Origin of the sequence: Parabacteroides sp. PF5-9, assembly GCF_029893105.1 — a bacterium.
Classification (GTDB): Bacteria; Bacteroidota; Bacteroidia; order Bacteroidales; family Tannerellaceae; genus JARXWG01.
The window spans coordinates 1-53494 of sequence record NZ_JARXWG010000026.1 but is presented as its reverse complement, the minus strand read 5'-3'; the positions used below and the strand labels follow the sequence as shown (position 1 = coordinate 53494).

Annotated in this window: 39 protein-coding genes; 15 read left to right on the top strand and 24 right to left on the bottom strand. The window is 41.7% G+C overall.

Annotation, left to right across the window (positions count from 1 at the left end):
• The first annotated feature begins 317 nt into the window (after positions 1–317).
• The gene (locus M2135_RS13415; protein ID WP_280749028.1) at positions 318–1604 is read left to right on the top strand and encodes a DUF1080 domain-containing protein; all 1287 of its coding nucleotides are present in this window, start codon (positions 318–320) and stop codon (positions 1602–1604) included.
• A 45-nt stretch (positions 1605–1649) separates the two neighbouring features.
• Here M2135_RS13415 and M2135_RS13410 read toward each other — a convergent pair whose 3' ends face one another.
• Positions 1650–2096, bottom strand: coding sequence for a hypothetical protein (locus M2135_RS13410; protein ID WP_280749027.1), 447 nt, complete (start codon positions 2094–2096; stop codon positions 1650–1652).
• A gap of 231 nt (positions 2097–2327) precedes the next feature.
• Here M2135_RS13410 and M2135_RS13405 point away from each other — a divergent pair, with 231 nt between their 5' ends.
• On the top strand, positions 2328–3407 hold the full coding sequence (locus M2135_RS13405) for a nitronate monooxygenase (protein WP_280749026.1): 1080 nt from the start codon (positions 2328–2330) through the stop codon (positions 3405–3407).
• Between the two features lie 21 nt (positions 3408–3428).
• The gene (locus M2135_RS13400; RefSeq protein ID WP_280749025.1) at positions 3429–3842 is read left to right on the top strand and encodes a PaaI family thioesterase; all 414 of its coding nucleotides are present in this window, start codon (positions 3429–3431) and stop codon (positions 3840–3842) included.
• Between the two features lie 602 nt (positions 3843–4444).
• Here M2135_RS13400 and M2135_RS13395 read toward each other — a convergent pair.
• Positions 4445–5203, bottom strand: a complete 759-nt coding sequence (locus M2135_RS13395; RefSeq protein WP_280749024.1) for a LytTR family DNA-binding domain-containing protein — start codon at positions 5201–5203, stop codon at positions 4445–4447.
• Positions 5200–6369 carry a histidine kinase gene (locus M2135_RS13390; RefSeq protein ID WP_348537118.1) on the bottom strand — a complete coding sequence of 390 codons (1170 nt, stop codon included), beginning with the start codon at positions 6367–6369 and terminating at the stop codon, positions 5200–5202. Before M2135_RS13390 ends, M2135_RS13395 begins: the two co-directional genes overlap by 4 nt.
• 183 nt (positions 6370–6552) lie before the next feature.
• Here M2135_RS13390 and M2135_RS13385 point away from each other — a divergent pair, with 183 nt between their 5' ends.
• Both M2135_RS13385 and nadB read left to right on the top strand, forming a co-directional pair.
• Entirely contained in the window at positions 6553–9258 is a 2706-nt protein-coding gene (locus M2135_RS13385; protein ID WP_280749022.1) for a prolyl oligopeptidase family serine peptidase, read from the top strand.
• Positions 9259–9355: 97 nt separating this feature from the next.
• A complete protein-coding gene (gene nadB, locus M2135_RS13380; protein ID WP_280749021.1) occupies positions 9356–10924 on the top strand; it encodes an L-aspartate oxidase in 1569 nt (522 codons plus the stop codon).
• A 3-nt stretch (positions 10925–10927) separates the two neighbouring features.
• On the opposite strand, the gene M2135_RS13375 is transcribed toward nadB, so the two are convergent.
• A complete protein-coding gene (locus M2135_RS13375; RefSeq protein WP_280749020.1) occupies positions 10928–11536 on the bottom strand; it encodes a DNA alkylation repair protein in 609 nt (202 codons plus the stop codon).
• A gap of 109 nt (positions 11537–11645) precedes the next feature.
• Positions 11646–13706 (bottom strand): dihydrofolate reductase, encoded by a 2061-nt coding sequence (locus M2135_RS13370; protein ID WP_280749019.1) that lies wholly within the window; start codon positions 13704–13706, stop codon positions 11646–11648.
• Positions 13707–14163: 457 nt separating this feature from the next.
• Here M2135_RS13370 and mnmA point away from each other — a divergent pair, with 457 nt between their 5' ends.
• Positions 14164–15240 carry a tRNA 2-thiouridine(34) synthase MnmA gene (mnmA, locus tag M2135_RS13365; protein WP_280749031.1) on the top strand — a complete coding sequence of 359 codons (1077 nt, stop codon included), beginning with the start codon at positions 14164–14166 and terminating at the stop codon, positions 15238–15240.
• 111 nt (positions 15241–15351) lie between these two features.
• On the opposite strand, the gene M2135_RS13360 is transcribed toward mnmA, so the two are convergent.
• The 8 genes from M2135_RS13360 to M2135_RS13325 all read right to left on the bottom strand — a co-directional run bounded on the left by M2135_RS13360 (position 15352) and on the right by M2135_RS13325 (position 25490).
• Positions 15352–16083 (bottom strand): response regulator transcription factor, encoded by a 732-nt coding sequence (locus M2135_RS13360; RefSeq protein WP_280749018.1) that lies wholly within the window; start codon positions 16081–16083, stop codon positions 15352–15354.
• 4 nt (positions 16084–16087) lie between these two features.
• Positions 16088–17644 carry a HAMP domain-containing sensor histidine kinase gene (locus tag M2135_RS13355; RefSeq protein ID WP_280749017.1) on the bottom strand — a complete coding sequence of 519 codons (1557 nt, stop codon included), beginning with the start codon at positions 17642–17644 and terminating at the stop codon, positions 16088–16090.
• A gap of 369 nt (positions 17645–18013) precedes the next feature.
• A complete protein-coding gene (nagB, locus tag M2135_RS13350; protein WP_280749016.1) occupies positions 18014–18826 on the bottom strand; it encodes a glucosamine-6-phosphate deaminase in 813 nt (270 codons plus the stop codon).
• A gap of 17 nt (positions 18827–18843) precedes the next feature.
• Entirely contained in the window at positions 18844–20037 is a 1194-nt protein-coding gene (locus tag M2135_RS13345; RefSeq protein ID WP_280749015.1) for an FprA family A-type flavoprotein, read from the bottom strand.
• 3 nt (positions 20038–20040) lie between these two features.
• Positions 20041–20916, bottom strand: coding sequence for a prolipoprotein diacylglyceryl transferase (gene lgt, locus M2135_RS13340; RefSeq protein ID WP_280749014.1), 876 nt, complete (start codon positions 20914–20916; stop codon positions 20041–20043).
• Positions 20917–20953: 37 nt separating this feature from the next.
• Positions 20954–21850, bottom strand: a complete 897-nt coding sequence (locus M2135_RS13335; RefSeq protein WP_280749013.1) for a diaminopimelate dehydrogenase — start codon at positions 21848–21850, stop codon at positions 20954–20956.
• Positions 21851–21936: 86 nt separating this feature from the next.
• On the bottom strand, positions 21937–23685 hold the full coding sequence (locus tag M2135_RS13330; RefSeq protein WP_280749012.1) for a phospho-sugar mutase: 1749 nt from the start codon (positions 23683–23685) through the stop codon (positions 21937–21939).
• 119 nt (positions 23686–23804) lie between these two features.
• Complete coding sequence (locus M2135_RS13325; protein ID WP_280749011.1) at positions 23805–25490, bottom strand: peptidoglycan DD-metalloendopeptidase family protein; 1686 nt, start codon at positions 25488–25490, stop codon at positions 23805–23807.
• A gap of 429 nt (positions 25491–25919) precedes the next feature.
• On the opposite strand from M2135_RS13325, the gene M2135_RS13320 reads away from it, so the two are divergent.
• Positions 25920–27191 (top strand): DUF3843 family protein, encoded by a 1272-nt coding sequence (locus tag M2135_RS13320; protein ID WP_280749010.1) that lies wholly within the window; start codon positions 25920–25922, stop codon positions 27189–27191.
• Positions 27192–27194: 3 nt separating this feature from the next.
• Here the strand turns inward: M2135_RS13320 and M2135_RS13315 are convergent, their stop codons facing one another.
• The gene (locus M2135_RS13315) at positions 27195–28208 is read right to left on the bottom strand and encodes a Gfo/Idh/MocA family oxidoreductase (protein ID WP_280749009.1); all 1014 of its coding nucleotides are present in this window, start codon (positions 28206–28208) and stop codon (positions 27195–27197) included.
• Between the two features lie 160 nt (positions 28209–28368).
• Between M2135_RS13315 and M2135_RS13310 the strand changes: the two genes are divergently transcribed.
• The 6 genes from M2135_RS13310 to M2135_RS13285 all read left to right on the top strand — a co-directional run bounded on the left by M2135_RS13310 (position 28369) and on the right by M2135_RS13285 (position 39203).
• Positions 28369–30006 carry a DUF6377 domain-containing protein gene (locus tag M2135_RS13310; protein WP_280749008.1) on the top strand — a complete coding sequence of 546 codons (1638 nt, stop codon included), beginning with the start codon at positions 28369–28371 and terminating at the stop codon, positions 30004–30006.
• Positions 30007–30397: 391 nt separating this feature from the next.
• Positions 30398–33382: a TonB-dependent receptor gene (locus M2135_RS13305; RefSeq protein ID WP_280749007.1), complete on the top strand. Its 2985-nt coding sequence runs from the start codon at positions 30398–30400 to the stop codon at positions 33380–33382.
• Positions 33383–34933, top strand: a complete 1551-nt coding sequence (locus tag M2135_RS13300; protein ID WP_280749006.1) for a RagB/SusD family nutrient uptake outer membrane protein — start codon at positions 33383–33385, stop codon at positions 34931–34933.
• 34 nt (positions 34934–34967) lie between these two features.
• The gene (locus M2135_RS13295) at positions 34968–36359 is read left to right on the top strand and encodes a hypothetical protein (RefSeq protein ID WP_280749005.1); all 1392 of its coding nucleotides are present in this window, start codon (positions 34968–34970) and stop codon (positions 36357–36359) included.
• A gap of 4 nt (positions 36360–36363) precedes the next feature.
• On the top strand, positions 36364–37854 hold the full coding sequence (locus tag M2135_RS13290; protein WP_280749004.1) for a glycoside hydrolase family 30 beta sandwich domain-containing protein: 1491 nt from the start codon (positions 36364–36366) through the stop codon (positions 37852–37854).
• A gap of 11 nt (positions 37855–37865) precedes the next feature.
• Positions 37866–39203: a DUF5125 domain-containing protein gene (locus M2135_RS13285; RefSeq protein ID WP_280749003.1), complete on the top strand. Its 1338-nt coding sequence runs from the start codon at positions 37866–37868 to the stop codon at positions 39201–39203.
• Between the two features lie 268 nt (positions 39204–39471).
• On the opposite strand, the gene gcvT is transcribed toward M2135_RS13285, so the two are convergent.
• From gcvT to M2135_RS13250, 7 genes are all read right to left on the bottom strand, one after another.
• On the bottom strand, positions 39472–40557 hold the full coding sequence (gene gcvT / locus M2135_RS13280) for a glycine cleavage system aminomethyltransferase GcvT (protein WP_280749002.1): 1086 nt from the start codon (positions 40555–40557) through the stop codon (positions 39472–39474).
• A gap of 12 nt (positions 40558–40569) precedes the next feature.
• Positions 40570–41793, bottom strand: coding sequence for a peptidase T (gene pepT / locus M2135_RS13275; RefSeq protein WP_280749001.1), 1224 nt, complete (start codon positions 41791–41793; stop codon positions 40570–40572).
• A 13-nt stretch (positions 41794–41806) separates the two neighbouring features.
• Complete coding sequence (locus M2135_RS13270) at positions 41807–43210, bottom strand: amidophosphoribosyltransferase (RefSeq protein ID WP_280749000.1); 1404 nt, start codon at positions 43208–43210, stop codon at positions 41807–41809.
• Between the two features lie 127 nt (positions 43211–43337).
• Positions 43338–44456 carry a DUF1887 family CARF protein gene (locus M2135_RS13265; RefSeq protein WP_280748999.1) on the bottom strand — a complete coding sequence of 373 codons (1119 nt, stop codon included), beginning with the start codon at positions 44454–44456 and terminating at the stop codon, positions 43338–43340.
• Between the two features lie 23 nt (positions 44457–44479).
• Positions 44480–45289, bottom strand: a complete 810-nt coding sequence (gene ispE, locus M2135_RS13260; RefSeq protein ID WP_280748998.1) for a 4-(cytidine 5'-diphospho)-2-C-methyl-D-erythritol kinase — start codon at positions 45287–45289, stop codon at positions 44480–44482.
• A gap of 17 nt (positions 45290–45306) precedes the next feature.
• Positions 45307–46710, bottom strand: coding sequence for an MFS transporter (locus M2135_RS13255; protein WP_280748997.1), 1404 nt, complete (start codon positions 46708–46710; stop codon positions 45307–45309).
• Positions 46711–46732: 22 nt separating this feature from the next.
• Positions 46733–48040 (bottom strand): folylpolyglutamate synthase/dihydrofolate synthase family protein, encoded by a 1308-nt coding sequence (locus M2135_RS13250; protein ID WP_280749030.1) that lies wholly within the window; start codon positions 48038–48040, stop codon positions 46733–46735.
• Positions 48041–48148: 108 nt separating this feature from the next.
• Here M2135_RS13250 and M2135_RS13245 point away from each other — a divergent pair, with 108 nt between their 5' ends.
• The gene (locus M2135_RS13245) at positions 48149–48352 is read left to right on the top strand and encodes a heavy metal-associated domain-containing protein (RefSeq protein ID WP_348537117.1); all 204 of its coding nucleotides are present in this window, start codon (positions 48149–48151) and stop codon (positions 48350–48352) included.
• The gene (locus M2135_RS13240) at positions 48353–49003 is read left to right on the top strand and encodes a hemolysin III family protein (RefSeq protein WP_280748996.1); all 651 of its coding nucleotides are present in this window, start codon (positions 48353–48355) and stop codon (positions 49001–49003) included.
• A gap of 78 nt (positions 49004–49081) precedes the next feature.
• On the opposite strand, the gene M2135_RS13235 is transcribed toward M2135_RS13240, so the two are convergent.
• Genes M2135_RS13235 through M2135_RS13225 form a run of 3 tightly spaced genes read right to left on the bottom strand, consistent with a single transcriptional unit; the run spans position 49082 to position 53189 of the window.
• On the bottom strand, positions 49082–50401 hold the full coding sequence (locus M2135_RS13235) for a TldD/PmbA family protein (protein ID WP_280748995.1): 1320 nt from the start codon (positions 50399–50401) through the stop codon (positions 49082–49084).
• A gap of 1 nt (position 50402) precedes the next feature.
• Positions 50403–51929 (bottom strand): TldD/PmbA family protein, encoded by a 1527-nt coding sequence (locus tag M2135_RS13230; RefSeq protein ID WP_280748994.1) that lies wholly within the window; start codon positions 51927–51929, stop codon positions 50403–50405.
• Between the two features lie 21 nt (positions 51930–51950).
• Entirely contained in the window at positions 51951–53189 is a 1239-nt protein-coding gene (locus M2135_RS13225; RefSeq protein WP_280748993.1) for an anaerobic sulfatase-maturation protein, read from the bottom strand.
• Between the last annotated feature and the right edge of the window lie 305 nt (positions 53190–53494).

Here is a 53494-nt window from a genome sequence, read left to right as displayed (position 1 = left end):
CTATGTTTGTAAACTCTTTTAAGGACCATGAGTGTTTTGGTCTTTTTCGAAACTTAGAAACAGTCAAACTTGACAACCAATTTTAGGACGGGACAGGTGTAACAAAAAAACAACTTGGAAACTGTGTTTCTTTCTATTGGATGGTGTAGGAAATCGATGCAAATACTTCGGAAATCAGGCAATGTTCTTAATACAGATGGTGTAGAACAGATCTATAACTCTTTGTTGGTTTATGTAGAACACGGGTTAGGTGAACAGAGAATATTATTATCTTTGTCTTTCATTTCCATAGTTTTTAACCAATAAATAGATCTAAAATGAAATCTGTAGTAGGAAAATTGATTGATGCAAAGGTTCTTGTGTTTTGTGTGAGCACTTTACTCTTTTTCTCTTGTTCAGGGAATAAGCCGAACACGCTTAGCCCGGAGGAGATCGCTGAAGGGTGGGAACTCTTGTTTGACGGAGAGACGTTGAATGGCTGGAAAGATTATAACGGTACGTCGCTGACGCAGCCTTGGCATGTGGTGGACGGATGTATTCAAGCCAAAGGAGAGGGGAGTGATGAAAGCGGTTATATTGTCACCAACAGACAATTTGAGAATTTTATTTTGTCATGGGACTTCAAATTACAAAAAGGGGGGAATAGCGGGATGTTATACCATGTAGTTGAACGTCCACAATATGCAGTTCCATATGTGACAGGGCCGGAGTATCAGCTGATTGACGATGTTAATTTTGAATCAGCGCTTGAACCTTGGCAGAAAATGGGCGTGGATTATGCCATGTATTTACCTGATTTGTCGAATGTAAAGGTAAATCCTTATGGGGAGTGGAATAATGCTCAGATTGTGTTTGATAACGGTCATGTGGAATTTTGGATGAATGGGGTAAAAACGATTGATTATGAGGCTTGGACCGAGGATTGGTTTGCCCGTAAGAACAGTGGAAAATGGGCTGATGCGCCTGAATACGGATTGGCTCATAAAGGGGTATTCTGTTTGCAGGATCATGGGTATCCGGCTTCTTTCCGGAATATAAAGGTGAAAGAGTTGCCACGTCAGTCAAAAGAAGTGACTCTTTTTAATGATAAAGACTTATCTGGTTGGGAAGCTTACGGAACAGAGTTGTGGTATGTCAAGGATGGCTTGCTGTATTGCGAAAGCGGTCCGGATAAAGCGTATGGTTATCTGGCTACCCGTGCATATTATGATGATTATGATTTAAGCGTGGAGTTTAAGCAGGAGGCCGATGGGAATTCGGGAGTCTTTATCCGTTCTTTTATCGAAGAGGGGGTGAAAGTGAATGGATGGCAGGTAGAGGTCGCTCCTAAAAATCATGATACGGGAGGGATTTATGAATCTTACGGACGTGGATGGTTGGTACAGATTCCTGAAGAGAAAGAGGAGATCCTGAAAGAGGGTGATTGGAATACGCTTCGTATCCGTGTACAGGGGGATAATGTGAAGACCTGGTTGAACGGAGAAGCGATGGTTGATTTGACTGATGCAAAAATAGGTGCCGGACAAGGGCGTATAGCTTTGCAGATTCATGATGGAGGCGGTATTAAAGTGGCGTGGCGGAATTTGAAGCTGAAGACGTTATAAAGGAAACGAAAAAAGTCCCCGATTTAATCCGGGGACTTTTTTCGTTTATCTACGTTTGTCATTTCTTCTATGGCGCTGTTCATGCGATCGGTCCTTGTTGTTCGCGGGGCGGTTATCCCTGTTGAATGATTCGCGACTACCGTTGCGCGACTTTTGTTTTTCCAGATATTGCTGATATTGCTCCGCAGTCATGATTTTTTTCATCTCAGCGTTGCGTTCTTCTGTCATAGCCAGCATTTTTTGCTGTTGTTTTTCACGTTCGGCTTTCATCACTTCACGCTGTTTTTCGCGTTCGGCTTTAGCTTTGGCGATAAATGCTTCGTTGATCTTTTGAAACTCCGCTTTTTGTTTATCATTCAAACTCAATTCGGCTACAAACCGTTCTTTTCTCAACGAATCTCTATCTGCCATTCCACCACGTCTGTTATTCTGTGCGAATAAAGAAGCGGTACTTAGTACGATAACCAAAAACAATCCTAATACCTTTTTCATTTTCTAAACCTATTTTCAAATTAAACAATCTATTAGTAAGTGCTCGAAATAATAGACAAGGAATAATAGGAAAGGTTTAATTGCTGATTAAAAGAGTTGAATTGCTTGTGTGGGAGGGGTGTTATGCACAATTCTTTTATCAATGTGCAATATTCTTAACAGGATTGCACAAAAAGCGAATTATTGTGCTACCTTTGCCGCGTATTTTTTCTGTAAATCGAATCAAATCAAATGAAAGCATTAACAATTGGGAATTTAAAGGCTCGTATACCCATTATACAAGGAGGTATGGGAGTCGGGATCTCTCTTTCGAATCTGGCATCAGCTGTTGCCAATGAAGGGGGGATTGGGGTTATCTCTGCTGCCGGACTCGGCCTCTTATATAAGAAACTGTCACCAAACTATACCGAAGCAGGCAATTTGGGTCTGATTGAAGAGATCCGTAGAGCCCGTGAAAAGGCTAAGGGGATTATTGGTGTTAATATCATGGTTGCTCTTTCTGATTTTGCTGAATTGGTAAAAACGAGTATCGCTGAAAAGGTGGATGTCATCTTTAGTGGTGCCGGATTACCATTAGACTTGCCTTCTTTTCTACATAAAGATAGTGTAACGAAATTAGTGCCGATCGTATCCAGTGCCCGTGCGGTGCGGATTATTTGTGAGAAGTGGCAGAATAATTATGGATATCTTCCGGATGCTGTTGTTCTTGAAGGGCCTAAAGCAGGCGGACATCTTGGGTATAAAGAGAATCAGTTGGAAGATCAACTTTTTTCTTTGGAAGAACTATTGCCTCAGGTTGTTCACGAGGTGTCTCTTTTTGAAGAGAAATACCATAAAAGTATTCCTGTCATTGCTGCAGGTGGTATTTATACGGGGGAAGATATTCGTCGTATGATGGAACTTGGTGCTTCAGGGGTACAGTTGGGTACGCGTTTTGTGACGACGACCGAATGTGATGCTTCGGAAGATTTCAAGATGAGTTATATCAATGCGCATGAAGCGGATATTGAAATCATTAAAAGTCCGGTAGGTATGCCGGGGCGTGCGATTCATTCGTCTTTTCTTGAGAAGGTAAAAGCTGGGATCCAACAGCCTAAATCGTGTCCGTTTAATTGCATAAAGACTTGTGATATTTCACGTAGTCCGTATTGTATTGTTTTGGCGCTCTATAATGCCTTCAGGGGGAATTTTGAAAAAGGGTATGCGTTTGCTGGAAGCAATGCCTGGCGGGCAAAAAATATTGTATCGGTTAAGGAAACAATCGCGGAGTTGGTTGCTGAATGGAAGGCAAAGGAGTTGAAGTTCAGATGATTTAATTACGAGGTATACGCTATGGATAAAGCTGTTGAACAGAAATTACGGGAACGTGCGCGTTTGAATCCGTATGTCAATTTTCTGGGCATTGAATTTACAGTAATCGAAGCGGGCAGGGTAGAGGCTCGTATGCCTTTACAGGAGGAGCAGAAACAGTATAGTGGGGTCAGCCATGGTGGCGTATTGGCAGCTTTAGCGGATACGATTGCCGGTTTTGCGGCATACACTATGACACCGATCGAAAAAGATGTATTGACGGCTGAGATGAAAGTTTCGTTTCTCAGGGCTGCCTGGGGGAAGGAGTTAAGGGCAATCGGTTATGTCATTAAGCCGGGACGGAATGTGCATTTTTCAGAGTGTGAGATCTATTGTGATGAGACGTTGGTAGCTAAAGCTTCCGGCACATTTTGTGTTGTTCATCCGCAGGTTTAGTTTGATTCATATAAAATGGTATAGATAAGCTTGGTCTTTTGGAGATCAGGCTTATTTTTTTTGAGAAATCGGGTTGGTTTATTTATGGTTATTCCAATCAGAGGGATGTCGGTTAGGAATAGGATTTTTATTCTATTGAACGAGTTGGATTTATGCCGGCATCCCTTGATTGAAATGTTTACGTTCCGGTTGCCCGGTCGAATGGAGACCCCATTCTCCATTCCAGGAAATGAAAAGTGAATATGGCGGGTACATAAGCAGTCCTACGGATCAGTCAATCTTTCTGCCTTTAATCATCATCTGTATCCACAAAGAATAATCGTTATGGATAGATCGTTATAGGACTGCTTTTATCTGTTTTTATTATCCGGTTTACCCCTGTAAATCCGGCGAATAAATGTACCCCAAAGAACTATTTTCCTGAGAATAACTGAAAAGACAGTATTCAATCAACATCGCAAAATCGGATAGTTCTTACACTCATAATGCCTTATGAATGTGGTACAAAGAAAAGGGAAAGATGAGTAAAGAAAAGTTAAGGCGGGGTGAATCGGTTAATTCGATGGGTGAAACGCCTTTTCGTGGTAGGTCGATTTATTTTTTTACTCTTCGGAGAGGATCCATTTCTTTAAGATTGGTGATTTGTTTTTACTGATGATAATTCGTTCGGGGATTGGGATAATGAGGTTGACGGATAGGCGGCTTCCAAACCATAATTCGATGTCCTTGATGGCCTGGCGTGAGATGATGAACTGGCGGTTGGCCCTGAAGAATATATTCTCGTCTAATTGTTCGCTTAATGCATCCAACGTACTGTCTACGGGATGTTGTTTGCCATCCATTGTGTAGGCTGTGACTTTTTCATTGGTTGTATAGATATAGCAGATTTGTTCTACCGGTAATGGGTAGAATTTATCAGGCAGCATAATCAATAAGCTTTTTATCGTGTGACGGCTTGTTATGGTTTTATTGGTCTTCCGGATGTGTTCCAATCGCTGTTCTGTATTGAATAGGCGAAGTTTATTCAGTGATCGTTCCAGGGAGATTAAGGTGACTGGTTTTAATAGATAATCAACGCTGCTTACTTGAAAGGCCTGTAATGCATAATCGTCGTAGGCTGTCGTAAAAACGACAGGTGCGTCTATTTCGACTTGTTCGAATATTTTAAATGCGGTTCCATCTGCCAGGTGGATATCCATAAAGATGATATCGGGATGTGGGTTGTTTTTAAAGTAACAGACGCTTTCTTCAATACTTTCCAGTTCGGCTACGACTTCAATGGGAACGACTTTGTTTTGGGCAAGAATAGCCTTTAGGCTGGTGACGGCAGCTGTTTCGTCTTCAATGATAATTGCTTTCATACAGAAATGGGTTTATTGAGTAATGGCAATGATACTTTAAAATATTCTTTTTGTTTAGACATTTGAATGTCTTTGCCGGTCAGCATCTTGTAGCGCCCCCACAGGTTTTTCAATCCGATTCCGCTGCGTTCGTTCTCTTCGACCTTCGGCTGTATTTTATTGGATATAATCAGATACTGATCCTTTGTGGTATAAATATCTACCTGTAAGGGGTATTGTTTGCTGATTACATTGTGTTTGACGGCGTTCTCTATTAGCGGTAAAACACTTAGCATTGGTAAATACCAGAGTAGATATGTGCTGTCTACCTGAATGGAGAAGAATAGTTTCCCTTCGTACCTGACGCTTAATAGATAGGTATAGGCTTTTACGAATTCAAGTTCTTCTGCCAGGCTGACCAGTTCTTTTTTATTGCTTTGAAGGATATAGCGGAATACATTGGACAGTTCATCGAGATAGGTGAGTGTTTGTTCTTTTTCACCGCTTCTGATCAATGAGTTTAATCCGTTTAAGGAGTTGAAAAAGAAGTGGGGATTGATCTGTCCCATTAAGGCATTGTAGGATGATTGTAGATTTTCTGTTTTGAGTTTCTCATAGGCCAGTGCCATTTGCTGCCGGCTATCCAGGATATGGATCAGTATAACAATAAGTATGACGGTGATCAAGACGAACAGGTGCTCTGTAATTACAGGTCTGTGATGAAACACTGGTTTTATCTGTTGGGCTTGAGGCTCCGGAATATTGAAGAAATGTTGTATAAAAGCCTCTTCTTCCGATAATTCTCTTGGGTAGGAGGTTTGGGTGCGTGTGTGAGAGTTGCCAGTCACTGTACTTAGAATGACGGGATATACTTGTAGGAGTAATAGAGCGACTACGACTGTCACTCCGGCTGCAAACAGTCCGGCTTTATATTCATTGCGTCTGAAGAGGTTATCACCTATGCGGAGCATATAGATGGTTGTAATAAACAGAATAAAGGTGAAAAAGAAAAACCAGATCAGCGAGAAATAGATGAATGATTGTTCAAAGATCGTTTCATCGATCATCGCAGAAGGAGTCGTGAGCTTTCCGTAATTTACTGTTAAAAGTGAGAAATTAACAAAAAGGCTTAAGAGAAAGGATACTATAAAACCTATCAGCAAATATCTTTTTCGAAACATCTGCATATTTCTTATATCTATATTAATGTTAGATGCAAATATAAATTATACTTCAATGCTGTAGCGCATAAAATCGACGAAACGGAAAAAAATAGAGGTGAAATAACATTCAGAGGAAAGTGTTCGGTCTGTTTTTTTCATAAAAAAGATGTATTATTGCACGAACAAACACGACTTATAAAATAGATCATGAAATACCTTAAATTGTTTTTTGTATTATTTAGTTTAATCGCTCTCTTTTCTATCCCTGTTTTTGCTCAGCGTTCGATGACGTTTGAGGATCTGAGGGGTTGGAAACGAATAAGTGAACAGGCTGTTTCTGAGAATGGAAAATGGGTGGCTATAAAGAGTGAGCCTTGGGTTGGTGATCCTATGGTTCGTTTGTTTAATGCAGAGGGGGGAGAGGTTGCCGTATTTACTCCGGCAGATAAATTTGTTTTTTCTTCTTCTTCCGATTATTTATTACTCACCTTAACACCGGGCAAGGAAGTCTTAGACTCATTGAAACTAATAAAAGAGAAACCTGAAAAAATGGAGATGAACAGACTTGTGATTTATGGTGTGAAGGGTCAAAAAGAAACGGTGGATTCGATAAAAACATATCAGTTGAGTGAAAAGGTGGATTGGTTGGCGTATCAATCGGGACGAAAAGATTCGACATTACATGTCCGGACATTAGATGGTAATCAAACGTTTCAGATTCAATCTGTTTCAGCTTTTGGATTTGCAAAGGATGGCGAAAAGTTATTTTTTGTGTCGGATGGTGATGGGCAAGGGTTAAAACCGGGTGTTTATCTTTTTGATTTGATACGAGGAGGGTATGAGTTAATAAAAGAAGGAGAGGGTATGTTTAAAGCTGTTTCTTTCGATGAGAAGGGTGATTTTCTCTCTTTTGTTTATTGCGAAGACAAGGATTCTGCTTATAAATCGTTTGATTTGTGGTTGTCTGAATATGGTAGACCAGCGATGTTGATAGCTGATCGTAATCATTCGTCACTTCCTAAAGGATGGGTATTGAGTGAAGATACTAAAATAAGTTTTTCGAAAAATGGTTCATATCTTTTCTTTGGAACCTCTCCCGAACCTAAACAGAAAGATACGACAACTCTGGCGGAGTACCGACCGGATGTACAGGTGTGGAATTGGAATGAGCCGGTTCAATATACCGTGCAAGTGTATAACCGGGAAAGTGATCTAAAGAAAAATTATCAGGCGGTATACCATCTGAAAGACAGATCGCTTTTCCAATTGGCTAATGAAGAAATACCGACGATTCAATTGGCGGATGAAGGAACGGCTTCTGTGGCATTGCTTTCGTCTTCGCGTTCTTATTCATTGTCTTCCATGTGGGAGGGTCGGACACGTCAGGATTATTATATCGTTTCATTGGAAAATGGCGAACGTACTTTGTTGAAAGAAGCGGAGTATGGCCGTATGCGACTTTCACCGGAAGGGAAATATGCCTGGTGGTATAGTGAAATGGATAGTTCGTGGTATACGATTGATATAAAGGATAAAAAAGAGTATCGTTTAACAACACCTGCGACCTTTTTGGCCTGGGATGAGGAGAATGATGTTCCTGACTATCCGGGGGCACATGGTGTGGCCGGGTGGACAAAGGGGGATAATCATTTGTTGATCTACGACAGATACGATATCTGGAAGTTTGACCCGAAGGGTGTTTCTGCTCCGGTTAATCTGACAAAGAACGGGCGGGAGTCGAAGGTTGTTTATCGGTTTATTCAGTTGGATAAAGAGTCCAAAAGTATTGATATGGAACAAGTTCAGTTGTTGCGTGGCTTTAACGAAGCGTCAAAAGGATATGGCTATTATTCCACCCAATTCTCAAAACCGGCAATTCCTAAAACATTATTGTCTGGAGATTTTATGTTGCGAATGCCAATTAAGGCAAAGTCTGCGAATACCTTGATTTATTCGATGGAATCGTTTGAAAAGTATCCGGAAATATATCTAACAGATCTCTCTTTTAAAAAATCGGTACAATTGACTCATGAGGGGAAACAGCAAGAAGGGCTGATTTGGGGAACAGCCGAACTGACGTCGTGGCTATCTCTGGATGGCAAGCATTTAGAAGGGGTGATTTATAAACCATCAAATTTTGATCCGCAGAAGAAATATCCGGTCATTGTCAATTTTTATGAACGAAATGCAGAGACACTTTATAACTACCATATGCCGGAACCGCATCGTTCAACCATAGACTATCATTTTTATACGAGTAATGGCTATATCGTTTTTAATCCGGATGTGATTTATGAAGATGGATATCCGGGAGAAAGCTGTTATAATAGCGTTATGCCGGGAATAATGCATCTGATTGCTAAAGGATATATTGATGAAAAGGCGATAGGAGCACAGGGACATAGCTGGGGTGGTTATCAGGTGGCTTATCTGGCTACACGCACCAACCTGTTTGCAGCCATTGAGTCCGGAGCACCGGTAGTCAATATGTTCAGTGCATATGGAGGTATTCGTTGGGGATCGGGTCTGAACCGTTCTTTTCAATATGAACACGGACAGAGCCGGATCGGGGGAACGCCATGGAGTACGCCATTGCGTTATGTCGAGAATTCTCCTTTGTTTACCATGGATAAGGTGGAGACGCCTATTCTTATTATGCACAATGATCAGGACGGACATGTGCCCTGGTATCAAGGAATTGAGTATTTTGTAGCATTAAAACGTTTGCAGAAACCTGTCTGGATGCTCAATTATACCGGAGAACCGCATTGGCCGTTGAAAATAGCCAATAAGATCGATTTTCAGAAGCGTATGTATCAGTTTTTCGAACATTATCTGAGAAGTAAGCCTATGCCTGTTTGGATGAAAGATGGTGTAAGGGCTGTAGATCAACCGTTTGAATTAGGATATTGACATAATGATTAATGGTTATTATTAATGATAAATGAATCAAGGTGGTGTTCTTTCATCGTTTTTTGGTTAAGTTTGTCGCCCAAAACATTTATACAACATGACTCAACGATTTGATTTCTTAGTGATCGGATCCGGAATAGCCGGAATGAGTTTCGCTTTGAAAGTAGCTGATAAAGGGAAAGTAGCCCTCATTTGCAAGTCCGGACTGGAAGAAGCCAATACCTATTTTGCGCAGGGAGGGGTTGCGTCGGTGACCGATCTGCTGAAAGATAATTTCGAGAAACATATCGAAGATACAATGATTGCCGGCGACTGGTTGAGTGACCGAACTGCGGTAGAGAAGGTGGTGCGTGAAGCTCCTGCACAGATCGAAGAATTGATCAGTTGGGGTGTCGATTTTGATAAAGATGAGAAAGGTAATTTTGATTTGCATCGGGAAGGAGGACATTCGGAATTCAGAATATTGCATCATAAAGACAATACCGGAGCAGAGATTCAGGATAGTTTAATACAGGCCATTAAAGCACATCCAAGCATTACTGTTTTTGAGAATTCTTTTGCCATTGAAATCATCACTCAGCATCATTTAGGGGTGACAGTGACCCGGCAGACGCCTGATATCGAGTGTTATGGTGCGTATGTCATGGATCTGAATACTGGCCGTATCGATAAATTCCTCTCTAAAGTGACTTTGATGGCTACCGGTGGAATAGGGGCGGTTTATCTAACGACAACCAATCCGCTGGTTGCGACAGGGGATGGCATAGCCATGGTTTATCGGGCCAAAGGAACGGTGAAAGATATGGAATTTGTACAGTTCCATCCGACCGCGCTTTATCATCTGGGTGATCGTCCTTCTTTTTTAATCACTGAAGCGATGCGTGGATATGGAGGTGTGTTGCGAACGCTGGATGGCAAGGAGTTTATGCAGAAATATGACGACCGCTTGTCGTTAGCTCCAAGGGATATTGTCGCCCGTGCAATCGACAATGAGATGAAGAATAGAGGAGAAGATTACGTCTGTCTGGACGTCACACATAAAGACCCGGAAGAAACCAAAAAGCATTTCCCCAATATTTATGAAAAATGTCTAAGCTTGGGAATTGATATTACGAAAGAGTATATCCCTGTGGCTCCGGCAGCTCATTATTTATGCGGAGGAATTAAGGTTGATCTTGATGGTTGCTCTTCCATTAAACGGTTGTATGCCGTTGGCGAATGTGCCTGTACCGGCTTGCATGGAGGGAACCGGTTAGCTTCCAATTCCTTGATAGAAGCTGTAGTCTATGCGGATGCTGCCGCTAAACATAGCCGTTCTTTGATAGAGGGATATATGTATCAGGAAAATGTACCGGATTGGAATGATGAAGGGGTTCGTTCTCAGGAAGAGATGGTGTTGATCACGCAAAGTGCCAAAGAAGTGGGGCAGATTATGAGTACGTATGTTGGTATTGTACGTTCTGATTTGCGTCTGAAACGTGCCTGGGATCGTCTGGATATACTTTATGAAGAGACTGAAAGTCTTTTTAAACGCTCTGTTGCATCGAAAGAGATTTGTGAATTACGTAATATAATCAATACCGGTTATCTGATTATGCGCCAGGCCATGGATCGGAAAGAAAGTAAAGGGCTTCATTATACATTGGATTATCCGGCGGAAAAATAGAGGCTATTCATCCAGTTCAAAGAATAAGTGATCGTATAATTCTTTTTTCTCCTTTTTTTTTGCATTTTTATAATCTGCAAATGCGACAAATACCTTTTCGGCTTGCTCTTTTGTCTGTTTGCCATACTCGATGAGTGTAGAAAAAGCGATCCTTTGAAAAGGGACGGATGACTTTTCCAATGTCTGACGAATCTGATTCAATAACAGCGTAGATTCTTCCGCAGAAAGTAGAACGTCCTTTTTGAAAAGCCGGAAATAAAGGTGGTAGGCGATTAGTTGCCGGTATCCTTCTTGCGACAACCATTCTTTTGCGAGTTGATTTGTAAATGATGTATGCTGTAATAGATTGAAACTGAACTGTTCGGCAATCTCAATGTGTTGTATTTCGATCACCCATTCCTCTGCTTTTTCTTTGGTGAAAGAGGGACTCGGATATAATAGGGTGGCTAAGATTTTTAACTCTCTGACATCTTCATTCCATAATAATTCTGCCAGTTCCGGATTGGGTGTATATTGCTTGGCGATCTCTTTGAGTTTAGGCAAGGATACACCAAAATTGAGTTTATAAGTGATCCCTTTTTCCCGCATGCTTGTCGAGGCGATTCCGTTCATCGACAGACGCAATTGAGTTCGTATATGTTGAAGTTGATTTTTCACAGGCTTCAAATAAAGGAGTCATCTAAAAGTCAGTATTCACCGACTTTTAGATGATTATTAAAGATTAATTGTATGCAGGCAGAAAAGAGTATTCGCGGCTATAACGAAGCATTTGTTCGGTATACCCTTCCGTATAATCCAGAATGATATCGGTAACAACTCCCTGATTGTTTTTCACCTCTTTCATTATCGGATTGATGAATCCTCTGTAAGGTGCAAGATTTAATTTGGCATATCGCTCGAGTACTTCCGCATGTAGTTCCGGATCAATTTTAACGGCATAATTTTCAACCAACTGTTTGCCGGCTTCGAAGTCTCCTTCACTTTTAATCCGTTGAACTTCGACCAGTAATTCACCGAATAGTTCACGCAATTTCTTGTAATCATTGATCACAACATACGTTTTCCCCTCTTTTTTCTTTAATTCAACGACTTGTTCTTTTTGCCCTTTTTCGAATACCCATTTGGCAATTAACTGCCGATTACGCATATGGGCTTCTTCTATATTTTTGCCTAATTCGATACGAACAAGTTGGGTCATCAAACCATTCATCATGAAATTATAATACTCGGCTTTATAGGCTTCTGCATCAGGTACAAGTCCTAAATCGATTAATTTCTGATCGGCGATATAATACAATCCGAAAAGATCGGCTCGAGCCTCTTCCAACGTAGAACTATAGGCTTTTAATCCGTCGGGGTCTACTCCCGGGAGGATAATACCGGAGCCATGTCCGAGGCATTCATGAAGGTCTGTATGGAGATTTCCGGTTAAAAAACCGTATGTATTACGCAATTCCCGTTCGGTATCACTCCATACAAATTCTTGTGCCAGTCCTCCTCCTTGGGATGCTTTGTCATAAGCTTCGGTAATATTTTCGATGGTCACTGATTTGGAACCGTAATGTTCACGTATCCAGTTCGAGTTTGGCAGATTAATACCGATTGGAGTCGCCGGATAACAGTCTCCTCCCAACATCGCAACAGTGATCACTTTAGCCGTTACCCCTTTGACTTCTTTTTTCTTGAAACGATTATCGACCGGAGAATGATCTTCAAACCATTGGGCATTGTCGCTAATCAATTTAGTCCGTTTGGTCGCTTCTTTATTGATGAAATTAACGGTCGACTCCCAGCTGGCTTTCATGCCTAACGGATCGCCATACGTTTCTGTGAATCCATTGACAAAATCAACTTCCGAATCCGTATCCTTTACCCATAGAATGGCATAAGCATCGAATGTTTTTAAATCTCCGGTTTGATAATAGGCGATCAGTTTTTCGATTACCCCCTTTTGAGCCTCGTTTTCTGCGAATAAAACGGCTTTTTTTAACTCTTCGACAATCGGTTCAATGGCTTCCGTATACAACCCGCCTACTTTCCATACTTTTTCAACTAATTGGCCGTTTTCTTTCACCAGACGACTGTTTAATCCATAAGAAACAGGGGTTGAGTCGTTCGGATTTTTCATTTTTGCATAAAAGGCTTCTACCTCTTTCTGAGTGACTCCTTCGCCGTAATAGTTGTTGGCCGAAGCTTGAATGAGATCTATATTTTCACTCTGTACGGTACGTTTGGACATGACTGCCTGATCGAAAATAACAGGAGTGATTTCGGCTAAAAACTGATCCGTATCCTGTCCTGCACGCAAAGGTAAGTCGGCTATATTCAATTGACGAACGGCTTCAGTGAAGAATTCCAACGAAAAACCGGGAGCAAATTTATCTTCTGCATAATGATGGTGGATCCCATTTGAGAACCAAACGCGTTTCAGGTAGGTCTCGAATGCTTGAAATTGTGACTCATTCCGGTCTCCCGTATAATTTGTATAAATAGCTTCTAATGTTCTTCGAATCGCCAGATTGTAACGATTGTTTTGATCAAAAAGGATATCCCGTCCCATCAATCCCGCTTCGGAAAGATGATAAAGCAATTGTTTCTGTTGCAGAGACAGGTCGTCGAATCCCGGCACTTCGTAGCGCAGAATCTGTAGGTCGGCAAACTGATCAACAACATAGTTGAACGTTTTTTCTGAGCCAGCGTCATGGCCTGTCTGATTGTTTTCTTTACCGGTACATCCCATCATAATCATTGTTGTCATAAATAATACACCTATTTTTTTCATAACATAACACTTCTATGTTTATAATATTTGTTTGTCGTATCGTCAAATCATGTGCAAAGGTAAAATTATTTTGTGGCATTGTGATGGTTAAATGGATCCATCCTGTTGAAATAACAAGAAGGCAGTGGCTGTTTTTTAGATACATCTACGTCTGTTTTTTGTTAGAGGTACCTCTAAATTGTTTTACACCTACCTCTAAACAGATTTAGACGTACCTCTAAATTATTTTAGACGTACCTCTAACAGAAAAGTGTTTTTGATGGTGTAAAAAACTTGATTGGATGTTCCTGGTTTTTACTGCTGTTGTTCCCAGAATCTCGTAGAATGGTTTCATTCTGTCTCTTGTGAGGGAAAAATGACCTTGTGTGGTGTTATCAGCGTGGAAATGTGTAATTTTGTACGGCAAAAAGGCTTCCTTGTGTTTCCTTTTTATGAATCGTACAGGCAAAATAAGATTATGGAAATTGCAGCATTAGTATCTGGTGGGGTGGATAGTTCCGTTGTTGTTCATCTGTTGAAAGAGGCAGGATATGATCCGACCATCTTCTATATCCGTATTGGGATGGAGGATAAAGACGGTTATATCGATTGTCCGGCGGAGGAAGATATCGAGATGACTTCCTATATCGCCCGTAAATACGGATGCCGGATGGAGGTAGTTTCACTGCATGAAGAGTATTGGGAGCAGGTGGTTAGTTATACCATTGAATCGGTCAAAAGAGGACTGACTCCGAACCCGGATATGATGTGTAATAAGTATATCAAATTCGGTTGTTTTGAGGAGCGTTGGGGCAAAGATTTCGATAAGATTGCAACGGGGCATTATGCCACGACAACTGAAATAGCGGATAAGGTATGGCTGTCGACAGCAAAAGATACATTCAAAGATCAGACCGATTTTCTGGGACAGATCACCCGTCTGCAGATCCAGAAATTGATGTTCCCTATCGGACATTTATTGAAAAGTGAAGTTCGGGCAATTGCTGAGGAGCAGAAATTGCCCAGTGCCAAACGAAAAGACAGTCAGGGGATTTGTTTTTTAGGAAAGATCAATTATAACGAATTCATCGAGCGTTATCTCGGTATGCGTCCCGGAAAGATTGTCGAATTGGAAACGGGGAAAGTGTTGGGAAAACATAACGGGTATTGGTTTCATACGATCGGTCAGCGCAAAGGGTTGGGATTGAGTGGAGGCCCTTGGTTTGTGATCCGCAAGGACATTAAGCGGAATATCGTTTATGTCTCTAACGGATATGATCCGGACACGCAATACGGACGAACAATTAATTTACAAGGATTTGATTTTATCACTGAGGATCCTTGGGGTGAATTTGAAGGGAGTAAAGATATTACGTTTAAAATCAGACATACTCCTGAGTTTTCGACGGGTCGGATCCGCAGGATAGGTGATCTTTACCGCATAGAATCGGATCAGAAGATACAGGGAATCGCGCCTGGGCAGTATGGGGTCATTTACGACAAGGAACATCATCTCTGTTTTGGGAGTGGCATGATTATAGACGACTCAGAATAAGTCGGCAAAGGGTTATGTCGTCCTGAGTGAAAAGGAGATAAATTTTTCTAAAATCCGGATAAAAAAAGGCCGATCTGTTGTAGACCGGCCTTTCGTTTTATCTGTAAGAGGTTATAATACCTGAATGCCATCTTCGCGTGTCTGGTCTTCTCCGGATGGAGTGATCAGTTTATATCCTTTTCCATGGATATTGATGATTTCAATGCTCGGGTCATCTTTCAAGAGTTTACGTAGCTTGGTGATATACACGTCCATGCTGCGGGCATTGAAGTAGTTGTCGTCTACCCAAATTGTTTTGAGGGCATAGTTGCGTTCCAGAATTTCATTCGCATGTGCGCAAAGCAGACTAAGCAACTCACATTCTTTTGTGGTCAGTTTAGTCGCCTTATCACCAATGGAAAGGGTCTGTTTTTGTGTATCAAACAAGAAATTTCCAAGTTTATAGAAAGGAATATCTTTCATTTTCTTTCCTTTTACCCGGCGAAGGATTGCTTCAATACGAAGCAATAATTCTTCCATACTGAACGGTTTGGTCAGATAGTCGTCGGCTCCTATTTTAAAACCTTCAAGGATATCTTCCTTCATTGTTTTGGCAGTAAGAAAGATAATCGGAATATCAGGATTGATTGAACGGATCTCCTGTGCAAGTGTAAAACCGTCTTTCTTCGGCATCATAACATCCAATACACAAAGGTCGTATTTGCCTTTAGTAAAACCTTTATATCCGGCTTCTCCATCAGTAAAAAGGTCTGTAACATACCCTTTAGCCTGTAAGTACTCTCTTAAAAGCATACCAAGGTTTTCGTCGTCTTCGCAAAAAAAGATTTTCAGTTTTTCTTCCATAAAATTAACTTTTTATAAGAGGTAAAGTAATAATAAATTTTGTTCCAATATTTCCGGATCCATTTTCGGCACGTATGGTCCCGCTATGATCCTCTACTATTTTCCGCACGTAAGCCAGTCCTAATCCGAACCCTTTTACGTCGTGTACATTTCCGGTCGGTATACGATAAAAACGATCAAACACTTTTTTAAGGTGTTCTTTTTTTATACCGATACCATTATCTTCAACGGAAAGCAATAATTTCCCGCCATCATTCCATGTGCGTGCCATTAATTTGAGAGGTGCTTCCGTGCGACGGTATTTAACCGCGTTGTCCATCAGATTAAACAACACATTGGTGATATGCATCTCATCGGCATAGATGTTTGAATCGATTGCTCGCAGATCAATATCTATGGTTCCACCGTACTTTTCGACTTTCAGTGCGAAAGTATTGGCGATGGAGGCCACCAAGTCATTGGCATCGATTTCTTTTAGTTTAAATGCCGCTTTCTGACGTTCGAACAGTGACATTTGTAATACTTTCTCGACCAGAAAACCTAAACGTTTTGTTTCATCATTGATCACTCCGGATATATGTTTGAACACATCAGGGCTTTTGGTGATATCCGAGTCTTTTAACATCTGCGCTGCAAGCGAAATGGTAGATACCGGTGTTTTCAATTCGTGTGTCATATTATTGATGAAATCGTTTTTCATCTCTGATAGTTTCTTCTGACGGAATACGATGTATAGTGTGAAAATAAATGTGATTAATAGTATCAATGAGAATATGATCGACGGAACGATAAACGTAATCTCACTGGAGATGTATTTCTGTTTGGTCGGGAAGTATACCCGTAAGTAATTTTGTTTAGAGGGAGGGTCGTTAGCAAACAGGATCTGTGTTAATACATCAGATGCGATTGGTTGTTTTTGAATCTCTCCACTACGGTATACTTCATTTCCGTCTTTGTTTATAACAGTAAAAACAAACGGGAGGTTCAACCCGTTGTTCACAAATTCCGTTTTGAGATAAGTGTTTAGCTTTTTAAAATCAACACGTTCCTCTATGGGTTTGAGGTTTGCCGTATAGAGCATGTCATAGATGACTTCATCCATAAGTCCCTGCTGATAGCGATATCTGCGGATCAATGTTTTTTGTAAATCTCTGGAGGTGCTTTCTATGCTGCTGCTACCCGGTGTTCTGCTGGCCAGTGGTGATAATGGTTCAATTTTACTACTGAAACTATTTAATTCTATTTGTTGAACCGTTCCGCTACCATCTTTAAATTCAAACTGAAGTTTCCCTGAACTGATAACCTGACTCAGGCTTTGCGCATTTTGGGAATTCTGATAAAGGTAATTTTCTTCCCGCTTCATATCTTCTTCCAGATATTGACGTGTCTCGTCTACTTCCAGGTTTTTAGAGACCTGATGTAAACTTCTTTTGGCGATTTCGTTAAACTGTTCGCTCCGTGTCCTCAGAATTATACTTACATAATTTAATTGCAGGTATAACAGACCTGTAAAAGCAAATGCCATTACTAATGTAAGTAACCAGATAGTTGACTTCCTCATACGCTATATTCAATCTCTAACAGTAAAACAAATAAAGTCCATTTTAGTTTAATATTTACACAAAAAAAGTAAAAACAGGAGGTTTGAAATGTTAATAATAGTTTGTGTGTTTTGGTTATGTGGTTGATTATTAGTTGGATTTGTCTGTTTGTTCTTTAAGTGTGGTTCGCAACGATTTTAGGCCGTTTAGTGATCGTTTTTGATTGCGGTCAGAGATAAAAAAGTTCGAAATAAAAAATACTTCTATCACAAAAAATGACAAACAGATTTTCGTTTTTAAGTTCAGCGAACGTTAAAAGACGATGTGAGTCTGTTTTTTAATAGAGTCTTTTTTATTTCGAACTATGGATGAAAGGGCAAAATTGTCAGTTAACGGAGTAAAGAATCCGGACTGAGATTTTGCTTTTCTATATCTTTGAAATAGTTATATGTGCCCACTTTTAGTTCGGCACACGCTGCTTCATCAGCTACAATGATCCCTTTCGGATGTAATTGTAAAGCTGTAATGGTCCACATCTGGTTGATAGAGCCTTCAACGACTTGTTGTAGCGCACGGGCTTTATTGTGACCATTCACCATAATCAGGATTTCTTTGGAATCCAGAATTGTGCCAACTCCAACAGTCAGAGCCGTTTTGGGAACTTTATTGACATCGTTATCAAAAAAGCGGGAATTGGCGATGATCGTATCTGTTGTCAATGTTTTAATTCTTGTACGGGAAGACAGGGAAGAACCTGGTTCATTAAATGCAATATGCCCATCCGGTCCGATACCGCCCAGAAATAAGTCGATACCACCGACAGACTTTATCTTTGCCTCATATGCCAGACACTCTTCTTCCAGATTTTCGGCATTTCCATTCAGTATATTCACATTTTCAGGTTGAATATCAATCTGATTGAAAAAATGATTCCACATGAAAGAGTGATAACTTTCCGGATGATTTTGCGGAAGTCCTACATATTCATCCATGTTGAATGTGATCACATGTTGAAATGAGATAAAACCTTGTTTGTTCAGTTCAATCAGATTTTTATACATCCCTAATGGAGAAGAGCCTGTAGGCAGACCGAGTACAAATTTTTTCTCAGCCGAAGGATTCGCTTTTTTAATTTTTGTTGCAACATAATGTGCAGCCCACTTAGATAGTTGCTCGTAATTTGGTTCAATAATAAGTCTCATAATAAACGTATTTTAGATCAATTCTGATTTATTCGTTCAGCCATTGCTTGGCCTAATAAAAGGCATGCTTCGTAATTGTCGACACTCATTCCTTGTTTTTGTTCAACCGGAGTTCCTACAGTTTCCCATTTCATGCGTTCGCCAAATGCATCCAACTTTTTTACAGCAGCGCCAGCCCAGGAGAAAGATCCGAAATAAGCAAACAGCCGGTTTTTGACTTCTCTCAACTCTATTTTGCTTAAGACAGCTTCGAGGTCAGGAAATAACTGGTTGGAATAGGTCGGACTACCAATGATAACTCCTTTATATTTAAACACATCTTTTAAGATATTCGAGGAGTGACTTTTGCTGACATGATGCATGACAATCTTTTTTATGCCATTTTCACTCAAAGACGAAGCAATGGCTTCGGCCATTTGTTCTGTATGGCCGTACATACTGCCATAAATAATGGAAACTCCATTTTCTCCCTCATAGCGACTTAAACGGTCGTAGATGTCGATCGCTTTGTTTTTTTGTTCACGCCAGACAGGACCGTGGGTCGAACAGATGGTCTGTATCTCTAGTCCTGCTAATTTTTGTAACGTTTTTTGAACCGGATTGCCATATTTGCCGACAATATTGGCATAATACCTGATCATCTCTTCCCAATAATGATCGACCGACATCTCTGTATCGATAACGCCGCCGTCTAACGTTCCGTATGTTCCGAAAGCATCGGCCGAGAACAAAATTTTGTCGGTTTCATCGTAAGTCATCATCACTTCCGGCCAGTGTACCATCGGTGACATATAGAAACTAAGCGTATGTTTTCCGATATTCAGTTTGTCTCCTTCTTTCACCTCATGGAGTCCATCAGTGATACCATGGTACCCCTGAAGCATACCAAACGTTTTATTATTTCCAATGATCTGGACATTGGGATATTGCTGACGCAATAATCGAATACTGCCGGCATGATCCGGTTCCATATGATCGACTATCAGATAATCCAACAGACGACCATTCAAGGCATCAGCTATTTTTTTAAGAAAAATATCCGAGTAGCAAATGTCTACAGTGTCTACTAACACACTCTTTTCATCAACAATCAGATACGAATTATAAGAGACCCCAGCGGGTAGAGGCCACATGTTTTCAAAAAGAGCTTTTTGGCGGTCGTTAACACCCACATAATAAACTTGTGGGGCAATTTCTTTTAATTTGTACATTACTTATGCTTTTTTTACTTGTCTAAGGGCTCTCCAGATGCACCAAATACCCAATATAACAAACGGGATACTTAGCCATTGCCCCATGTTTAATGTCATTGATGCCTCAAAAGCTTCCTGGTCATTTTTTACAAACTCAATAAAGAAGCGTGATGCAAAAACGCAGATCATAAATATACCGAAAATGAATCCTTCTTTTTTCCAGGCATCTTTTTTGAAATAAAGCCACATACAGAGTGCAAATGTGATCAGATAGCAAATGGCTTCATAGAGTTGGGTCGGATGGCTCGGCGCGGTAAAAACAGGCTCAGCACCTCTTCTCCATGCATGGATATTCTCAATAAAGCGAAAGCCCCAGGGCAGATCAGTCGGATGTCCGTAAATTTCATGATTCATCAGATTGCCCAAACGAATCATTGCGGCAACTAACCCGGTGGGAACCACCAATTTATCAAAAGCCCACAGCATGCTTCTATGCGTAATTTTTCTGGAATAAAAATAAATGGCAATGATTATACCTAAAGTTCCTCCATGGCTGGCTAGTCCTCCTTCCCAGATTTTTAAAATCTCAATGGGATTAGCCAGATAATACTCAGGAGCGTAAAAGAGGCAATGTCCCAATCGCGCACCGACTACCGTACCGACAAGCGTGTAAATCAACAGGGAATCGATCCATGGCTGCGGTAATTGCTCTTTTTTCCACATCCGGTCAACAATGTAGTAACCGATAGCAAACCCCACTGCAAAAGCCAAGCCATACCATCTAATCTCACGCGAGCCGATTGTGAATATCGCAGGATCAGCAGTCCAAGTGATGAACAAATTGACAATTGACAGTTGGCAATTGATAATGAAAGAAGGTATTACATTTAATATCATAATCTCGTTTATTATATGATTTGAACAGTTGACGGATTTATACGAGTCTCCTGATCAAGTCTTCTTTTTCTCCATCAAGCAGATCAATGACCGGAAGTTCGATCATCGTATATGCTCCTGGTTGTTGTTTAAAGCTGGCGCGTGCTGCAGCGATCAGAATCTGAGCGGTTAATGCCGGATTGTTGATCTTCATGTCAAATTCGATCAATTGATTTTGTGTCTTTCCGGATACCCCTTTGCGTACCAGATTGACACCATGTCCCATATCCAAGAGGTTGTCTACACACTCTACCTGCATGACATGTGTTTCATCATGTGCAAAATAGTCGTCTGCCTTGATTGTTGCAGCGACCTGTTTGAAATCATATCCGTCTTCTACTTCAATATAGACCATCCGACGATGAATACTTGTTCCCAAGGGGATCGTCATGCTCAATGCCGCTTTGACACCTGCAATCGCTTTTACCGCAACCGTATGTCCCATACTCATGCCGGGACCAAAATTCGTATAGGTGATGCCTTTGGGAACCATCGCTTCCAATAGTGCACGAACAACAGAGTCGCTTCCCGGATCCCATCCGGCAGAGATGACGGCTACCGTACTGTTTTTTGTCGCTACCTCCTGCAATGATCCTCTTAAATCAACGATTCCACCGTGAATATCATAGCTGTCTACCGTGTTGATTCCTAACGATAGTATTTCTTTGGCATAACTTTCTACACTTCTTGTCGGAGTACACAATATCGCCACATCTACTTTCTCCAGTTTTTTTATATCATTGGTGACGGTATACCCTTTTAATACTTCAGGAATATCCTCCGGATTACGGCGGATGACACCTGCAATTTCAAAATCAGGAGCAGCTTCTATAGCGTCCAATACATATTTGCCGATATTACCAAAACCGACAATGGCAGCTCTCTTTTTTTTCATATTGTTGTTATTTTTTTGTTAACCACCTGCAAAGTTAATATAATTAGGCAATCGGAAAGAATGCTCCGGTTCTCTTTTTTTAGGTTTTATATCCCTAGAGAGCGTTTGATTTGTTCAATTTTTTCCGTTGCCGCTTTTTCGGCTTCGTCGAATTCTTCCGCTGTTTTTATTTTAGCATGCACCTCGCAGTAAAATTTGATTTTTGGTTCCGTACCGGAAGGACGAATAGAGACTTTGGTATAATCCTCTGTGACGTATTGTAACACATTGGAAGTGGTCGGCATATTTAGTGTAATTGTTTCATTTTCATGATAACTATACCCTTTCAGTTTGCTGAAGTCATAAGCCAAAGTTACTTTTGAACCGGCAATTTCCTGTAACGGATTTTCACGGTATCGTTTCATCATAGCATCGATTTCTTCCGCTCCGCTTTTTCCCTTTTTGACCACAGAAATTCCGACTTCTTTGGAATAGCCATACTCTACATAAATCTTTTGCAACAGCTGATACATAGACATTCCCTGATCTTTTGCCCAGGCCGACATCTCGGCCAGAATAGCACAAGCCGATACCGCATCTTTATCGCGAACAAATTCTTCACAGAGGAAACCATAACTCTCTTCGCCACCACCGATATAATTCTTCTTTCCTTCGTTTTTGCGCATAACGTCGGCAATCCATTTGAACCCGGTGTATACATTATATAACTCTACTCCGTTCTGCTCTGCTATCTTACGAATCGTTTCCGTTGTTACGATTGTTTTTACAATGTATTCCTTTCCTTCAATTTTGCCTAACTCTTTCCAGCGTGTAATCAGGTAATAGACAAACATCATGGCTGTCTGATTGCCATTCAGTAAGACCCACTCTCCATCATTATTTTTAACTGCTGCCCCTACGCGATCTGCATCCGGATCTGTCGCCAGTACCAGTTCGGCATCTGTCTCTTTCGCTTTTTCGACAGCCATAGCCAGCGCCGCCGGTTCTTCGGGATTGGGCGATATAACCGTTGGGAAATCACCACTGACCACATCTTGTTCAGGTACATGGATGATATTGGTAAATCCAAATGCTTTTAACGTATCCGGAACAAGTTTAACGCCGGTACCGTGAATCGGTGTATATACGATTTTCATCGCCTTGTGACGGGCAATAGCTTCCGGAGAAAGTGAAATCGTCGTCAATGCCTGTACGTAGTCATTGTCCATCTCCTGGCCGATGATTTCAATAAGTGCTTTGTTACCTTTAAATTTGATTTCACTGGCATTTCTGATTTTATTTACTTCAGCAATGGTGTTTTTATCATGTGGAGCAATCATTTGTGCGCCATCATCCCAGTAGGCTTTGTAGCCGTTGTACTCTTTCGGGTTGTGTGAGGCAGTCAGGATAATACCGCTTTGGCATCCCAGTTTACGAATCACATAAGACATCTCCGGGGTAGGACGAAGGTCCTCAAACAGATACACTTTAATGCCATTGGCCGAAAATATTTCAGCAGAAATCTCTGCAAATCTTCGGCTGTTGTTCCGGCAATCGTATCCGATAACCACCTTGATCTGATCAAGGTCTGCAAATTCTTTGTTCAAATAATTGGATAACCCTTGTGTGGCTGCACCAACGGTATATATGTTCATTCGGTTTGTTCCTACGCCCATGATTCCGCGTAATCCTCCTGTGCCGAATTCAAGGTCTTTATAAAAGCTTTCGATTAATTCTGTCGAATCTTCATTTTCCAGTAAGGCTTGCACCTGAGTGCGTGTCTCTATATCGTAACTTTCAGTAAGCCAACCTTGCGCTTTACTTTTGACGATTTCCAATAAATCCTTGTTTTCCATTTTTTTCTATTGATTCTCTAAATGATTTATTCGTAAATTATGCATAATTAAGCAAACAAATATACAAATTAATTGATACGTGTATTGGCAACACACTCAATTTTTAGGGCATACCGGAGTTACCAAGTAAATGCATATTCATAAGAAGCTTCATTGCCACAGGCATCACTCGCCACTAATTTAAGTCGGTGTTGTTCTCCTTTTGATAGGCGTTCATTGTCGAACTGGTAAGTAATAACAGACCGGTTGTCCATTTCAAAAAGTGCGTATTGACCGTCTATCTCTCCTCTGTAGTGAGCAATGCCGCTCAAATTATCTGTCAATCGGAATACCAATCGGTGTTTATCTGCCCAGGTGTTTGACTGGAGAGGAGTAATTGTCGGTGCAATTTTGTCCTGGGCTATTTTATAGGTGCCCAACTCCCTGATATTGGCATCCACCCAGCCATCGCGGTAATGCCCTCCGATCCATGAAGCTTTTCCTTTATGGAGTTGAACGATACCGTATTGCGCTTTATGGGTCAATGTGTCATGTTGTATGTGTAGGGATAAAGCGGCTGTTTGATGAAAAGCAACAGGTTCATCATGTAATTGGTGGGTAGCGGATAGCGTTGTAGAGTCTTCTTTTACGGAGTATTTGAAATAATAATCTTTGTATAAGTTGCCTTTAGGTATAGTTAAACGGATCCCTTTAGCACCGAAACGATTTTCACTGCGCCAATGAAACAGTTCTGCCGATTGTTGATAAGGAGAAGGAATCGGTTGTTCTTTCCCTGTCAGTTGGAAAGACATTTCAGTCGAGTTCCCGAAAGCATCAGTCAGGATATATGTCAAATGGTAGGGACGATTTTCATCTATTGTAATTATTCCGCGGTTGACACTTTCGGCAAAGGTTGATCGGTTGCCCGGTTCCATAAAACTTTTCATGTAAAATGAGCGGTTATTTATCCATTCGCCATAATCAATGAAACTGTTTATATATCGGGTCTTATCCAATCCGAAACGGTCGATATAACTGCGGTAAACTTGTTGGCTGTCGACTTTTAATACGATCTCTTTCACGCCATAAATGTTTTGCGTATGGTTCATGTAATCATACGCTTTTACCCCTATACCGATTTTACCCCACGCTTCAATTGTCGGATTGATCACCAGCGTTCCGTCTTTTCCGGCTGTCGGGAGGAGTTCCTTTTTTCGTCTACTGCCGTTTACGACACCTTCTCCTTCAAAGGGATAAATCATAATACCCAGGATGCGAGGTGGTTTATTGTCGGTAATACTTTCTTTGTAGTACTCGATCGGATCGAGGACTTCTTTCGTATGGCTGTCGCGTACTTCAAAGTGTAGATGCGGACCGGCAGAACTACCCGTATTGCCGCTTAATGCGATAAACTCTCCCTTTTCTACGGGAAATTGATCCGGTTCAAACAATATATTAACAGCGAATTTTTCCTGTATATATTGCTGCTCTTTGATGGAAGAGGCTACAGGATCGGAAAAACGTTGCAGATGGGCATATACGGTCGTTGTCCCATCAGGATGAGTGATGTATAAAGCATTTCCATAACCGCCGGGACTAACGGAGGCCTGGGAAATGTATCCTTCCTGTACCGCATGTATCGCTCTACCTTCGGCTCCTTGTGTTTTGAAATCTATTCCGGAATGAAAATGATTGCTGCGCAATTCCCCAAAATTCCCACTCAGCAGAATCGGAAAATCAAAAGGGTTACGCAGTTCCTGGCTATATCCGTTGCCTGTTTTCAGTAAGAGGAGGGTGATTAGTATGAGTATGGTCTGTTTTCGCATAGAGCAATCCTTTGTCTAACGGCAAACTTACACAAAATATTGGGATTGTCAGGAAAACAGATACTTTAAAACGTATTGATCGACCGGATGGTGTTTCATAAACCGGTTTTTTCGAAATGTCAGCATGCTTTTTCTACATTATCCCATAGAAATAAAAACATCATTCTGTCTGTTTTTCTGTTACACCTACCTCTGTTTTTTGTTAGAGGTACGTCTAAACAAATTTAGAGGTAGGTGTAAATTCATTTAGAGGTACGTCTAAAACAATTTAGAGGTACCTCTAACAAAAAAGTGCTTCACATGCTCAAATAAACCGATGAGATGTTTCCGGTTTTTGTTTGAGTTGTTTCAAAAAGATCAAGAGTTGATTTTTTCGTTATCTTTGCCGCAATCTGAAATAAAGAAGCGTATAATAAATAATGATATGCCATGAAGAACCTAAAAATTTATCCGAAGGAATGGCTTGAATTCCACCCATATACTCAAACGCATCAGGTAGATATCTACTATACCGGTATCGCCAACCGTATCTGTGATATTTTCCGGAAGGCGGAACTCACTAATTCATACACCAGTACTGAGGCGAAGCAAATCTGTATGCGTCTGACGGCCTATTTTGAGGATATTGTGTCGCAAACGGGGATATGGCAGGCTTTTATCAAACAACATCATATATTATATGGCTCTTACCTTCCTTTTTATCCGATAAATCAGGAGTATTATATGGATGAAGTGAATCTGGAAGATGTACGTTTTCTTGTCTGGCATTTCACCCAACAATATTATGGAACAAATACCAATACGTTTATAGATCCTGAAGCTGTAATCCTGGCTGAGATCTCTGATCAGGTTTTCCATCTTTTCAGTGACGAATGGGCCGAAGCACCGGAGAATGAGAAAATGCAAAAGCTTTTTGCGCCGGAAACCCGTTATAACGCGCAGGATGCTTATGAATCATTGCTTTTCTGGTTCTATTACGACTCCTATCTGATGGTTGATTCGGGGCAACAACTTAATACCACAATGCGTATGTTGTGGGAGCAGGGGAATGTCACCAAGGAAAATGCCAACCAGATGTTTACCCACTATTTTCAGCGATTGGCCTATAATGCTCCGACGGCGATGTTGGCACTTACTGCTCCACAATGGCTGGAATTGATTCTGCCGGAGGCACATCCTGATAAAACCTCTTTTAAAGAGATCGCCAATGGTTCGGTGAATAAAATAACCGAAGAGGTTCTGAAAAGAAGTAAAAAAGATTACAATAAATTTATTAAAACAACAGATGGTCAGCCGATTGTCTATTTTACACAGGTCGGTGAGATGACTGATTTTCTGACACAGAAGCTGGGGATGTCTATGGGGAAAGATTTTAATATCCCCAGTACAATGAAAGAGTTGAAAAAACTCGCATTGTATGCTGTTCCGGAGGAAGGTGTGCAGATACTCTCTACCGATCTGGAAGCGATTAAAGATGAACATAACCCATTTTATGAGAAACAACCACAAAAGGCGGTATCATTTTTTCTGATCAAGCATTGTAGTGTTTTTCTACTTCAACAAATGATGGAACGTGGCATGTTGGAAGATGCCAGTATCTTTGCAGAAGAAGGGTTCGAGCGAGGCAAAGCGATCATTCAGAATAACTGGCGGTTTATCGTCCGTTACTTTTTAAGAGAGTACCCGCAAAGATATGTGTAGTCTTTAATCTGCCGGATAGGTGACCCCTAACTGCTTTCTGACTTCATCGATAATCTCCAGCGTAATGAAAGAGTGTGTCTGACTGTTGATGGCAGATTCTCTTTTGCCGGCAAGAATTAGATCGATGAATTCGGCTATTTCGTAATAATATTCATCTTTATCTGTGACTACGCTAATGTCTTCAGGTTCCGGTAATGAACCTTTCCCGGAGGCGGCAGCCAGGCGTGGGGTAAAGGTCACCTGACGGATGGTATTGATCCGATCGAGTGTAATATTCCCTTCTTCACCCTGTATTTCTGTTGGTAACGACGAGTTGGCGATCTTCGAATAGAGAATAGTTGCGTTCATTTGATCGTAGGAGAAATTAACAGCGCCCTGTCCGTCAACGCCGGAGGAGAGTCGCACTCCTGTTGCATCGATTTTATTCGGCCGGCCAAACAATACCACCATCGGATAAACCGTATAGATCCCGATATCCATCATTGCGCCGTTGGATAGTTCCGGTTTAAATGCATTCAAAACAATCCCTTCTTTGAATTTATCGTAGCGTGAGGAGTATTGACAATAACTGGCGAAATAATTGCGAATTGTTCCGATTCGATCGAGGTTTTTCTTTACCGATAGGAAGTTGGGCGTTAAAGTCGGTTTCATCGCTTCCATTAAAGTCACCTTGTACTTGACGGAGGCTGCAATCATCTCTTGGGCTTCACGGGCATTGGAAGCAAAAGGTTTTTCGCACAATACATGTTTGCCTTGTTTCATGCAACAGATACTTTGTGAGGCGTGTAAAAAATTGGGAGAAGCGATATATACGGCATCGATCAACGGGCTTTTCGCCATCTCGTCTAATGAGGTGAAGGTATGCGGAATAGCATGTTTCGCTGCGAATGCGTCCGCAGTCTCTTGTGTCCGCGAATAGACGGCGGTTAGTTCAAAACGTTCGTCTTGCCGGGCTCCGGCAATGACCCAGTCGGTAATGAAATTGGTACCAACTACACCAAAGCGTACTTTATTCATAAGTAGAACTCGTTTTTTTGTCAAACATACAAAAAATAAAAAATCATTACTCCATAAACGATCGTAAACAATAGAACAGATTTATTTATTTCATTATCTTTGCTTATGGTGTATAGTGATGAAATATACCCGTCTTGTTATAGGCCTGTTGAATAAATGTATGAAATTTAAACTGTTAGTTAACCTTTTGTTTCTCATTTCCGGCTTTGTTTATGCTGAACAGCCGCTGGATTCTTTATTGTTTCGGATTGACACAGCGATACAAAATCACGAAACATATTCTGCGCAAAAGGAAGAGCGTATACGCTCTTTAAAGAATCAACTGGATCGTGTTGCCGAGAATACTGTAGCGGCTTATGAACTAAATGCGAAACTTTACGATGAATACCGGCCGTATATTTGTGACTCAGCCATCTATTACAAAAATAGGAATATTGATATTGCCACTCATCTAAATGATATCAAACGGTTGTATGAGAGCAAACTCCACCTGACTTACCTGATGAGTTCGGCCGGGATGTATATGGAATCGGTCGATTTAATTCAGACCATTGACAGACACCAATTACCAGACAGTTTATTGGTCGATTATTTTGATTCATATGGGCATGTTTATTCGGAACTGGCTTTTTATACACAGGATAATAGAGGTGCAGAGCGATACTGGCAAATTTCTAATCGTTACCGGGATTCATTAAATCAGATTCTGAAGCCGACAGACTATTTGTATTATTCCACCCAAGAAACCTCTTTGCGTAATTCGGGAAAATTGAAAGAGTCACTCGAAATTAATGACAGAAGTTTGGAACAACATACGATTGGTACCCGCGAATTTGCCATTGCCTGTTATAACCGGTCGTTGACTTGCAGAGTGGCTGATGACAAGGATGGTGAGAAGTACTATTTAGCCTTATCGGCGTTGTCGGATATTCTTTCATCGACAAAAGATCATGCCTCTTTATGGATGCTGGCAGAGATATTATATGGTGAAAATGATATCGAGAGGGCTTACAACTATATCCGTTTTTCATGGAATGAAACAATTTTTTATAATGCACGCCTCAGAAGTCTTCAAAGTGCGGTTATTTTATCTTTGATTGATAAAACCTATCAGGCTATGATTGAAAAACAGAATGATAAACTCCAAAACTCCTTGATATTGATCAGCATGTTGGTGGTTTTACTTTCGTTGGCTTTGTTTTTTATTTACCGGCAGATGAAACGGCTTTTCACGACACAAAAATACTTACAGGAAGCGAACATGAGTTTGAACTATCTGAATCGTGAACTGAAGCAATTGAACGAACAGTTACGTGTGACCAATCTGAACCTGTCGGAATCCAACCGCATTAAGGAGGATTACATAGGGCATTTTATTAAACTCTGTTCTACTTATATTGATAAGTTAGATAGTTTTCGCCGTGTGGTAAACAAAAAAATCATTGAAGGACAAGCCTCCAAGTTACTCAAGATCACACAGTCGCAAGAGTTGATGGATAATGAGATAGCTGAATTGTACATCAATTTTGATAAGGCTTTTCTACAGATTTTCCCCGATTTTGTAGAAAAAGTCAATGAGTTGCTTGTCGAAGAGGGGAAAATCAGTTTAAAAAAAGGTGAACTCTTAAATACGGAGTTGAGAATATTGGCCTTAATTCGTTTGGGCATAAATAATAGTTCTCAAATAGCCGACTTTCTTCGCTATTCAGTAAATACCATTTATAACTACCGTGCAAAAGTAAAAAATAGAGCCGTTTTGCGCGATGAATTTGAGGATTTAGTTTTGTCGATAAGATAAAACAAACGGTCAAAACATGTTTTTTCTGAGTCATATTACTGTGAAAAAATCTTTGTAAAAGGGCTTTATAAAAAGACTATTATCCTTGAATATCTCCACTTTTTACACCCCGTTGTTTGTGTGTAATGTTCACTCAATAAGTGATTTGTGTTTGTTTTTGTATAAAAACATCCACTTTATTATTTTGTTGTGAAAAGTGAATTTATGTTTCGTTTAAATTTGTCTGATTAAACGACTGATAACATCTGAACATTAAAAGCCTTGTCTATCGCCAAAATAAAATGATGACTTATCTGAAAGAGATAATCGATAATCGGGTAAACTTTGGCAATCGTGTTATGGTTATTTAAGTAGTTTATGTGTCTATAAAACTTTAATTTAATTATTCATTATGAGAACTATTTTTTTCAAAATGAAAATTCCTCTTGTTTTAGTGGGACTGATTCTGGGATTCACTCTCTCAGTTCAAGCGCAAAACACAAGGAATATCAGAGGTGTGGTAAGTGATTCTTCCGGAGAATCGTTACCCGGAGTAAACATTATGGTAAAAGGAACGACTGCAGGGACAATCTCTGATATAGACGGCAATTATCAGATTGAGGTTGCTGATGCGAATGCTGTCTTGGTCTTTTCTTATATAGGTTATCTCTCTTCGGAAGTGACAGTGGGCAATCGCTCTGAAATTAATGTAACCCTGAAGGATGATACCAAATTGATTGATGAAGTCGTAGTTATTGGTTACGGTACTGTGGCTAAAAAAGATGTAACGACAGCTGTTTCGGTCGTCTCTTTGAAGGATTTGGAAGAGCGTCCGATCTTTTCGGCTGCACAGGCTATTCAGGGTAAAGCGGCCGGTGTAAACGTATACCAACCGAATGGTGCACCGGGAGCAGGCATGGTCATACGTGTTCGTGGTACGACTTCGTTTAACGGTAGTAATGAGCCGCTCTATGTTGTGGATGGTGTTCCGGTTGACAACCTGAATTTCCTTTCGCCGACGGATATTGCCAGTATGCAGATCTTGAAAGATGCCTCTTCGGCAGCGATCTACGGTTCGCGTGCCGCCAACGGAGTTGTTCTTATTACAACCAAACAGGCCGATGGTGGTGCTAAAATTGCAGCCAACATTCAGTTAGGAGTGAGCAGGGTCTCTAATCAGATTGAATCGTTAAATGCCGCTCAGTATAAAGAATTGATGGACGAATTACGCCCCGGAGCCATTCCGGAAGGAACCACCGATCGGACAGACTGGTTTGATGAAGTGTATGGCACAGGTATTACGCAGAACTATCAGTTACAGGTCTCTGACGGGAATGAAAAACTACGTTATTTTGTCTCGGGAGGGTATATGGATGAAAAAGGGGTGTTGAGTTCCGCTTTTTTTAAACGTTACAACCTTCGTGCCAGTGTAGATAACCAGATACGTAAGTGGCTTAATATGGGATTGAATGTCTCTTATTCGGATAATACGAGCAATGGTGTATCCACAGGACAAGGGTCAAACCGTGGTGGAGTGGTCTTGGCTGTGGTGAATCTACCAACAGCGTCGACGATTAAAGATGAGACAACCGGTTTATATAACCGTCAATTCTTTGGACAAAACATTACTAATCCGATCGAAGCGATCGAAAACGGAAAGAATAATAAGAATCATGAAAGCCGTCTGATCGCGTCGGGAAATATGACGTTTACGATCTTGCCGGAATTGAATCTGAAATCTTCTTTTACCCTGGACCGCCGTAATGGAAAGATAACGGAGTTCACACCACCGGTACATGGTGCCGACCGTGATGACTGGGGATCAGCCAAAGATGAACGTTCGATGAATACATTATTGGTTTTTGATAATGTGTTAACCTACAAAAAGATATTTGCAGGAAGTCATAATTTCGAAGGAATGATTGGTTCTTCATGGACTGATTCACAATGGTCACAGAGTTATATTAATGGTTCGCATTTTAAAGATGGATCTATCCATACGCTTAATGCAGCCAATAAAATAGCCTGGGATAATACCGGTTCGAATGCTGCCGATTGGGGAATCATGTCTTATTTCGGACGTCTTTCCTATAATTACGACAGTAAATATCTCTTCACTTTCAATATCCGTGAGGATGGTTCTTCTAAATTACATCCGGATCATCGCTGGGGAACTTTCCCTTCTTTCTCTGCGGCATGGCGTTTGTCATCTGAAGAGTTTATGAAGGATATCACCTGGTTGGATGACTTGAAGATCAGAGGTGGCTGGGGACAGACCGGTAACCAGTCGGGAGTAGGTGACTATGCGTATTTGCAACGGTATAATATTAATCGTCAGGCTTGGTTTGAAACAGGAAACGCTGATGCTGTACCGCTTCTAACACAGGCTAACTTGCGGACATCCGACCTTACCTGGGAGAAAACATCACAGACCAATATCGGTTTGGACGCGACTATGTTTAACGACCGTTTAACAGTAGTCATGGATTATTACTACAAGTATACTACTGATATGTTGATGTATGTGTCATTACCATCCGGAGCGGCTGCGGCAAACAGTATCGTTAGAAATGAGGGTGAGATGATGAACCGTGGTTTTGAATTGACAGTCGGTTCTCGTAATTTGACCGGTGAATTGGCTTGGAATACAGATTTTAATATTTCATTCAATAAGAATAAACTGAAAAAACTGGAGTTGCAGCAGATCTACTATGATGCTGAAACGACACAGGCTTTCCATCAGACACGTGTTGTGCGTAACGAAGCAGGACGTCCTCTTGGAGGCTTTTTCGGATATATCAGTGATGGTGTAGATCCTGAGACAGGTGAATTGATGTATCGTGATATCAATGAAGATGGTAAAATTACAGCTTCGGATAAAACGTATATCGGTGACCCGAATCCGACATTTACTTTCGGTCTGACAAACACCTTCTCTTATAAAGGTTTCAATTTGAGTATATTCCTTCAAGGTTCTGTCGGTAATGATATCTTTAATGCATCAAAAGGAGATACACAAGGGATGTATGACCTGAAAAATCAGTCTACCGAAGTATTGAGACGTTGGCGTACACCCGGTCAGATTACCGATGTGCCTAAAGCCGGTTTCAACCTGCAACCTTCTACTTATTTTGTGGAAGACGGCAGTTATCTCCGTGTGAAGGATATCTCTCTTTCTTACAACTTCAGAGGAGGAATCCTACAGAAATTAGGCGTATCGCGTTTGCAGCCGTATGTAACGGCACGTAATCTATTGACGATTACGAAATATGACGGGATGGATCCTGAAGTAAACGAATGGGCCGGTAAGGACAGAAGTGGTGGCGTAATGGGCATCGACTGGGGAACTTATCCGCATAGTAAGTCTTTTGTGTTTGGTCTTAATGTCGAATTTTAAATGCGTAAAAGAATGAAAACAAAATATATCTTATCCATTATTTCAGCTTGTCTGCTGGCATCATGCTCTTTGGACTATGATCCGGTAGCTTCCTATTCGGATGTAACGGAAGGAGTCACAGCTGATAGTGCTCAGGTGGTTTTTAAAGATAAGGCCGCAGTCTTGTCTCACCGACAGACACTGATCAATTTGTATAAGAACGGGCAGGAGCATTGGTATCTTGATATGCTGTTACTTGCCGAATCACACTCCGACAATGCATATGCCGGTGCCCCCAATGCGGAAACAACCCCATTTGAAGTCAATTCCATTGAGGGTTCGAATACCAACCTGAAACGTGACTGGAACGGTCATATGGGTAACATTGCGCAGGCAAATAAAATGATTAATAATGTGGAAGAAGTAAAAGATCCAAGTTTGACTGACGCTGAAAAGCAGCAGTTTAAAAGCGAGGCTAAAATCTTGCGCGCTATGATCTACTTCGATATGGTGAGAATATGGGGAAATGTTCCTTTGGTGACTTCCATTGCCGGAGATATTACTTCAGAGACGATTACTGATGTCTATCCCGCATATTTCCCTCCTCAGACGGATGAGTTAACCCTCTACTTACAGATCGAAGAGGATCTGTTGGATGGTCTGCAATATGCTCCGGAGAATAATGCGGAAGATAAAACCCAGTTCTCTAAATCCGTTGCTCGCGCAATGCTGGCGAAAGTATATGCAGAGAAGCCTTTGCGCGATTATGATAAAGTGATTCAATATGCCGATGCGGTAGCTGCTGACGGCTTTGATCTGGTGGCCGACTTCAGTGATCTTTTTGGTGTTGTGCTGACAGATCCGGGATTGCCGCCGTCGCAGGAAAATAAGGCGATTGATGCAAAGGCGCGGAATACGAAGGAGACGATTTTCGAAGCACAGTTTTTTCAAGGGAATACCAACTGGGTGACATGGATGTATGGCCGTCCATTGAATAACTGGACAGAAGCCTTTACCTGGCTGAAATGGATTACCCCTTCGCGCGATTTGATCAAAGCGTTTAATAGCGAAACGGGCGATAAACGATATGAAGAAACGGTTGTCTTTTATAGTTGCGACTGGAATGTGTATTATCCGGCCAATAACTATCCTTTTATGTATAAATGCCGGAGCGCTTATAACAGTGTCATCAAATTGCGTTATGCCGATATTCTGCTATTGAAAGCGGAAGCGCTTATCGCTAAAGGGGATTATAGCGGTGCTGCTGCTATCATAAACAAGACGCGTCAACGTGCGGGATTATCTAATTTACCTGCATCGGCATCAGCCAGTAAAGAGGCTATTCTGGACGCCTACCTGAAAGAACGCCGTTTAGAGTTGGCGCTCGAAGGTCAGCGTTGGTTTGATCTTGTCCGTCTGGAAAAGGTTGAAGAAGTGATGAATGCGGTATATGCGAAAGATGAAGGTCGTCCGGCACAGATCTATCCTTTTACCAGCTTATCTTATATCTTACCAATACCTCAGGATGTGATCGACCAAAATCCGAATCTTGTTCAGAATCCTGGGTATTAATTTGGATCAATACAATTATTAAATCAGTTGAAATATGAATTCAATCTATAAATTTTTCCTCGTAGCCGGGTTGCTTACATGCTTTTTTGCATCCTGCGACGACGAGTACGGTGCCCGTAAAGAATCGACTCCGGTTTTTGAATCGGCCTCTGTCAGTCCGGCCTCTTTTCATTTTGGTGATTCAGTCACATTAAATGTAACGGTAGCAGATCCGGCGACAACATTGACAACCTTGTCGTATGAAGTGGTGGCCGAAAACCGAGTGATAGCCTCTGGTCATATTCCTGTCGACGGAGAAAGAGCAGAAGTGGTCCATCCTATTCTGGTTCCTTTATTGAGTGATCAGCCGGATGGTGCGGAAGTAAGTGTTAATCTGACTATCGATAATATCTTAAAAGGAACAGCTTCTACCGTAGTCACAGGGTTGACAGGAAACCGTCCTGTATATAATCAACTTTACCTGGTGACAGACAATGGTAGTGTGGCTGTACTTAAGGCTCAATCGGGCAGTAAAGATAAATATGAAGCCACCGAATTGGCATTCGACAGTGCTTTCAGTTTTAAGATTGCTGAAAAAATCAATAACGATAATACGGTTGATTATAGCGGAGCGGTCTATGGAAATGTAAATGGTAGGTTGGCTATGATTGACGAAAAGGGAGAATCGGCCTTTGTCTATACGCCGAATGCCGAGATTACCCGTTCATTCGTATATGATAATTATGCCTTTTCGGTGAATACATCAGGAGGTTCTTTGGGAGCAAACGACTGGTCGTTAAGTGCCTTTGCGGATGACGATGTTTTCGGAGAAACATTCCGAACACTTAACCGGACGCTTGAAAACGGTCAGACCTATTTACTGGTCGGTGCATTGGCTGATGGTCAGAACGTATACAATCCGGACTTTTTTGAACGTGTAGCCGATAATCGTGTGAAGTTCCTCGGTGAAACAGGAGCGTATACAGTATATTACAATCCTGTTCGTAAAAATATTTTTGTCGGTGTAGAGAACCCTGCTTATCCTCAATACCTGTTGGCTTGCGGTTATGGATTGGGCTATCCGACAAAAGTGACGACACAGGAGATTGGTGCGGTTTATGCCGGACATACACGGGTACATACCGATTGGGGCTTTGGTCATGTCATGAACTATGTATTGTTTCGTCGGGTGAGTGAAGGCGTCTATCAAGGAACCTTCTTTACTCCGGGAGACCATGACCACTATGCCGGGTTTAAACCTTTCGAAAATACCGGTTGGGGGAATGAGAAGAAAGCAGGTGATTTTACATTTACCGGCGAACAGATTATTACCGGTGATAACGACTGGACAATTCCGAATGACGGTGAGATCACTCCTTCTGCCAATTACCGGTTTACAATCAATTTGAATACTAACACTGTGCATGTAGAGCAAGTAACACTGTAATAAAATGAAAAAAATATTTTTGTTTAAAAATATATGTTTGGCTTCGCTCTTATGCCTGGTTGCGTGCGGCGATTCAAAAACGAAAGAGAATGGAGAGATCCCTGAACCGGAGACGAAAGGAGATGTAACGATCTACATTACAACGAATACGCGTTCACAGGATTTTAAGAAACAGGCTGTCGATTTTAGTGCGAAAGACAATATGTCGCCTTCCACAATCAAATTGGAACCTGCTACGCGCTATCAATCGATGGATGGGTTCGGTGCGGCTGTCACCGGTTCGTCTTGTTATAACTTGATGCAGATGAGCCTCGAAAACCGGGAGAAGTTTCTGAAAGAGACTTTTTCACCTACAGAAGGTATGGGTTTTAGTTATATCCGTGTAGCGATTGGTTGTTCAGACTTCTCTTTGAGCGAATATACCTGTTGTGATACTCCGGGTATAGAAAACTTCGGACTGACTTCGGAAGAGACAGAGTATGTCATCCCGATCCTAAAGCGAATATTGGAGATCAATCCCGATATTAATATCATGGGTTCTCCGTGGACATCACCCCGTTGGATGAAAGTGAATAACCTGAAAGATATGCAGCCGTTTAACTCTTGGACCAGTGGCCAATTGAATCCGACTTATTATGCGGATTATGCCTCTTACTTTGTGAAATGGATTCAAGCGTTTGAGCAAGAAGGTATCCGGATCTATTCGGTTACTCCTCAGAACGAGCCGTTGAATCATGGTAATTCGGCCTCTCTTTTTATGGGATGGAAAGAGCAACTTGATTTTGTAAAAGATCATTTAGTGCCTCAATTCAAAAAGGCTTCGCTGAATACGAAAATTTATCTGTTCGACCACAATTACAATTATGATAATATGGCCGATCAAAACGATTATCCGGTGAAAATCTATGATGCGGGAATCGATAGCGATCTTGTTGCTGGTGCAGCTTATCACAACTACGGAGGAGATAAATCCGAATTGCTCGATATTCATGAGAGATATCCCGATAAAGAGTTGGTTTTTACGGAGACTTCTATCGGTACCTGGAATGATGGACGTAATCTGGAATTGCGTTTGATTGAAGATATGCGCGAAGTGGCGTTAGGTACGGTGAATAACTGGTGTAAAGGGGTTATTGTATGGAATCTGATGCTTGATAGCGAACGTGGTCCTAACCGCGAAGGCGGTTGCCAGACCTGTTATGGAGCAGTCGATATCGAACGATCAGACTATGCGACGATTACACGTAATTCGCATTATTACATTGTCGGTCATCTTTCATCTGTAGTCAAACCAGGCGCTGTGCGTATCGGCACATCCGGTTTTTCGGAAACAGGCTTTTTCTATTCCGCTTTTGAAAACCCGGACGGAACTTATGCGGTCGTATTGCTGAACAGCCAGACAGAAAGTAAGACGATTACATTGGACGACGGCAAACAGCATTTCAGCTACAATGTGCCCGGAAAATCTGTTATATCATATCGTTGGAAAAAATAAAAATTAGTTTTATGAAAAACTTAAAATATTGGATACTTAGTTTAATGGGTTTTGTTCTTTTGGCATCCTGCTCGGATGATGATAACGAAATCCGTCCTGCAGGGAATCCTGTGATGGAAGTAAAAAGCCAGTTCCAGAATGTACATTTTGGAGACAATCTGCCTTTTACTGTTACGGTAAATGATGACATCGCACTTTCTACATTGACCGCTCAGTTATATTTCGGTGAAGAGGTGGTTTCTACGACTACAATCCGTACAAAATCAAATGGAGAATATTCGGGAACTATTTCTGTACCTTTCTATAAAGGTACCCCCGACGGAACGGCAACATTGGAGTTTGTTTTACTCAATACGACAATGAAAAATAGTAAGCAAACGTTCGATCTGCCGGTTACCCGTGCCGACTATCCCTATCTTATTCTAATCACGGAAAACGCCTCTTATCCGATGCTCCCTACCGGAACACCGTATGAGTATGCGGTCACAGAAGCATTCCCTTCGACCGATTTGCCGGCTTATATCAAGACACCGGTAGTCGACGAGAAAGGAACTGAATTGGTCTTTGGCTGGGAGAGTGGTGCGATCACAGAAGGTGTTTCCAATTACATCCCTTTTGTGAGTCCACAAGGAGGTGCATATTCGGTTGTGTTTAATACGAAAACATACGAAGCTGCTCCATTCTTTGAAATTCTACTTAATGGTCAGAAGATGAGTATGGTTGATAAAGAAAATTATCAAATTGATCTGGAATTGACACAAGGAGAGGAGTTGACCATCGAAGGTATTTCCGGTATAGAGAATTGGTGGATAGACGCTGATTTTATCGAGGAAAAATCGGAAGGTGTTTATAACTTCGTGCCTATCACCGGCAAATATCGTATCGCGGCCAATCTGACAAAACAATACTTCAAAGTAGAGGTTTTGTCGGGTAATTCGCTTGCTACCTTGCAGGAAGATGGAACAGGTGCGATCTGGGTGATTGGTGAAGGTGTGGGTAAACCAGATATAGCAACCAGTCAAGTGGGTTGGACCCCTGGTAACGCTTTATGTATGTCTCCGATTGCGGATAAGATATACCAGTTGACAGTCGTTGGCGGTGAAACGGTGAACACCGATGCAATCAACTTTAAATTCTTCCATCAGAAAGATTGGGGAGGTGAATTAACTCATGAGTTCATGACGACCAACAGCAACCTGATCTTCATCGGAGATGGAGAAAATGGGCTTGATCCGGGTAACCTTGGATTATTGCCAGATGTCACACTGGAAGAAGGTGCAACGTATGTCTTTACGGTAGATGTAACGGCAGGAATCGATAAAGCGGTTCTGACAGTCGTTAAGAAGTAAGTAAGGTTATCTATATTAGGTTAAAAGGTTATGTTTTCCTCTGCAAAGAGGATTCATAACCTTTTTTTTATTGCACAATTATTATTCCCACAACGTTTTCGAATGTTGATCTTTTCGAAACAACACAAACAAAAACCGGAAACATCTTATCGGTTTATTTGAGCCATGTAAATCACTTTTCTGTTAGAGGTACCTCTAACAGAAAACAGACTTACGTCTGACAAAATAAGCTTTCAGATGTATCCCAAAAAGGAACAGGTTCATGTTTTTATTTCCGGAAAGGTGTTTTTACCACTTTTGCTTTGAGGTTTCTGTTTCGGATCTGAATATAAATCTCTGTATCCGGTTTGGTGAATTCCGGTTTAAGATATCCCATACCGATACCGATTTTCAAGCAGGGTGACATTGTTCCCGAGGTTACGGTTCCGATCGGGTTGCCATTGGCATCCACAATCTCATACCCATGGCGGGGAATGCCTTTGTCGATCATTTCGAAGGCAGCCAATTTACGGCTTACGCCCTCTTTCTTCTGGCGTTCCAACTCTGCGCGGTTGACGAAATCTTTGCCTTCGGCAAATTTAGTGATCCATCCTAAACCGGCTTCAATCGGAGATGTGGTGTCATCCAGATCATTTCCATAAAGGCAGAATCCCATTTCCAGACGCAGTGTATCACGCGCTCCAAGACCAATCGGCTTGATGCCTTCCGGCTCTCCGGCTTTGAAAACAGCTTCCCATATTTGTTTGGCATATTGTGGATAGAAATATAATTCGAAACCTCCGGCTCCCGTATAACCGGTATTGGAGATAATGACTTCCGGACATCCGGCAAATTCTCCGGTTTTGAATGTATAGTAGGGGATGGATGAGAGATCGATGGAGGTCAATCGTTGCAACACCTCTGTTGCTTTTGGCCCCTGTACGGCTAATTGAGCCATGTGGTCGGAAGCATTCTCCAATTCTGCTCCGGCATGGTTGTGTTTCACACACCAATCCCAGTCTTTTTCCATATTGCTGGCATTGACTACCAACAGGTATTTTTCCGGTTCATAGCAATATAACAGAAAATCATCCACTATACCACCTTTCTCGTTGGGGAAGCAGGTATACTGGATTTTACCCGGAGAAAGCGTATTTACGTCATTGGATGTCACATGCTGCAGAAAAGCGAGGGCATTCGGTCCTTTTACCCAGAATTCTCCCATATGGGACACATCGAATACACCAACACCATTGACAACTGTCAGGTGTTCATCGATAATACCCGAGTATTCAATCGGCATATTATAACCTGCAAATTCATGCATTTTAGCACCCAATATAATATGGGTGTCGGTAAACGGAGTAAGTTTCATGTTATCTGTGTTTTAAGATTTATGTATTAACAGTTCAGCGATTTTAATGATGGTCTCCATGCTTTTCTGCATGGATCGAATCGGCAGATATTCATACCGCCCATGGAAATTATGGCCACCTGCGAAGATGTTGGGACAGGGTAATCCCATAAAAGAGAGCCGTGCCCCGTCGGTACCTCCCCTGATGGGTTTGATAATCGGTTTGACACCCACTTCTGTCATCGCTTCAAAAGCCAGGTCGATGATCATCTCTTTGTGGGGTTCAACCATTTCCCGCATATTATAATATTGATCATGTATGTCGAGATGAGTACTTCCCGGATGTTTTTCGTTCATCCGCATCACTAAAGCTTCCAACAACTCTTTTTTCTCCTTGAATAACCGTGCCGAATGATCACGGATAATATAGGAAAGGCTGGCGTCTTCTACAGAACCATTCATATTGGTCAGATGAAAAAAACCGTCATAACCGGAGGTATGCTCCGGACGTTCTGTTTGTGGTAACCATCCGGCAAATTCAATAGCTAATAAAGAGGCGTTGACCATCTTATCTTTAGCTGTTCCCGGATGCACATTCAATCCTTTAAAACGGATCGTTGCGCCGGCGGCATTAAAATTCTCATATTCTAACTCTCCGATCTGGCCACCGTCGACTGTATATCCCCATTGGCAGCCGAACTTCTTGACATCGAAATGATCGGCACCTTGTCCGATCTCTTCGTCAGGCGTGAAAGCAATCCGTATTTTCCCATGTTTGATTTCGGGATGTGCTTTCAGGTAGGCCATCGCTGAGATAATGGCGGCCACACCTGCTTTATCATCAGCGCCTAATAGTGTTTGCCCGTCGGTGACAATAATCTCTTGTCCGACATAATCCATGATTTCCGGAAACATATCCGACGTTAATACGGTTTGTCCGTCTTCAGAGAGGGTTATATTCCCACCCTGATAGCTGACGATACGGGGATGTACATCTTTCCCCGACATATCCGGACTGGTATCCAGATGAGCAATAAATCCGATGACAGGCACTTCCTGTTCGACATTGGCCGGAAGCGTTGCCATCAGATAAGCGTTTTCATCCAAAGAGATCTCTTCGAGTCCGATCTCTTCGAGTTCGTTGGCTAACTCTTGTGCAAAAACATATTGTCCGGGTGTACTTGGTGTTGTTTGGTTCGTCTCACTCGACTCGGTATCAAATGAAACGTATTTCAGGAAGCGCTCGGTTATATTCATGTTGTCTGACGATTTAGAAATAGCTGGTGCCGTTATAACAATGTGTACATATACATTCCTTAGGTAGTCCGATCGCTTTGATCAAATCTTCAACGCTATTGAATTTTAAGGTAGTGATATTCAGTCGTTGACGGATACGGTCGACCATGGCGTTGTATTGCTCGGAACCTGTTGTTGCATATAAATCCAAGTCTTTCGAATCATCTCCTTCCAATTCTTTGACCATTCGTCGGGCAATCAACTCTAAAGCAGATTTTGAGGCCGAAAAGCCGACGAAAGGACAGGCGTGGAGGATCGGTGGACAACCTAACCGCATATGCACCTCTTCGGCTCCGTACCCATAGAGGATATTGACATTGTCGCGCAATTGTGTACCACGAACAATGGAGTCGTCACAGAAAATTACTTTTTTATCTCGCAAGAGTTGACGGTTAGGGATCAATTTCATTTTAGCTACCAAATCACGTACTTGCTGGTTAGCCGGTGTAAAACTACGTGGCCAGGTTGGTGTATATTTAATAATTGCCCGGCGGTAAGGAATCCCTTTCCCCTCTGCATACCCTAGTCCCATGCCAATGCCGGAGTCAGGAATGGCAGCCACATAGTCTGCATCGACATCATCTTTTTGAGCCATCGCTTTACCTGTAGCATAACGCACGGCATCGACATTCACACCTTCATAGTCAGACACCGGATATCCATAATATACCCAAAGGAAAGAGCATACCTGCATTTTTTTATTTGGAGCACGTAACGGTGTCATTTTGTAAGGGGTCAGTTCAACGATTTCCCCTGGACCGACATTGTAAAAGAGTTCGAATTCGAGGTTGGGAAAACTACAAGGCTCGCTACTTGCGGCAAAAGCACCATCCTTTTTCCCGATTAAAATAGGTGTTCGACCCAATTTATCACGTGCGGCAATAATGCTATTTTCTGTTAAAATCAGCATTGAACAAGATCCTTTGACTTTCTCATACACATTTTCAATGCCTTCGACAAAGGAGTTGCCTTGTGCAATTAATAAAGCGATTAACTCGGTTTGGTTGGTCTGCCCAGAACTTAACTCGGTAAAATGAGCGCCATTATCCAGTAACTCTTTTTCCAATTCATCGAGGTTATTGACCTTTGCCACTGTTACAAGAGCAAACTTGCCCAGGTGGGAATTAATGAAAATCGGTTGGGGGTCGGTATCACTGATGATCCCAATGCCGGAATTACCTTCGAATTTATCCAATTCGCCCTCAAAACGTGTTCGGAAATAGGAGTTCTCCAAGTTATGGATTGAACGTCTGAATATACCGTCGTTATAAGTTGCCATACCTCCCCGGCGTGTCCCCAGGTGTGAGTTGTAATCAGTGCCATAGAACAGATCTGTAGCACATGCCGAAGTGGAAATTGTTCCGAAAAAGCCGCCCATCGATTATCTTTGTTTTAGATGATTTAAATGAGCCACAAAGGTAAGTGTTTAGTTTAAGAATGCAATGAACGGGAAGAGAGATTGTTGCTTAAAAGGAACGGGGATTCATCTGGAGGAATCTCATTCGTCACAACTGTAACTCCAGTGTCATCTGATCTAACCAGTCGGGCATTTGTTCGATATGCTCAAAACGTTCGGTTACGTGTGCTGGAGCAAAGAGATGGATCTGCAGATCTTTGCATTTCTCCTGCAGAGAATGATCTAATGGGTAGTAACTGGCAAGTACGGCGCGAGAAATATCGCCTCCATATGTTTCGCGTACCCCATCCATTTTGTAGATATCGTTCTGAGTGATCTGCCCTGATTTACATTCAATAAAGATGAGTTTCTGTTTGTTGTTGACCAATACATCAACCTCATTTTTTGCTTGGTTTTTAGCATTTCCGGTCTGGAAAATAACATTTTGCCAGATCTCAGGCGCATTCTTTTTGCGTTCGCTCCATATGCGTACCTGATTTGCAACCAATGTCTCCCACCAACTTCCTTTAAAATAAAGGTGGATGCCATTGGAATGAGAGATACGGAGTAAGACCTTGTTTTTTTGCGTTACAATGAATGCGCCCTCTTTTTGTTTAAATCGAAGCCCACTGGCAAAGACCTTTGATGTTGGTAAATGGGAGGTCTGACGTTGACAGAAAATACCGAAAAACTTCATTAATCGGGCATGATCGTGCGGATATGTTTCGATAAAATGTTTGATAGCATATGAGCCCTGAATGTCTTCCGGATCAAGATTTTTAATGTCATGATAACCGGATAGGGTGTTTCCGCTTAATTTAAGGATCTCCTCATTATCGAGCGTGGAATGCATTTCTCTTTTTTCAAACGAATCGAGCCACACCAATTCGCCAAGCTGGGTGAGATAAAATGAGGGAATCCCCAACTCTTTGGCAACCTGATAGGCGGCCAACGCCATCGGTTTTGTCCCTTCCGAGAGATGATACATGAATTCGCCCGAATAATGGCGATGGATTTCCCGGCAGATCTCCATCACTTGATTGCCGTTATACGGTTCGGTCTTATACATCTTATATTGTATCGAGTCTGGAAGCAGTGGAAACATATTGTCGGCAATCTCCCTTGTCTCATCCGTATACAATAAATGGATACAATCCGGAGCGAATTCTTTTATACCATGATAGACTGAACTAATATCTTTTCCGAGTAATATAAGTTGATGTTTCATATTTTCTCTCTTTTTGAACGTGTCTAAAGTAGTGAACCTTCCCATACAAAGCAATCGGAGAAGTGATCTTTCAGATCTGTCTGTTCCGGGAATAGTCCGAAAACGGAAGAGCCCGATCCGGACATGGAAGCATAGATTGCCCCCGATTGATACAGTTTTTCTTTTATTTCTCCGATCAGAGGATGACGGGCAAATACACTTTTTTCAAAATCATTTGTCATGTATTGCTTCCATTCACTCAACGGTTTTTGAACGATTTTCTGCAATGAAATCGATGTTTTTTGAGGTTTTACTAATGAATAGGCCTCAGCCGTTGATACTGAAACATCCGGTTTGATCAAACAGAGATAATATCCTTTGAGCGAAAGTTCAACAGGTGTGAACACATTTCCGATCCCAGAGGCGAATACCGGTTTGTTTTGAATAAAAAAAGGACAGTCGGCGCCTATCTTTATTGCTATTTCTTCCAATTGTTCTGTGGATAGACCTAATTCGCAAAAGTCATTCAGCAGTTTCAGCATAAATGCAGCATCGGCCGATCCGCCTCCCAAACCGGCACCAAACGGAATCGCTTTTAATAGATGTATATCTAAAAAAGGGATCGGATGGCTTTCCTTTAGTAGGCGTAATGCTTTCATCACCAGATTGTTTTCTGGTAAGCCTTCTACGCAAATGCCGGTTTGTGTAAACGACTGATTGTCTGCCGCAACAATCTCCAAAGCATCTTTTAGAGGAACGGGATAGAAAACCGTTTCTATATCGTGATACCCATCAGGGCGTTTGCCGACAATATTCAGTCCCAGATTAATTTTTGCATTCGGGAAACAGATCATATGCAGAACGAGACGATTTATTTTTGAATATTGGGTAATTCCAAGCCATATCCTTTTTTACGGTCTTCCACTTTCAGCCACAATCCCAGGATGAATGCCAATATACCCAAACTGGCAAAGATCAACATGGGTAAAGTATAATCATAAGAAGCCGACTCTCCGGCTTGTATGGCATCAGCTACTCCGGGATTGGCGAATGCGAGTGCCTTACCGATAATAACAGGGAAGAGCATTAATCCGATATTTTGTATCCAGAAAATCACGGAATAAGCCGAGCCGAGGAAACGGTTTTCTACCAATTTAGGAACAGAAGGCCATAAGGCAGCCGGTACGAGTGAAAAAGAAACACCCAGTACGATAATGGCGATATAGGCTACTACTTTCGAGTCGCTATTTAAAGGGTAAAGAGCAAAAATTAAATGACAAACAGTCATTAGTATTGCTCCCAACATTAACATAGACGCTCCTTTTCCTTTATGATCCAGGAACGATCCCAGAAGCGGAGTTAGTACCATCGCCCCAATAGGAAACCAAGAGAACAGACTGGCTGCGTCGGCAGAGGAGATAGCTAAACGATTCTCCAGCATGTTGGTTGCAAACTTCTGAAATGGGAAAATTGCGGAATAATAAAGCACACAAAGGAAAGCAACGATGAGGAATGTTTTGCTGGTAAATAATTTTGCAATATCACTAATTTTGAATTGTTCTTCAGCTTCCTCGTTCATTTCACCCAATTGGCGATCCAATTTACGATCCAAGAAGAAGTAAACAATAAAATTCAGTAAGCCGATGCACAAGAGTAAACAGCAGATAGCTACCGGTTTTGTGATGGCTCCCGACTCGGCCAGCCAGGGAGACATTCTGAATACGGCAAATACCCCTAAGCGTGCAATCGCCATTTCAAGCCCCATGGCTAAAGCGAGTTCTTTTCCGGTAAACCATTTTACAATCGCTTTAGAGACTGTTACTCCGGCCATTTCTACGCCACATCCGAATATCATAAAACCGACAGAAGCCAATTTGGCTGAGGCAGGGAAAGAGGTCCAGAAGGAATTCAAAACATCATAAAGCGCATTTCCTTCCACAAACAGAGAACTGATCGCATATAATTTAATCGATGCGCCGACTACCATAACCACTCCGGATAATATGGCAGTGAATCGAACGCCCATCTTATCCAGGATAATCCCGGCAAAAATCAGAAAGAATGCAAATACATTCAAAAAATACTCAGATCCTGCAAATGTCCCGTATGTTTCGGCACTCCAATTTAATGGAGGTTTTTCGAGCATGGTTTGAAGTGGTGATAACACATCTACAAACATGTAGGCAAAAAACATAACAGATGCGATAAGGATCAAGGCTGTCCATCGCATAACCGGCGAATCGCTCAGATTTTTTTGAATTTGTTCAGTTGTCATGGTATTATTTTAAATTGTTTAATTATTGTTTGTCTCTTATAAATAGAGGAATAGCTTCTGCCACAATAAAAGTGCTGCCTCCGATAAAAATAAAATCATCTTTGTTGGCATCGGATAAGGCAGCATGAACCGCATCTTCAACGGTCTTATGGCTATCTCCTTTTAATCCGTGCGATTCGGCCAGGAGCGCCAGTTCTGTCACCGAAAGTGCCCGGTCTATCGCGGCTTGTGTGAAATAATATGTAGCATCCACAGGCATTAACGCAAGCATCCCATGAATATCTTTGTCGTTTACTGCGCCAATAACCATACGTAATGTGGAATATAACGGACGTTCATATTTTAATTGATCCGCAAGATATAACCATCCCCCTGTATTATGCGCCGTATCACAGATGACTTTCGGTTTGTTTTGTAACTGTTGCCAACGTCCCATCAGACCTGTTCGTTGAGTGACCTGTTCAAAGCCTTCGCGAACGCCCTCTGGCAGGATATTTACGCCTCCTTTTTTTAATACACGGATAGCGGTTAAAACAGTTTTTGCATTTCTTATTTGAACAAAACCACCCAATTCATCGGTTAATTCGCTAAAATCATTTGAGTCAAATATCCACTTCCCGTTTGGCGTCAAATGGGCATTCGTTAGTACTTTTTCCTGCGCGGAAAAATAAATAGGCGCATTTTCTTTTTTTGCTTTTTGGGTAAATAGCTGCAAAAGTTCGTTATTTTCAATATCACCAAGAACAACCGGTACTTTGGGTTTTATAATTCCCGCCTTTTCACCGGCGATTTCATAAAGCGTATTTCCTAAAAATTGGGTATGATCAAAGCTGATATTTGTAATAATACTTAATACGGGGGTGATAATATTTGTGCTGTCTAATCGTCCACCTAATCCCACTTCTATAATAGCAAAATCCACCTTTTGATCGCGGAAATAAATAAAAGCCATCGTGGAGGTCAGCTCAAAAAAAGAGGGTTGTAGCGGTTCAAAAGCCGAACGGTAACGTTCTACAAAATCAATGACATACTCTTGGCTGATTTTTTCTCCGTTCACCCGTATTCGCTCTCTGAAATCAACAAGGTGGGGCGATGTATACAATCCGACTTTGTATCCGGACTGCTGAAGAATAGCTGCCAATAAATGAGAAACAGAACCCTTTCCGTTTGTTCCGGCGACATGAATCGTTTTATATACTTTATGTGGATTGTGCAGAAGTTCATCCAACGCCAGACTCGTTCCTAACCCAGGTTTATAGGCAGACGCCCCGCTATGCTGAAAAACTGGAGTACTGGTATATAGATAATGAAGCGTTTCTTCGTAGGTCATCTCTTTGATATTGACTGCGGCAAATGTAAGCAATTATCAATAAATTAATGATAAATTTCTTGTAACTTTGCTTTTCAGTCAGTTACAATTCTTAAAATAAATATAGAAATGATGCAATTTAAAACAAATGCGAAGTGTGGAGGATGCGAAGCTGCTATCCGACTTAAACTGGATGGGATTGTTCAAGCATGCGATTGGTCTTTAGATCTGGATTCTCCGGATAAACTTTTGACAATCAATACGGATATCTCTCCATCGGTCATTATTGAGGCGGTTCAAAGTGCAGGTTTTCAGATAGAACAGATACAGTAGATGCCTACAGGCCGACAAACCCGTCAGGAAGAAATAGCCAATGTCATCACCCATGGCGTTGGTATGGTGTTCGGACTGACGGTTCTTATTTTACTTATTCTAAAAGCTGTTGGAACTCACAATGCCTGGGTATTGTTTAGCTTTACGGTTTATGCCCTCTGCATGACTTTGTCTTATGTGACTTCCACCTATTATCATGCTGCAACGAATGGTCGTCGAAAACACTTGTTACGTAAGTTTGATCACAGCGCTATTTATTTGCATATTGCCGGTACATATACCCCATTTACTTTAATCACATTACGGCAAGAGGGCTTTTGGGGCTGGGGATTGTTTCTTGTGATCTGGCTAGCCGCAGTTGTTGGTGTATTCCTCAGTTTTCGGAAAATAAGAAAATCGAGTACTCTCAAAACCATCTGTTATCTTTTGATGGGTTGGGTGGTTGTTATTGCATTTAAACCTTTGCTTGACGTTCTTCAACGAACCGATTCTATGGCTATTCTCTACTGGTTAATCGCCGGAGGGTTGTTTTATTCACTCGGTACGATTTTCTTCGTTTTAGATAAATATAAGTATATGCACACCGTGTGGCATCTGTTCGTTTTGGGAGGGACTGTTTGTCATTTTATCTCAGTTTGGTTGTTGGTGTAATGTCAAAAAGAGAGAGCCTGAAATTTATATCAGACTCTCTCTTTTTTACTAAAGTCCTTTCAGACTTTTTTCTATTTCTTACAATCCGCTAAAATCCACTCCGTCAAACAACAGCGATGGTAAACGCCAGCTGGACGATAAACGTGGGTCATTCCCTGCTTCAATCAGGTTGCTCCAAAGCGTAAGCATATTGCCCGTAATATTCATTTCCGAGACAGGTTGGGTCAACTTCCCTTTTTCGATCAGAAAACCTTCCACGCCATACGAGAAGTCACCGGTGGTACTATTCGAGTTCCCTCCATTAAAACCAGTGACAAGAATACCTTTATCTACGGATGTTATCAACCCGTCCAAATCCCTGTTTCCTAAGTTCATTGTGAGGATAGATGGCGATGAAATCGTTGGTTTTAGATTCATCTTATGGGAAGAGTAGGTGTCTATGTAGTACGTTTTAAGAATCCCGTTTTCAATAACCGGCATGCGTTTGGTTGCCACTCCTTCTCCATCAAAATAACGTGCTCCGCTCGCTTTTTTCAGATGAGGCTCGTCAAAAATAGTGATGTTACTTCCTGCGATTTTTTCATCCTGTTTATTCAATAAAAACGAGTTTTTTTGCTGGATGGAAGAACCATACAATGCATTGATCACCGGAGAGAGCAGACGGGATACATTCCTGTTATCCACCAACATCTGGTATTTGCCGGAAGCGACTTTTTTCTGTCCCAGTTTGCGCAATACACGCTCCAGAGCAGTCGTGCCGATTCCTTTTTTTACTAAGGTGTCGTAATACAACGAAGCATCATACCAATAAGATTCAGGCCGCGCATCGCCATCACCACGCACACTGGCTCCACTCGATAGGCTGAAGTAAGAACTCGACGATTCACCTTCAAATCCGTTACTAGCTATGATGTACCGGAAATCTCTTCCATCGCTATACGATGAGTTCGCGGAAATAAGCCGTTCGTCTTTTCCCATCATCTCATCACAGACGCTCATGGCCAATGCCACTTTATCGTCGGGTTGTACTTTGTCAAAAGCAGGATCCAGCAATTCCAAGTCGTCATTCCCTCCTTTGTAATACAATGAGGGATCAGGTAATATTCGTGCTTTATCTTCTGCCAGATAGCGGGTGGCATCAATACCGTCTTTAATGAACTTTTCCAATTCTTTCTTGTCAAGCCGGTTAGTCGAATAAGAACCGAACCGTCCGTCGACATACAAATTAATACTCAAACTGTTTTCAGATGCCTGTTGTAGTTTGTCAATCTTCATGTCACGTATTTCAAAAGAGGTGTTTGAACCGTTGTATAATGAAATGCGCGAAGCCTGACAACCGTTTTTCAGGGCATAATCCATTGCCCACTGAACAAGTTTTTTATTTTCGTTGGTAATCATATTAACTTTCTCCTCCTACTGTTAGTTTGCTAACCAAAGCTGATGGCATACCACAAGTCACCGGGCAGGACTGTCCGTCTTTTCCGCAAGTCCATGTTCCGTTATCCATCTTGAATTTATTCCCTATCATCGTAATGGCCGCCAGAGCTTTCGGGCCGTTGCCAATAATATTTACATCCTTGATCGGTTGTGTCAGTTTGCCGTTTTCGATCAGGAAGCCGTCTTTGACAAAGAATGTGAAGTCACCGGCGCCAATCTGTACCTGTCCGTTTGTGAAATTGGCGGCATAAATTCCGTTTTTCACCGTAGAGATCATCTCTTCTTCTGTCACATTACCCGCTTCCATATAGGTCGAACGCATACGTGGAATAGCCATATGCCGGAATGATTCGCGGCGTCCGTTTCCTGTGGAGGCAATACCATAATGTTTCGCACTTACGCGGTCGTGCAGGTAACTGGCAAGAACACCATCTTTCACAATGTATGTTTTTTGTCCGGCCACTCCGTCGTCATCGATATTCACCGAGCCGCGGTTGAACGGAATGGTTCCGTCATCGACCACATTGATGCTTTCAATACAAATTTTCTTGTTTAACTGATCGGAGAAGATCGATGTGTTTTTCCGGTTAAAATCAGCTTCAAAGGCGTGTCCGATCGCTTCGTGCAGGAATATGCCCGATCCTCCGGCACCAAGAACCACCGGCAGTTCTCCTCCTTTGGGTTTAATCGCCTGAAATAAAATAGCCGTCTTGTCAACAGCCTCTTTGGCCACTTCCTGGATCATATCATCTGTCAGGAACTCCGCTCCCATACGGAATGCACGCGCAGCATACGAGTTTTCTATTTTTCCATTCTCTTCCATAATGCAGACGGCAGAGAGCGTGACCATCGGTCGATAGTCGTAAAACATCACTCCTTCCGAATTACAGAAAAAGATATGTGAAGTCGTATCGCCAATCGCAGCCATGACTTTATTTACCCGTTTATCTAATGCGAAAATCTGATCGTTGAGTTTTTGCAGATAAGGCATCTTGTCTTTTACGGCAATCTCATCCCATGCTGTTTGTACGCCGTAGAAATTATTTGCATTCGCATTCTCGGTCAGTCCGACAGGCGCTGTAACAGCAGATGTCCCTGTGGCAATCCGCGCAGCAGTACGTGCGGCTTTCAACATCTCTTCCAATGTGACTTCTTCGACATAAGCATAACCGGTCTGATCACCAGCCAATACACGGACGCCAACGCCAAAATCGATATTAGAAGCGGCCTGGTTGACGGCTCCGTCTTGTAACCCTATATTATTCCGATATGTATGTTCAAAGAACAAATCGGCATAATCTCCACCTTTCTCCAGTGCTGTTGTGAGCACCTTTTTTAAATCACTCTCACTCACCCCGAAATGATTAAGGGCAAATGAGTTTGCAGTCGCCTGATCTCCTCCGGAGGCACAACCTCCCAAAAATGAAGGAGCAGCTAGTGAACCTAGCATAACGACACCTCCTGTTTTAATAAAATCACGTCGTTTCATTTTATTTCGTTCTCAATACTATTAATGCTGTTTCTGTTGTTTGGCATATACCATCACATTCGCTGGTGACCGTTGCGCCATCAACTCCTTTTTCATAAAATCCATATAAGGCGCAACGTGTGCAAAGAACTGTTTATACCCTTTGCAGAGATAATTCAGTCCCGGTTCGCCTTCCACCGTATAAAGGAAACGATTTTTCGGACATTCTCCGTTACAGGCAAAGAGATATTCACAATTTTTACATTGTCGCGGGAGTTTTTCTTGTTTATTTGCACCAAATTGGAGTTGCCGTTGACTATACATCATCTCCGTTAATGTATGGGTATAGATATTCCCCAGTTTGTATTCGGGAAAGACGTAGTGATCGCAGACGTATACATCGCCATTAAACTCCATGACACCGGCATGGCCACATTCGCGGGCTAAAATACAAACTCCCGGTTGTTCGCCTACCCAGTTAGCCAAAGTGGCATCAAATAGTTGAACAAAGTAGGTGCCGACATCCTCTTTCAACCACTCATCGAATATCGAACAGAGGAAATGTCCCCATTTCTCGGCATCTACCGAAAAAGGAGCCAGGTTGATCCGTTCATCCTGTTGTTCGGGTGAAGTCAGCAATGTCTCATCCGTATGCCTGACCAGCCGTTCTACGATAGGAGCAAATTGGATGTAATGGCATTCCAACTGTTTGAAAAAATGATAGAATTCAAGGGGATAATCGACATTGTAGTCGTTGACTACCGCCATGGCATTGTATTCTACCTGATGTTTTTTCAGTAGTTCGATCCCTTTCATTACTTTGAAAAATGAAGGTAACCCCTGTTTATTCCGGCGATATTCGTCATGAAACTCTTGTGGACCGTCGATGGATATGCCGACAAGAAAATGATGTTCTTTGAAAAAACGGCACCAATCGTCATTGATCAACGTCCCGTTTGTCTGTATGCAATTATCGATTTGTCGACCTCCGCCGTATTTTTTCTGCAGTTCGATCGCTTTTTTATAGAAACTAATCGGGCGCATCAATGCCTCGCCACCATGCCAGGTGAACAATACCTGCGGTACTGTCTGAGACTCCAGATAATCACGGATAAACTTTTCCAGTAGTTGATCGGTCATGATATGATTCTTAACCTCCGGATACAGTTTCCCTTTTTCCAGGTAGTAACAATAGTCGCATGCCAGGTTGCAGACCGAACCTACAGGCTTCACCATCACATAAAGCGGTTTTGCAAAGGGGGAGATATAAGATTTGTTCATTATTTGCCGGCGACTACGTTTTTTAGAACGACAAACTTACATAAAAATCAGATGTTATGAATGAAAAACAGGAACGGTTTGTCGGTTTTTCTGCCTCTTTTCGAACACTTTTTTGTTAGAGGTACCTCTAAATAATTTTAGACGTACCTCTAAACGGATTTAGACGTACCTCTAAATTATTTTAGACGTACCTCTAACAGAAAACAGAGGCAGGTGTCCTGTCCTGAAATAGGTTGTCATTCAACAAAAGTAAACTTATGTTAGAAACGAAACAAAATGGCAGTATTCGTTACAGCCGCTCATTA

Excerpts from the sequence above, each read along its gene's own strand:
- M2135_RS13305 (WP_280749007.1), top strand. The coding sequence starts at position 30,398 with ATGAGAACTATTTTTTTCAAAATGAAAATTCCTCTTGTTTTAGTGGGA.
- M2135_RS13265 (WP_280748999.1), bottom strand. The coding sequence starts at position 44,456 with ATGAAACATCAACTTATATTACTCGGAAAAGATATTAGTTCAGTCTAT.
- M2135_RS13335 (WP_280749013.1), bottom strand. The coding sequence starts at position 21,850 with ATGAAAAAAAAGAGAGCTGCCATTGTCGGTTTTGGTAATATCGGCAAA.
- nadB (WP_280749021.1), top strand. The coding sequence starts at position 9,356 with ATGACTCAACGATTTGATTTCTTAGTGATCGGATCCGGAATAGCCGGA.
- M2135_RS13395 (WP_280749024.1), bottom strand. The coding sequence starts at position 5,203 with ATGAAAGCAATTATCATTGAAGACGAAACAGCTGCCGTCACCAGCCTA.
- pepT (WP_280749001.1), bottom strand. The coding sequence starts at position 41,793 with ATGAATATAACCGAGCGCTTCCTGAAATACGTTTCATTTGATACCGAG.
- M2135_RS13295 (WP_280749005.1), top strand. The coding sequence starts at position 34,968 with ATGAATTCAATCTATAAATTTTTCCTCGTAGCCGGGTTGCTTACATGC.
- M2135_RS13255 (WP_280748997.1), bottom strand. The coding sequence starts at position 46,710 with ATGACAACTGAACAAATTCAAAAAAATCTGAGCGATTCGCCGGTTATG.
- M2135_RS13345 (WP_280749015.1), bottom strand. The coding sequence starts at position 20,037 with ATGTACAAATTAAAAGAAATTGCCCCACAAGTTTATTATGTGGGTGTT.
- M2135_RS13240 (WP_280748996.1), top strand. The coding sequence starts at position 48,353 with ATGCCTACAGGCCGACAAACCCGTCAGGAAGAAATAGCCAATGTCATC.
- M2135_RS13405 (WP_280749026.1), top strand. The coding sequence starts at position 2,328 with ATGAAAGCATTAACAATTGGGAATTTAAAGGCTCGTATACCCATTATA.
- M2135_RS13370 (WP_280749019.1), bottom strand. The coding sequence starts at position 13,706 with ATGAAAAAAATAGGTGTATTATTTATGACAACAATGATTATGATGGGA.
- M2135_RS13390 (WP_348537118.1), bottom strand. The coding sequence starts at position 6,369 with ATGCAGATGTTTCGAAAAAGATATTTGCTGATAGGTTTTATAGTATCC.
- M2135_RS13325 (WP_280749011.1), bottom strand. The coding sequence starts at position 25,490 with ATGCGAAAACAGACCATACTCATACTAATCACCCTCCTCTTACTGAAA.
- M2135_RS13320 (WP_280749010.1), top strand. The coding sequence starts at position 25,920 with ATGAAGAACCTAAAAATTTATCCGAAGGAATGGCTTGAATTCCACCCA.
- M2135_RS13315 (WP_280749009.1), bottom strand. The coding sequence starts at position 28,208 with ATGAATAAAGTACGCTTTGGTGTAGTTGGTACCAATTTCATTACCGAC.
- M2135_RS13310 (WP_280749008.1), top strand. The coding sequence starts at position 28,369 with ATGAAATTTAAACTGTTAGTTAACCTTTTGTTTCTCATTTCCGGCTTT.
- M2135_RS13415 (WP_280749028.1), top strand. The coding sequence starts at position 318 with ATGAAATCTGTAGTAGGAAAATTGATTGATGCAAAGGTTCTTGTGTTT.
- M2135_RS13290 (WP_280749004.1), top strand. The coding sequence starts at position 36,364 with ATGAAAAAAATATTTTTGTTTAAAAATATATGTTTGGCTTCGCTCTTA.
- ispE (WP_280748998.1), bottom strand. The coding sequence starts at position 45,289 with ATGATCTGTTTCCCGAATGCAAAAATTAATCTGGGACTGAATATTGTC.
- M2135_RS13230 (WP_280748994.1), bottom strand. The coding sequence starts at position 51,929 with ATGAAACGACGTGATTTTATTAAAACAGGAGGTGTCGTTATGCTAGGT.
- M2135_RS13355 (WP_280749017.1), bottom strand. The coding sequence starts at position 17,644 with ATGAGGAAGTCAACTATCTGGTTACTTACATTAGTAATGGCATTTGCT.
- M2135_RS13285 (WP_280749003.1), top strand. The coding sequence starts at position 37,866 with ATGAAAAACTTAAAATATTGGATACTTAGTTTAATGGGTTTTGTTCTT.
- M2135_RS13245 (WP_348537117.1), top strand. The coding sequence starts at position 48,149 with ATGATGCAATTTAAAACAAATGCGAAGTGTGGAGGATGCGAAGCTGCT.
- M2135_RS13235 (WP_280748995.1), bottom strand. The coding sequence starts at position 50,401 with ATGATTACCAACGAAAATAAAAAACTTGTTCAGTGGGCAATGGATTAT.
- M2135_RS13375 (WP_280749020.1), bottom strand. The coding sequence starts at position 11,536 with ATGAACGGAATCGCCTCGACAAGCATGCGGGAAAAAGGGATCACTTAT.
- M2135_RS13270 (WP_280749000.1), bottom strand. The coding sequence starts at position 43,210 with ATGGGCGGCTTTTTCGGAACAATTTCCACTTCGGCATGTGCTACAGAT.
- M2135_RS13300 (WP_280749006.1), top strand. The coding sequence starts at position 33,383 with ATGCGTAAAAGAATGAAAACAAAATATATCTTATCCATTATTTCAGCT.
- mnmA (WP_280749031.1), top strand. The coding sequence starts at position 14,164 with ATGGAAATTGCAGCATTAGTATCTGGTGGGGTGGATAGTTCCGTTGTT.
- M2135_RS13225 (WP_280748993.1), bottom strand. The coding sequence starts at position 53,189 with ATGAACAAATCTTATATCTCCCCCTTTGCAAAACCGCTTTATGTGATG.
- M2135_RS13400 (WP_280749025.1), top strand. The coding sequence starts at position 3,429 with ATGGATAAAGCTGTTGAACAGAAATTACGGGAACGTGCGCGTTTGAAT.
- lgt (WP_280749014.1), bottom strand. The coding sequence starts at position 20,916 with ATGATATTAAATGTAATACCTTCTTTCATTATCAATTGCCAACTGTCA.
- M2135_RS13330 (WP_280749012.1), bottom strand. The coding sequence starts at position 23,685 with ATGGAAAACAAGGATTTATTGGAAATCGTCAAAAGTAAAGCGCAAGGT.
- nagB (WP_280749016.1), bottom strand. The coding sequence starts at position 18,826 with ATGAGACTTATTATTGAACCAAATTACGAGCAACTATCTAAGTGGGCT.
- M2135_RS13385 (WP_280749022.1), top strand. The coding sequence starts at position 6,553 with ATGAAATACCTTAAATTGTTTTTTGTATTATTTAGTTTAATCGCTCTC.
- gcvT (WP_280749002.1), bottom strand. The coding sequence starts at position 40,557 with ATGAAACTTACTCCGTTTACCGACACCCATATTATATTGGGTGCTAAA.
- M2135_RS13250 (WP_280749030.1), bottom strand. The coding sequence starts at position 48,040 with ATGACCTACGAAGAAACGCTTCATTATCTATATACCAGTACTCCAGTT.
- M2135_RS13360 (WP_280749018.1), bottom strand. The coding sequence starts at position 16,083 with ATGGAAGAAAAACTGAAAATCTTTTTTTGCGAAGACGACGAAAACCTT.
- M2135_RS13410 (WP_280749027.1), bottom strand. The coding sequence starts at position 2,096 with ATGAAAAAGGTATTAGGATTGTTTTTGGTTATCGTACTAAGTACCGCT.